The 57,671-nt window shown below is 71.5% G+C and carries 51 protein-coding genes (2 of these 51 only partly in view); 3 read left to right on the top strand and 48 right to left on the bottom strand.

Annotation, left to right across the window (positions count from 1 at the left end; translation table 11 throughout):
- The 17 genes from fmt to ASD16_RS06640 form a co-directional block, all read right to left on the bottom strand.
- Positions 1–610, bottom strand: the 5' portion of a protein-coding gene (gene fmt, locus ASD16_RS06720; protein WP_055914472.1) for a methionyl-tRNA formyltransferase. 329 nt of this gene lie to the left of the window's left edge; 610 of the gene's 939 nt are visible here — the first part of the coding sequence; it begins with the start codon at positions 608–610; the stop codon falls past the left edge of the window.
- A 10-nt stretch (positions 611–620) separates the two neighbouring features.
- Positions 621–1,232, bottom strand: a complete 612-nt coding sequence (locus ASD16_RS06715; RefSeq protein WP_055914469.1) for an HAD-IA family hydrolase — start codon at positions 1,230–1,232, stop codon at positions 621–623.
- Positions 1,229–3,280, bottom strand: a complete 2,052-nt coding sequence (locus ASD16_RS06710) for a primosomal protein N' (RefSeq protein ID WP_055915833.1) — start codon at positions 3,278–3,280, stop codon at positions 1,229–1,231. The genes ASD16_RS06715 and ASD16_RS06710 overlap by 4 nt, the downstream gene beginning before the upstream one ends.
- 60 nt (positions 3,281–3,340) lie before the next feature.
- A complete protein-coding gene (metK, locus tag ASD16_RS06705; protein WP_055914467.1) occupies positions 3,341–4,543 on the bottom strand; it encodes a methionine adenosyltransferase in 1,203 nt (400 codons plus the stop codon).
- A gap of 43 nt (positions 4,544–4,586) precedes the next feature.
- Positions 4,587–5,783 (bottom strand): bifunctional phosphopantothenoylcysteine decarboxylase/phosphopantothenate--cysteine ligase CoaBC, encoded by a 1,197-nt coding sequence (gene coaBC / locus ASD16_RS06700; RefSeq protein WP_055914463.1) that lies wholly within the window; start codon positions 5,781–5,783, stop codon positions 4,587–4,589.
- Positions 5,784–5,793: 10 nt separating this feature from the next.
- Positions 5,794–6,057, bottom strand: coding sequence for a DNA-directed RNA polymerase subunit omega (rpoZ, locus tag ASD16_RS06695; protein WP_028046344.1), 264 nt, complete (start codon positions 6,055–6,057; stop codon positions 5,794–5,796).
- A 39-nt stretch (positions 6,058–6,096) separates the two neighbouring features.
- Positions 6,097–6,666 carry a guanylate kinase gene (gene gmk / locus ASD16_RS06690; RefSeq protein ID WP_055914461.1) on the bottom strand — a complete coding sequence of 190 codons (570 nt, stop codon included), beginning with the start codon at positions 6,664–6,666 and terminating at the stop codon, positions 6,097–6,099.
- A gap of 55 nt (positions 6,667–6,721) precedes the next feature.
- A complete protein-coding gene (gene mihF, locus ASD16_RS06685) occupies positions 6,722–7,033 on the bottom strand; it encodes an integration host factor, actinobacterial type (RefSeq protein ID WP_055915831.1) in 312 nt (103 codons plus the stop codon).
- A gap of 145 nt (positions 7,034–7,178) precedes the next feature.
- Positions 7,179–8,024 (bottom strand): orotidine-5'-phosphate decarboxylase, encoded by an 846-nt coding sequence (gene pyrF, locus ASD16_RS06680; RefSeq protein ID WP_055914458.1) that lies wholly within the window; start codon positions 8,022–8,024, stop codon positions 7,179–7,181.
- On the bottom strand, positions 8,021–11,359 hold the full coding sequence (gene carB / locus ASD16_RS06675; RefSeq protein WP_055914455.1) for a carbamoyl-phosphate synthase large subunit: 3,339 nt from the start codon (positions 11,357–11,359) through the stop codon (positions 8,021–8,023). Before carB ends, pyrF begins: the two co-directional genes overlap by 4 nt.
- Positions 11,359–12,528 (bottom strand): glutamine-hydrolyzing carbamoyl-phosphate synthase small subunit, encoded by a 1,170-nt coding sequence (gene carA, locus ASD16_RS06670; protein WP_055914452.1) that lies wholly within the window; start codon positions 12,526–12,528, stop codon positions 11,359–11,361. The genes carB and carA overlap by 1 nt, the downstream gene beginning before the upstream one ends.
- The gene (locus ASD16_RS06665) at positions 12,525–13,058 is read right to left on the bottom strand and encodes a hypothetical protein (RefSeq protein WP_055914449.1); all 534 of its coding nucleotides are present in this window, start codon (positions 13,056–13,058) and stop codon (positions 12,525–12,527) included. The genes carA and ASD16_RS06665 overlap by 4 nt, the downstream gene beginning before the upstream one ends.
- Positions 13,055–14,377: a dihydroorotase gene (locus ASD16_RS06660; RefSeq protein ID WP_055914446.1), complete on the bottom strand. Its 1,323-nt coding sequence runs from the start codon at positions 14,375–14,377 to the stop codon at positions 13,055–13,057. The genes ASD16_RS06665 and ASD16_RS06660 overlap by 4 nt, the downstream gene beginning before the upstream one ends.
- Positions 14,374–15,384: an aspartate carbamoyltransferase catalytic subunit gene (locus ASD16_RS06655; RefSeq protein ID WP_055914443.1), complete on the bottom strand. Its 1,011-nt coding sequence runs from the start codon at positions 15,382–15,384 to the stop codon at positions 14,374–14,376. Before ASD16_RS06655 ends, ASD16_RS06660 begins: the two co-directional genes overlap by 4 nt.
- Positions 15,381–15,971, bottom strand: coding sequence for a bifunctional pyr operon transcriptional regulator/uracil phosphoribosyltransferase PyrR (gene pyrR / locus ASD16_RS06650; protein ID WP_055914440.1), 591 nt, complete (start codon positions 15,969–15,971; stop codon positions 15,381–15,383). The genes ASD16_RS06655 and pyrR overlap by 4 nt, the downstream gene beginning before the upstream one ends.
- 94 nt (positions 15,972–16,065) lie before the next feature.
- Positions 16,066–17,475, bottom strand: a complete 1,410-nt coding sequence (locus ASD16_RS06645) for an aminotransferase class V-fold PLP-dependent enzyme (RefSeq protein WP_055914436.1) — start codon at positions 17,473–17,475, stop codon at positions 16,066–16,068.
- The gene (locus tag ASD16_RS06640; protein ID WP_082570625.1) at positions 17,472–18,869 is read right to left on the bottom strand and encodes an MFS transporter; all 1,398 of its coding nucleotides are present in this window, start codon (positions 18,867–18,869) and stop codon (positions 17,472–17,474) included. Before ASD16_RS06640 ends, ASD16_RS06645 begins: the two co-directional genes overlap by 4 nt.
- 81 nt (positions 18,870–18,950) lie before the next feature.
- Here ASD16_RS06640 and ASD16_RS06635 point away from each other — a divergent pair, with 81 nt between their 5' ends.
- Positions 18,951–21,248 (top strand): bifunctional diguanylate cyclase/phosphodiesterase, encoded by a 2,298-nt coding sequence (locus tag ASD16_RS06635; RefSeq protein ID WP_055914430.1) that lies wholly within the window; start codon positions 18,951–18,953, stop codon positions 21,246–21,248.
- Between the two features lie 279 nt (positions 21,249–21,527).
- Here the strand turns inward: ASD16_RS06635 and ASD16_RS06630 are convergent, their stop codons facing one another.
- The 29 genes from ASD16_RS06630 to ASD16_RS06490 all read right to left on the bottom strand — a co-directional run bounded on the left by ASD16_RS06630 (position 21,528) and on the right by ASD16_RS06490 (position 52,921).
- On the bottom strand, positions 21,528–22,763 hold the full coding sequence (locus ASD16_RS06630) for a maltose ABC transporter substrate-binding protein (protein WP_055914427.1): 1,236 nt from the start codon (positions 22,761–22,763) through the stop codon (positions 21,528–21,530).
- A 268-nt stretch (positions 22,764–23,031) separates the two neighbouring features.
- Positions 23,032–23,448, bottom strand: a complete 417-nt coding sequence (gene nusB / locus ASD16_RS06625; protein WP_055914424.1) for a transcription antitermination factor NusB — start codon at positions 23,446–23,448, stop codon at positions 23,032–23,034.
- Between the two features lies 1 nt (position 23,449).
- Entirely contained in the window at positions 23,450–24,013 is a 564-nt protein-coding gene (efp, locus tag ASD16_RS06620; RefSeq protein WP_055914422.1) for an elongation factor P, read from the bottom strand.
- 123 nt (positions 24,014–24,136) lie between these two features.
- Entirely contained in the window at positions 24,137–24,577 is a 441-nt protein-coding gene (locus ASD16_RS06615) for a type II 3-dehydroquinate dehydratase (RefSeq protein ID WP_055914419.1), read from the bottom strand.
- A gap of 30 nt (positions 24,578–24,607) precedes the next feature.
- On the bottom strand, positions 24,608–25,732 hold the full coding sequence (gene aroB / locus ASD16_RS06610; RefSeq protein WP_055914416.1) for a 3-dehydroquinate synthase: 1,125 nt from the start codon (positions 25,730–25,732) through the stop codon (positions 24,608–24,610).
- On the bottom strand, positions 25,729–26,286 hold the full coding sequence (locus tag ASD16_RS06605; RefSeq protein ID WP_055914414.1) for a shikimate kinase: 558 nt from the start codon (positions 26,284–26,286) through the stop codon (positions 25,729–25,731). The genes aroB and ASD16_RS06605 overlap by 4 nt, the downstream gene beginning before the upstream one ends.
- Positions 26,283–27,473 (bottom strand): chorismate synthase, encoded by a 1,191-nt coding sequence (gene aroC, locus ASD16_RS06600; RefSeq protein ID WP_055914411.1) that lies wholly within the window; start codon positions 27,471–27,473, stop codon positions 26,283–26,285. Before aroC ends, ASD16_RS06605 begins: the two co-directional genes overlap by 4 nt.
- Positions 27,474–27,544: 71 nt before the next feature.
- A complete protein-coding gene (locus tag ASD16_RS06595; protein WP_055914409.1) occupies positions 27,545–28,360 on the bottom strand; it encodes a hypothetical protein in 816 nt (271 codons plus the stop codon).
- A 1-nt stretch (position 28,361) separates the two neighbouring features.
- On the bottom strand, positions 28,362–29,060 hold the full coding sequence (locus ASD16_RS06590) for a PilN domain-containing protein (RefSeq protein ID WP_055914405.1): 699 nt from the start codon (positions 29,058–29,060) through the stop codon (positions 28,362–28,364).
- Positions 29,057–30,121 (bottom strand): type IV pilus assembly protein PilM, encoded by a 1,065-nt coding sequence (gene pilM / locus ASD16_RS06585; protein ID WP_055914403.1) that lies wholly within the window; start codon positions 30,119–30,121, stop codon positions 29,057–29,059. The genes ASD16_RS06590 and pilM overlap by 4 nt, the downstream gene beginning before the upstream one ends.
- A 100-nt stretch (positions 30,122–30,221) precedes the next feature.
- Entirely contained in the window at positions 30,222–31,022 is an 801-nt protein-coding gene (locus tag ASD16_RS06580; protein WP_055914400.1) for an A24 family peptidase, read from the bottom strand.
- Positions 31,023–31,059: 37 nt separating this feature from the next.
- Positions 31,060–32,643 carry a hypothetical protein gene (locus ASD16_RS06575; RefSeq protein WP_055914397.1) on the bottom strand — a complete coding sequence of 528 codons (1,584 nt, stop codon included), beginning with the start codon at positions 32,641–32,643 and terminating at the stop codon, positions 31,060–31,062.
- Positions 32,640–33,308 carry a type II secretion system protein J gene (locus ASD16_RS06570; protein ID WP_055914396.1) on the bottom strand — a complete coding sequence of 223 codons (669 nt, stop codon included), beginning with the start codon at positions 33,306–33,308 and terminating at the stop codon, positions 32,640–32,642. The genes ASD16_RS06575 and ASD16_RS06570 overlap by 4 nt, the downstream gene beginning before the upstream one ends.
- Positions 33,301–35,100: a prepilin-type N-terminal cleavage/methylation domain-containing protein gene (locus ASD16_RS06565; RefSeq protein ID WP_082570624.1), complete on the bottom strand. Its 1,800-nt coding sequence runs from the start codon at positions 35,098–35,100 to the stop codon at positions 33,301–33,303. The genes ASD16_RS06570 and ASD16_RS06565 overlap by 8 nt, the downstream gene beginning before the upstream one ends.
- Positions 35,101–35,245: 145 nt before the next feature.
- Complete coding sequence (locus ASD16_RS06560) at positions 35,246–37,114, bottom strand: hypothetical protein (protein ID WP_055914390.1); 1,869 nt, start codon at positions 37,112–37,114, stop codon at positions 35,246–35,248.
- Positions 37,111–37,863 carry a PilW family protein gene (locus ASD16_RS06555; protein WP_235523135.1) on the bottom strand — a complete coding sequence of 251 codons (753 nt, stop codon included), beginning with the start codon at positions 37,861–37,863 and terminating at the stop codon, positions 37,111–37,113. Before ASD16_RS06555 ends, ASD16_RS06560 begins: the two co-directional genes overlap by 4 nt.
- The gene (locus ASD16_RS06550) at positions 37,860–38,927 is read right to left on the bottom strand and encodes a prepilin-type N-terminal cleavage/methylation domain-containing protein (protein ID WP_235523134.1); all 1,068 of its coding nucleotides are present in this window, start codon (positions 38,925–38,927) and stop codon (positions 37,860–37,862) included. Before ASD16_RS06550 ends, ASD16_RS06555 begins: the two co-directional genes overlap by 4 nt.
- Positions 38,928–39,102: 175 nt before the next feature.
- Positions 39,103–39,546: a type II secretion system protein gene (locus ASD16_RS06545; RefSeq protein WP_055914384.1), complete on the bottom strand. Its 444-nt coding sequence runs from the start codon at positions 39,544–39,546 to the stop codon at positions 39,103–39,105.
- A 243-nt stretch (positions 39,547–39,789) separates the two neighbouring features.
- Positions 39,790–41,022: a type II secretion system F family protein gene (locus ASD16_RS06540; RefSeq protein WP_055914382.1), complete on the bottom strand. Its 1,233-nt coding sequence runs from the start codon at positions 41,020–41,022 to the stop codon at positions 39,790–39,792.
- On the bottom strand, positions 41,022–42,302 hold the full coding sequence (locus ASD16_RS06535) for a type IV pilus twitching motility protein PilT (RefSeq protein ID WP_235523133.1): 1,281 nt from the start codon (positions 42,300–42,302) through the stop codon (positions 41,022–41,024). The genes ASD16_RS06540 and ASD16_RS06535 overlap by 1 nt, the downstream gene beginning before the upstream one ends.
- A 496-nt stretch (positions 42,303–42,798) precedes the next feature.
- Positions 42,799–44,475: a GspE/PulE family protein gene (locus ASD16_RS06530; protein WP_055914376.1), complete on the bottom strand. Its 1,677-nt coding sequence runs from the start codon at positions 44,473–44,475 to the stop codon at positions 42,799–42,801.
- Positions 44,476–44,565: 90 nt separating this feature from the next.
- Positions 44,566–45,387 (bottom strand): shikimate dehydrogenase, encoded by an 822-nt coding sequence (locus tag ASD16_RS06525; RefSeq protein WP_055914374.1) that lies wholly within the window; start codon positions 45,385–45,387, stop codon positions 44,566–44,568.
- Positions 45,384–46,532, bottom strand: a complete 1,149-nt coding sequence (gene mltG, locus ASD16_RS06520) for an endolytic transglycosylase MltG (RefSeq protein WP_055914371.1) — start codon at positions 46,530–46,532, stop codon at positions 45,384–45,386. The genes ASD16_RS06525 and mltG overlap by 4 nt, the downstream gene beginning before the upstream one ends.
- 58 nt (positions 46,533–46,590) lie before the next feature.
- The gene (ruvX, locus tag ASD16_RS06515) at positions 46,591–47,154 is read right to left on the bottom strand and encodes a Holliday junction resolvase RuvX (protein WP_055915828.1); all 564 of its coding nucleotides are present in this window, start codon (positions 47,152–47,154) and stop codon (positions 46,591–46,593) included.
- Between the two features lies 1 nt (position 47,155).
- Entirely contained in the window at positions 47,156–49,834 is a 2,679-nt protein-coding gene (gene alaS / locus ASD16_RS06510; protein WP_055915826.1) for an alanine--tRNA ligase, read from the bottom strand.
- Positions 49,835–49,887: 53 nt separating this feature from the next.
- Positions 49,888–50,247, bottom strand: a complete 360-nt coding sequence (locus ASD16_RS06505) for a DUF5984 family protein (RefSeq protein WP_055914369.1) — start codon at positions 50,245–50,247, stop codon at positions 49,888–49,890.
- Positions 50,247–50,615 carry a DUF948 domain-containing protein gene (locus ASD16_RS06500; protein ID WP_055914365.1) on the bottom strand — a complete coding sequence of 123 codons (369 nt, stop codon included), beginning with the start codon at positions 50,613–50,615 and terminating at the stop codon, positions 50,247–50,249. Before ASD16_RS06500 ends, ASD16_RS06505 begins: the two co-directional genes overlap by 1 nt.
- Before the next feature lie 111 nt (positions 50,616–50,726).
- Complete coding sequence (gene rpsD / locus ASD16_RS06495; RefSeq protein WP_055914361.1) at positions 50,727–51,353, bottom strand: 30S ribosomal protein S4; 627 nt, start codon at positions 51,351–51,353, stop codon at positions 50,727–50,729.
- 197 nt (positions 51,354–51,550) lie between these two features.
- Positions 51,551–52,921 (bottom strand): replication-associated recombination protein A, encoded by a 1,371-nt coding sequence (locus ASD16_RS06490; protein ID WP_055914357.1) that lies wholly within the window; start codon positions 52,919–52,921, stop codon positions 51,551–51,553.
- 116 nt (positions 52,922–53,037) lie between these two features.
- On the opposite strand from ASD16_RS06490, the gene ASD16_RS06485 reads away from it, so the two are divergent.
- The gene (locus ASD16_RS06485; RefSeq protein WP_055914354.1) at positions 53,038–55,281 is read left to right on the top strand and encodes an MMPL family transporter; all 2,244 of its coding nucleotides are present in this window, start codon (positions 53,038–53,040) and stop codon (positions 55,279–55,281) included.
- 9 nt (positions 55,282–55,290) lie between these two features.
- Positions 55,291–55,647 carry a hypothetical protein gene (locus tag ASD16_RS06480; RefSeq protein ID WP_055914351.1) on the top strand — a complete coding sequence of 119 codons (357 nt, stop codon included), beginning with the start codon at positions 55,291–55,293 and terminating at the stop codon, positions 55,645–55,647.
- Positions 55,648–55,656: 9 nt separating this feature from the next.
- Here the strand turns inward: ASD16_RS06480 and ASD16_RS06475 are convergent, their stop codons facing one another.
- Together ASD16_RS06475 and aspS are read right to left on the bottom strand one after the other, a co-directional pair.
- Complete coding sequence (locus ASD16_RS06475) at positions 55,657–56,415, bottom strand: GNAT family N-acetyltransferase (protein ID WP_055914348.1); 759 nt, start codon at positions 56,413–56,415, stop codon at positions 55,657–55,659.
- Positions 56,415–57,671 carry the 3' portion of an aspartate--tRNA ligase gene (gene aspS / locus ASD16_RS06470; protein WP_055914345.1) on the bottom strand. It continues 513 nt past the right edge of the window, so the window shows 1,257 of its 1,770 coding nt (coding positions 514–1,770); its start codon lies beyond the right edge, outside the window; it ends in the stop codon at positions 56,415–56,417. The genes ASD16_RS06475 and aspS overlap by 1 nt, the downstream gene beginning before the upstream one ends.

Raw genomic sequence — 57,671 nt, 5'->3', positions numbered from 1 at the left:
TCTTGGGCGCGAGGCTCACGCCGTCCGTGGACTGCACGACCGGGCTCAGGATCCCGTCCTCCAGGGCGTCGAGCGTCTGCACCAGCAGCCCGGCACCCGCCACCGCCAGCCGGCCGAGCAGGTCACCGGAGGTGTCTCGCGGACGGATCGTCTCGGTGAGGAACCCGAATACCGGCCCAGTGTCGAGGCCCGCCTCCAGCCGGAACGTCGAGGCACCCGACACCTCGTCGCCGGCGATGATCGCGTGCTGCACGGGCGCCGCGCCGCGCCAGGCGGGCAGCACCGAGAAGTGCAGGTTGACCCAGCCGTGGGTAGGGACGTCCAGCAGCGCCGGCGGGATCAGGGCGCCGTAGGCGACGACCGGCGCCGCGTCGACCGCGAGCTCGGCCAGCCGGGCCTGGAAGTCCTCGTCCCGCGGGCGCTGCGGGGTCAGCACCTCGAGCCCGGCCTCCAGGGCGCGCGCCTTGATCTCGCTCTGTGCGGAGGTCCGACCTCGACCGGACCGCGCGTCGGGGCGCGTCAGGACGGCGACCACCTCGTGACGTGAGGCCAGGAGCGCCTCGAGCGACGGCACCGCGGCCGCGGGAGTTCCGGCGAAGAGCAGTCGCATGTCGTCGATCCTAGGTGCGCGGCAGAGCCACCCCGCGCGCGACGAGCGACGCCCGCAGCGCGTCCGCCGTGGTGAACAGGACGGCGTCGAACCCGGCTGCCGCGCCCGCGGCGACGTTCGCGGCGGAGTCGTCGACGAACACGGTGCGCTCCGGACGCAGGCCGAACCGGTCCGTCAGCAGCGTGAACACCCGCGGGTCCGGCTTGGCGACGCCGACCTCGCCCGAGACCAGCACGTCCTCGAGCAACCCGATCGCGGGTGCCGCCGGCTCGGCCAGGTGGAACGTCTCGGCCGACCAGTTGGTGAGCCCCAGCAGGCGGATGCCGAGCGCGCGCAGCTCGCGCACCAGGTCCGACGTCCCCGGGACCGGTCCCGGCAGCGTGTCGGCGAAGTGCTCCACGTACACGTCGAGCGCCGCCAGGTGCTCGGGTGCGCTCGCCGCCAGGTCGACTCGCGCGTCGGCCCACGAGCGGCCGGCGTCCTGGAGGTGGTTGAACGCCATGAAGTCGAACTCGGTGAGGAACGCCTCCGTGTCCGGGACCGGGAGCCGCCCGAGGAAGGGCCGGGCTGGGTCCCACCGCACGAGCACGTTGCCGAGGTCCAGCACGACCGTGTCGATCATCCGAGCTCCGCGGGGTCCAGCTGGACGCGCACCGTGCCGCCCTCCCGTCGAGCGCTGCGCACCGCCAGCGACGCGGACAGCGCCCGCGCCAGGGCCGCGCCGCCGGCACGCGGCACGCGGACGAGAGCCCGGACCCCCGGCTCGAGAGCGTCCTGGTCGCCGGCGTCGACCGGGACCGGGCCGAGGATCTCGGCGTCAGCGAGGTCGAGCCGGGACAGCAGGGTGTCGACGGCGTCCCGGGGGCCGGTGACCGAGGCCATCCGGACCGCCGGTGGCAGAGCGAGCTCTGCCCGCTCGGCGAGCTCACGCGAGGCGTACCCGGACGGGTCCCAGCGCACGAGCGCCTGCGTGACCCGCTCCTCGGCGTCGCCGACGAGCACGACCGTGCCGCCCTCGGACGCCGGGCGCACCAGCGCCGCCGCGGTCAGCCACCGGCGCAGCGCGTCCTCCCCCGTCCGCAGCGACGCACCGGCGGTGCTCACGGCCGCGTCCAGCAGCAGGGCGGCGGCGTACCCGCCGGGCGCGACCGGCTCCGCACCCGGCGTCGCGACGACGACGGCCGGCACGTCCGTGACGGACGCGAGCACGCCGCCGGCCGCGCGGGCCCCAGAGACGCGGATCGGAACCCCCGGGAACGCGCGGCCGAGCTCCTCGGCGGTCCGTTCCGAGCCGACGCGGACCGACCGCAACGCGCCCGCCCCGCACTCGGTGCATCGCCAGTCCGTGGCCAGCCGCCCGCACCAGCCGCACGTGGGGACGCCGTCGGCCGTGGTCAGACCGAGCGGACCGTGGCACTCGCCGCAGCGCGCCGCAGCGCGGCACCGCCCGCACGCGACAGCGGGGACGTACCCGGCCCTCGGCACCTGCACGAGCACGGGGCCCACGGCGAGGCGGTCCCGCACGGTGCGCCACGCAGGCGCCGGCAGCCGCGCGGCAGCGGCCGGCCCCTCACGGGCGAGCTCGACGGAGGTCAGGGCCTGGACGCGCGGCGCCCGGGCGCGCGTGGTGGCCCGGTCGGCGGCGACCTCGCGAGCCCAGCCGGACTCGACCAGCGACTGCGCGTCGACGCTGCGCCCGTGCGCGGCGACGAGCAGCGCGCACTGCTCGAGCTCGGACCGCAGGGCAAGCACCTCGCGGACGTGCGGGTACGGCGCTCGCGGCTCGGCGTGCAGGGGGTCACCGTCGTCCCACACGACGGCGAGCCCGAGGTTCGTCACCGGGGCGAACGCCGACGCACGGGTGCCGACGACCACCGACGCCTGACCGCGCAGCGCGGCGAGGAAGGACCGATACCGGCCCGCTGGACCGTCGTCGGCAGCGAGCCGCACGGCCCCACCGCGCGTGCCGGGCGTCCAGCGCGGGATGCCGACGTCCGCCAGCGCACCGAGCACCCGGTCGATGTCCCGCGCGTCGGGCACCACGACGAGGGCACCCCGGCCGCCCAGCACGCAGGCTGCGACCGCCTGCGCGATCGCGTCGGGCCACCGCTCCCCCGCCGCACCGGGCAGCGCGGACCACACGGCTCGCGGGGCTCCGCCGGACGTGACGTGCTGGAGGAAGGCCGCACCACCGCGGTAGGGCGCCCAGGCGGTGGCGGACGGCGACGGCAGCTCCGGGTCCTGCGGCTCCGTCGGCGTCTCGGCCTCGACCCGCGCGTGCCGGGCGGGCACGGCGAGGCGCAGCACGTCGTTGAGGGTGCCTGCCCAGCGGTCTGCGACAGCCCGCGCCAGCCGGGCGACCTGCGGCGTGAGCACCGGCTCCGCGGAGACGACACGCCGGACGGGAAGCAGCGTGCCGTCGTGGTCGGCCTCGGCGACGCGCTCCAGGACGTAGCCGTTCACGTCCTGCGCACCGAAGCGCACCTTGACCCGGGTGCCCGGCACAGCCGTGTCCGCGAGAGCCGCCGGGACGACGTACTCGAACACCCGGTCGAGGTGCTGCGGGACGAGGTCCACGCACACCCGGGCGACCGGCAGGTGCTCCGCCAGCGGAACCCCGCCGACGGCCGGCCGGGCTCGCCGCTTCGGCTGGGGCAGACCCTCGAGCATCAGCTGCTCGCCGTCCGAGCTCACGTCACGCGCCTGTCGGACGTGCCAGGCGACCCAGCGTCAGCCCACCGCGGACTGGAGGTCCGCCACGCGGTCGGTGCGCTCCCAGGTGAACTCCGGCAGCTCCCGGCCGAAGTGCCCGTAGGCGGCCGTCTTGCGGTAGATCGGGCGCAGCAGGTCGAGGTCCCGCACGATCGCGGCCGGACGCAGGTCGAACACGTCGCGGATGGCGGCCGACAGGCGGCTCACCGGCACGGTCTCGGTGCCGAACGTCTCGACGTACAGGCCGACGGGGTTGGCCTTGCCGATCGCGTAGGCCACCTGGACCTCGCAGCGTCGGGCGAGCCCCGCGGCGACGACGTTCTTCGCCACCCAGCGCATCGCGTAGGCCGCCGAGCGGTCCACCTTCGACGGGTCCTTGCCGGAGAACGCCCCACCACCGTGCCGGGCGATCCCGCCGTAGGTGTCGACGATGATCTTGCGCCCGGTCAGTCCCGCGTCCCCCTGCGGGCCACCGACGACGAACGTCCCCGTCGGGTTCACCAGCAGGCGGTAGTCGGTCGCGTCCAGGTCCAGCTGCTCCAGGACGGGGGCCACGACGAGCTCGGCGATCGCCGGCCGCAGCGTCGTCTCCAGCTGCACGTCCGGGTCGTGCTGCGTGGACAGGACGACCGTGTCGAGCGTGACAGCACGGTCGCCGTCGTAGCCGATGGTGACCTGGGTCTTCCCGTCGGGACGCAGCCCCGGGAGGATCCCCTCCTTGCGCACGAGCGTCAGGCGCTCGGCGAGCCGGTGCGCGAGCCAGATGGGCAGCGGCAGCAGGGTCGGGGTGTCGTCGGAGGCGTAGCCGAACATCAGGCCCTGGTCGCCCGCACCCTGCGCGTCGAGGGGATCGAGGTCGGCCGAGTCCTCACGGATCTCGAGCGCCTTGTCCACGCCCGCGGCGATGTCCGGCGACTGCTGCCCGATCGAGACCGAGATGCCGCACGAGTCGCCGTCGAAGCCGATCGCCGACGAGGTGTAGCCGATCCCCCGGACCACCTCGCGCACGATCTGCGGGATCTCGACGTACGCGCTGGTGGTGACCTCGCCCGCGACGTGCACGAGGCCGGTGGTGACCATCGTCTCCACCGCGACCCGCGCCTGGGGGTCCTGCTCGATGATCGCGTCGAGGATGGCGTCGGAGATCTGGTCACAGATCTTGTCCGGGTGCCCCTCGGTCACGGACTCGGACGTGAACAGGCGCATGTCAGGCTCGGTCATGGCGGACAGCGTAATGGGCTCCCGCCCCCGCCTGTGCCGAGTCTCAACGGAGTGCGACGACGGCGTCCCACACCGCGTGGGCCACCTCGACCTTGGTCCCCGAGGCCTGGCCGACGAGCGCGCCGGAGCCGTCCAGGATCGTCACGTCGTTCACGTCGGTGCCGAAACCGCGCCCACCACCGACGGCGTTCACGACGAGGAGGTCGGCCCCCTTGCGTCGCGCCTTCGCCCGTCCGTGCTCCAGCACGGTGCCCGTGGCGTCACCCGTCTCGGCGGCGAAGCCGACCACGACCTGGCCGGCCCGCAGTCTCTCCTTGCCGAGCTCGGCGAGGATGTCGACGGTCTCGACGAGCTCGAGCACCGTCGGCGCCCCGTCGGGCTGCTTCTTGATCTTGGACTCCGCGCTCGTGAGCGGGCGGAAGTCGGCCACCGCGGCGGCCATCACGACGACGTCCGCGTCCTTGGCAGCGGCGCGCACCGCGTCCCGCAGCTCGGCGCCGGTCTCGGCGTGGACGACGTCGACCCCCGGCGGCACCGGGACGTCGATGTTCGCCGCGACGAGGGTGACCCGCGCGCCACGGGCCTGGGCCGTCCGGGCCAGCGCGACGCCCTGCCGACCCGACGACCGGTTGCCGAGGAACCGGACCGGGTCGAGCGGTTCACGCGTGCCGCCGGCGGAGACGACGACGTGCGTCCCCTCGAGGTCGCGCGGCCGGTCGCTCACCAGCGCTAGCGCGGCGGCGGCGATCTCCTCCGGCTCCGGCAGACGCCCGAGACCCGTGTCCGAGCCGGTCAGGCGCCCTGCGGCCGGGTCCAGCACGTGCACGCCGCGTGCCCGGAGCGTCGCCACGTTCGCGACGGTGGCGGGGTGCTCCCACATCTCGGTGTGCATCGCGGGGGCCAGCAGCACCGGGCAGCGCGCCACCAGCAGGGTGGCGGTGAGCAGGTCGCCGGCCTGCCCGGTCGCGGCGCGCGCCAGGAGGTCGGCCGTCGCCGGGGCGACGATCACGAGCTCGGCCTGCTTGCCGACGGCGACGTGCGCCACCTGGTCGACGTCCTCGAAGACGTCGGTCGTCACCGGCTGGCCCGACAGGGCCTCCCACGTGGCTCGCCCGACGAACTCGAGCGCCGCCGGGGTGGGCACCACCCGGACGGAGTGGCCCTGCTCGCGCAGCAGGCGCAGCAGCAGGACGGCCTTGTAGGCGGCGATGCCGCCCGCGACGCCGAGGACGATGCGCATGGAGGGAGGGTCAGCCCTCGGTGGCCTCGGACGTCAGCAGGCCGGCGTCGATCTCGCGCATCGCGATCGAGAGCGGCTTCTCCTGCGGACGCGTGTCCACCAGCGGGCCGACGTACTCGAGCAGGCCCTCGTTGAGCTGCGAGTAGTAGGCGTTGATCTGACGCGCGCGCTTGGCCGAGTACAGGACGAGCGCGTACTTGGAGTCGGCGCGCTCGAGCAGACGGTCGATGGGCGGGTCGGTGATGCCCGTGGGGGCGGCGACGGTTCCGGACACGGTGGTCTCCCGAAGATTGGTGGTGGGGCTACGCCCATCCTACCTGGTCGGGATACCCATCCCGCGGACCAGCTCGTCGGTCGCCCGGTGCACGTCGTCGTTGACGATCACCTGGTCGAACTCGGCCGCCGCGGCCAGCTCGACGCGCGCCGTGCTCAGCCGGCGCTCGCGCTCCTCCGCGTCCTCGGTCCCCCGTCCGACGAGCCGCCGCTCCAGCTCGGCGAACGACGGGGGTGCGAGGAACACGAAGTGCGCGTCCGGCATGGACTCCCGCACCTGGCGGGCGCCCTGCAGGTCGATCTCGAGCAGGGCCGGCTTGCCGGCCGCGAGACGTTCCTCGACCGGCCGCCGCGGGGTGCCGTAGCGGTTGCGGCCGTGCACCACCGCCCACTCGAGGAGGTCGCCGCGCTCGACCATCCGGTCGAACTCGTCCACCGACACGAACAGGTAGTGCACGCCGTCGACCTCACCGGGCCGGGGTGGCCTGGTGGTGGCCGAGACGGAGAGCCAGACCTCGGGGTAGCGGGATCGGACGTCGGCGGACACCGTCCCCTTGCCCACGGCGGTCGGTCCGGCGAGAACGGTCAGCCGGGCAGGCGTGGTCGTCATGGGTGGTGCGGTGCTCCTCGAGATGGACGGCGCGGCCCGCCGCCTGTCGAGATGATCACCCGAAGCGGTCGACGAGAGCCTTCACCTGGTGCGGTCCGAGCCCACGCACGCGACGGGTCTCGGAGATTCCGATCTCGGAGATGATCGCACGCGCCTTGACCTTGCCGACGCCGGGGAGCGACTCGAGCAGTGCGAGGACCTTGAGCTTGCCGACGGTCTCGTCCGCCTGCCCCTGCGCGATCACCTCGGAGAGCGTGCCCTGCGAGTACTTGAGGCGATTCTTGACCTCAGCGCGGACCTGCCGGGCGGCCTTGGCCTTCTCGAGCGCTGCCGCTCGTTGTTCGGGAGTCAGCGGAGGGAGTGCCACGCGCGTCACCTTCTCGTCAGTGGGCCGGCGACCCACGTGGAAGTGCGCGGGATCGTGAGAACGAAACTAGCGAGCACCACCCTGATCGGCAATGCGGACGCGCGTCCAGTGCGCCCGGACCTGCGGCGACACCGCCCCCGTGAGCTCAGGAGAGGGCTGCGGCCGCCTCGTCGGAGGCGCGTCGTGCTGCGTCTCGCAGGGTCGCGACGTCGGGCCCGGCGGCGAGCACGCCGCGCGACGAGGACGCCAGGACCTGCCGGCGTGCCGCGCCGAACACCCGCGCCAGCTCGCGGGGACCAGCGCCCTGGGCGCCCACCCCGGGCGCGAGCAGGGGGCCGTTCACGGCTGCCAGGTCCACGCCCGTGCGTTCGGCCGCGTCGCCGACGGTAGCGCCCACGACCAGACCGATCGACCCGAGCGGGTCGACGCCGGCGTTGAGGGCCGCGGCCCGTGCGGCCACGAGCGCGGCGACCGTGACGCCGTCGCCGGTGCGGGCGTGCTGCACCTCGTGGCCCTCCGGGTTGGAGGTGAGGCAGAGCACGAACAGACCTCGACCTGACGAGAGCGCCAGCTCGACCGCCGGGACCAGCGACCCGAAGCCCAGGTACGGGGACACGGTCAGGCCGTCCGCGGCGAGCGGCGAGCCGTCGCGCAGGAACGCGTCGGCGTAGGCGCCCATCGTCGAGCCGATGTCGCCGCGCTTGGCGTCGACGATCACGAGCGTCCCGGTGTCCCGGCCCGCCGCGATCACCTCCTCCAGCACGGCGACCCCCGCGGAGCCGTGGCGCTCGAAGAAGGCCGCCTGCGGCTTGACCGCGGCCACCCGCCCGCCGACGGCCTCCAGGACCGTCAGGGCGAACGAGCGGAGCCCGGACGCGTCGTCCGGGAGCCCCCACGCCTCGAGCAGGCTCGGGTGCGGGTCGATCCCCACACACAGTGGCCCGTACGCGTCCATGGCGGCCGCCAGGCGGGCCCCGAACGGCGCGGTCATGCGCGGGCCGCCGCGCGCGCCTCACGACGCACCAGGGCGGCAGCATCGTGCTCCTGGAGGCTGGTCACGCGGAACGGTCCGGCCTGCCGCGCCTCGATGGCCTGCACCGCTGCGCCGAGCTGCTGGACGGTGGTGACCATGGCCTTGTCGGCCGCGGTGGTCGCCGCGCGGATCTCGTACCCGTCGGCGCGCGCACCCTGGCCGGACGGGGTGTTCACCACGATGTCCACCTCGCCCGCGGTGATGAGGTCGACGATCGTCGGCTCCCCCGCGTCGCCCCGGCCCGCCGAGTACTTGCGGACCACGCTGGAGGCGATGCCGCTGCGGTGCAGGACCGCCGCGGTGCCCTCGGTCGCGAGGATCTCGAAGCCCAGCTCGGCCAGGCGCTTGACCGGGAACACGATCGAGCGCTTGTCGCGGTCGGCCACCGAGATGAACGCGCGGCCGCCCGTGGGCAGACCACCGAACGCGGCGTCCTGCGACTTCGCGAACGCGGTCGGGAAGTCGACGTCGAAGCCCATGACCTCGCCGGTCGAGCGCATCTCCGGGCCGAGCACGGTGTCGACGACGACGCCCTCCTTGGTGCGGAACCGCTTGAACGGCAGGACCGCCTCCTTGACGGCGATGGGCGAGTCGAGGTCGAGCACGCTCGCGTCGTCGACGGGGAGGATGCCCATGGCGCGCAGGTCCGCGATGGAGCGGCCGGCCATGACGAGCGCCGCGGCCTTGGCCAGGGAGACGCCCGTGGCCTTGGAGACGAACGGCACCGTGCGCGACGCCCGGGGGTTGGCCTCCAGGACGTAGAGGACGTCCGACACCAGGGCGAACTGGATGTTCAGCAGACCGTGCACGCCGACCCCGCGTGCGATGGCCTCGGTGGACAGCCGGATCCGCTCGAGCTCGGACGTGGACAGCGTCACCGGCGGCAGGGTGCACGCCGAGTCCCCGGAGTGGATGCCGGCCTCCTCGATGTGCTCCATGACCCCGCCGAGGAACAGCTCGGTGCCGTCGAACAGGGCGTCGACGTCGATCTCGATGGCGTCGTCGAGGAAGCGGTCGATGAGCAACGGCGGCAACGTGCCCGCGCGTCCCCCGTCGGCGGCGTTGTCGAGCGCTCGCTTGACGTACTCGTCCAGCTGCGGCTCGCTGTAGACGATCTCCATGCCCCGGCCGCCGAGCACGTAGCTCGGGCGGACCAGGACCGGGAAGCCGATCCGGCGTGCCGTGTCGCGAGCACCCGCCTGCGTCGTGGCGGTGCCGAACGCGGGTGCCGGCAGCCCGGCGGCCTCGAGCACCTTGCCGAACTCGCCGCGGTCCTCGGCGGCGTCGATCGCGGCCGGAGAGGTCCCGAGGATGGGCAGACCGGCGTCGTACAGGCGCTGCGCGAGCGAGAGCGGCGTCTGGCCACCGAGGGTCACGATGAGACCCTCGACCGGCCCCGCCGCGAGCTCCGCGTGGTACACCTCGAGCACGTCCTCGAACGTCAGCGGCTCGAAGTAGAGGCGGTCGGACGTGTCGTAGTCGGTCGAGACCGTCTCCGGGTTGCAGTTGATCATCACGGTCTCGTACTCGCCCTTGAGCGCCAGGGCGGCGTGCACGCACGAGTAGTCGAACTCGATGCCCTGGCCGATCCGGTTGGGGCCGGAGCCGAGGATGAGGATCGCGGGCCGCGTGCGCGGGGCGACCTCCGTCTCCTCGTCGTAGGACGAGTAGTGGTACGGCGTGCTGGCGGCGAACTCGGCCGCGCAGGTGTCGACGGTCTTGAACACCGGCCGCAGCCCGACGGCGTGCCGGCCGCGGCGGACCGCGTCTTCCGACGTGCGGCGCAGCGTCGCGATCTGCGCGTCCGACAGACCGTGCCGCTTCGCGTGCAGCAGCACCTCGCGGGTCAGCGCGCCCGCGGTGCGGGTCTCCTCCGCCACCTCGTTGATGAGCTGGATCTGGTCCAGGAACCAGGGGTCGATGCCCGTGAGCTCGTAGACCTTCTCCAGCGACACCCCGGCCCGCAGCACCTGCTGCACGTCGACCAGGCGGTGCTCGGTCGGCCGCGAGATCGTCGCGACGAGCGCGTCGAGCGCTTCGCCCGCCAGGGCGTCGCCGGCCCAGTGGAAGACCGAGTCCTTCTTGTCGATCGAGCGCATGGCCTTGCCGAGCGCCTCGGTGAAGTTACGGCCCAGGGCCATCGCCTCACCGACCGACTTCATCGTGGTCGTCAGCGTGTCGTCGGCCGCCGGGAACTTCTCGAACGCGAACCGCGGGACCTTCACGACGACGTAGTCGAGCGTCGGCTCGAACGACGCGGGCGTCGAGCCGCCGGTGATGTCGTTCGGGATCTCGTCGAGCGTGTAGCCGACCGCGAGCTTGGCGGCGATCTTGGCGATCGGGAAGCCGGTCGCCTTGGATGCCAGGGCCGACGAGCGGGAGACCCGGGGGTTCATCTCGATGACGACGATGCGGCCCGTGGACGGCTCGATCGCGAACTGGATGTTGCAGCCGCCCGTGTCGACGCCGACCTCGCGGATGACCGCGATGCCGATGTCGCGCAGCCGCTGGTACTCGCGGTCGGTCAGGGTCAGCGCCGGGGCGACCGTCACCGAGTCGCCCGTGTGCACACCGACCGGGTCGACGTTCTCGATCGAGCAGACGACCACGACGTTGTCGTGCTTGTCGCGCATGAGCTCGAGCTCGTACTCCTTCCAGCCGAGGATCGACTCCTCCAGGAGCACCTCGGTGGTCGGCGAGTAGTGCAGGCCCTGGCCGGCGATGCGGCGCAGGTCCTGCTCGTCGTAGGCGATGCCCGACCCGAGACCGCCCATGGTGAACGACGGCCGCACGACCATCGGGTAGCCCAGCTCGTCGACCGCCGCGAGGGCGTCCTCGATGCTGTGCACGATGACCGAGCGAGCACTCTCGGCGCCGCAGACCTCCACGACCTCCTTGAACTGCTCGCGGTCCTCGCCCTTCTGGATGGACGCGATGTTGGCGCCGATGAGCTCGACGTCGTACTTCTCCAGGACCCCGGCCTCGTCGAGGGCGATCGCCGCGTTCAGCGCCGTCTGCCCGCCCAGCGTCGGCAGGATCGCGTCCGGGCGCTCCTTGGCGATGATCGTCGTGAGGATCTCGGTGGTGATCGGCTCGACGTACGTGGCGTCGGCGAACTCCGGGTCCGTCATGATCGTGGCCGGGTTCGAGTTGACCAGGATGACCCGCAGGCCCTCCTCCTTGAGCACGCGGCAGGCCTGCGTCCCCGAGTAGTCGAACTCGCAGGCCTGGCCGATGACGATCGGGCCTGACCCGATGACCAGGACGCTCTTGATGTCTGTGCGCCGGGGCATCAGGCGTCACCCTTCTGGTTGTTCGCGGGAGAGGCCATGAGATCGACGAAGCGGTCGAACAAGTACGCGGCATCGTGCGGGCCGGCTGCCGCCTCGGGGTGGTACTGCACCGAGAACGCCGGCAGGTCGAGCGCCCGCAGACCCTCCACGACGTCGTCGTTGAGGTCGACGTGGCTGACCACGACCCGGCCGTAGCGTCCACCGTCGTGCGGGGCGACGGACTCGCCCTCGAGGGGTGCGTCCACCGCGAAGCCGTGGTTGTGCGCGGTGATCTCGACCTTGCCCGTGGCGCGGTCCATCACCGGCTGGTTCACCCCGCGGTGGCCGTAGCCCAGCTTGTAGGTGCCGTAACCCAGCGCGCGGCCGAGCAGCTGGTTGCCGTAGCAGATGCCGAAGAACGGGATCTTGCGGTCCAGCACCTCGCGCAGCAGGTCGATCTCGTGCGTCGCCGCCGACGGGTCGCCCGGACCGTTGGAGAAGAAGACGCCGTCCGGCGCGGTGGCCAGCACGTCGTCGATGGTCGCGTGCGACGGCAGGACGTGGACCCGGACCCCGCGCTCGGCGAGGCGCTGCGGTGTCATGGCCTTGATGCCGAGGTCGACGGCCGCGACGGTCGCGACGTGCTCGCCGACGGGCTCGACGACGTAGGCGGTGTCCGTGGACACCTCGCCGGCCAGGTCGGCGCCGATCATCGCGGGCGCCGCCAGGACCACCTCGACGAGCTCGTCGTCGGGGCGGCGCTCGCCGTTCTCGTCCAGGAGGCCGGCGCCCGAGAAGATGCCGGCGCGCATCACGCCGCGCTCGCGCAGGTGACGGGTCAGCGCCCGGGTGTCGATCTCGCTGATCCCGACGATGTCCTGGGCCACCAGGTCGTCGTCGAGGGTGCGCACCGAGCGCCAGTTCGACGCCCGCCGCGCGGGGTCGCGGACCACGTAGCCCGCCACCCAGATCTGCGACGACTCGTCGTCCTCGTCGTTCACGCCCGTGTTGCCGATGTGCGGGGCGGTCATCACGACGATCTGCCGGTGGTACGACGGGTCCGTGAGCGTCTCCTGGTAGCCGGTCATCCCGGTGTTGAAGACGATCTCGCCCAGCGTGGAGCCTTCTGCCCCGTAGGCACGGCCGCGGAACGTCCGACCGTCCTCCAGGATCAGGATTGCGTCGGTCATGAGTTCTCCTCCTGCGCGGGCGCGTGGCCCGGGGTCAAGGTCTCGAGCGCGGCGATGAGCCGCTCGCGGTCGGCGGAATGCTTCGGTCGCAGCCCGGTGTCGAGGCCGCGCGGGTCGGCAGGGTCGGCCTGCCAGGTGAGGACGACGAGGCCCTCTCCCCCGACGACCTTGCCGGCCATGCCGGGTGCTCCGGACGCACCTCGCAGCGCCGTCGCGGGCACGAAGAGGTCCGTGGCGCCCTGGCGGGTGATCTGCACCCCGGCGTCGAACACGGCGACCTGCGCGGGGCTGCGGACCCCGAGTCCCTGGGCGGTGACGCGGTCGAGCCAGTCCCCGGCCCGGGTGGTCGACACGTAGGTGGCGTCGACGGGTGCGAGGCGCGGGGCGCCGAGCTCGTCCGGTGCGGCCGGCAGGGAGGTCACCAGCGCGGAGGACCGGCGCGTCCGTGCCCGCCAGCCGGCACGCATGCCCCAGAACGCGACGAGCACCACGAGGACCAGGACGAGGATGGAGACCGCCTGGCGGGTCACGAGCTGACCACCACGCTCTCGTCGCACGCCGACCCGTCCATGACGGTCGCGCGGCCGCGCAGCCAGGTGGCGATGACGCAGCCCGACAGCTCACGGCCGCGGAAGGGTGAGTTCACGCTGTGCGTGGCCTGCTCCTCGGGCACGACCACCCGGCGGATGCCCGGGTCCACCAGCGTGAGGTTGGCGGGCTCGCCGACGGCGATCGGGCGGCCGTGGTCGGCGACGCGACCGATCCGGGCAGGCGTGGTCGAGAGCACCCGCGCGACGTCCGCCCAGGTCATCCGGCCGGTGTCGACCATCGTCTCCTGCACCACCGAGAGCGCGGTCTCGAGCCCGGTCATGCCGAAGGCCGCGGCGCCCCACTCGCAGTCCTTGTCCTCGCGCGTGTGCGGCGCGTGATCGGTGGCGACGACGTCGATCGTGCCGTCGGCCAGACCTTCGCGGACCGCCTCGACGTCGCGCTGGGTGCGCAGCGGCGGGTTGACCTTGAACACCGGGTCGTAGCCGCGGGCGAGCTCGTCGGTGAGGATCAGGTGGTGCGGGGTGACCTCGGCGGTGACGTCGATGCCCCGGGACTTCGCCCAGCGGATGATCTCGACCGAGCCCGCCGTGGACAGGTGGCAGACGTGCAGGCGCGAACCGACGTGCTCGGCGAGCAGCACGTCGCGGGCGATGATCGCCTCCTCCGCGACAGCGGGCCAGCCGGCCAGCCCGAGCTCGGCGGAGACGACGCCCTCGTGCATCTGGGCGCCCTCGGTGAGCCGCGGCTCCTGGGCGTGCTGCGCGATGACGCCGTCGAACGCCTTGACGTACTCCAGCGCGCGGCGCATGACCACCGGGTCGTGGACGCACTTGCCGTCGTCGGAGAACACCCGCACCTGCGCGGCGGACTCGGCCATCGCGCCGAGCTCCGCCAGCCGCTCGCCCTCGAGGCCGACCGTGACCGCGCCGACGGGCCGGACGTCGACCCAGCCCGCGTCGCGACCGAGCCGCCAGACCTGCTCGACGACGCCCGCGGTGTCCTGGGTGGGCGTCGTGTTGGCCATCGCGTGCACCGCGGTGAAGCCGCCCATCGCCGCGGCGCGCGTGCCGGAGCGGACCGTCTCGGCGTCCTCCCGACCCGGCTCGCGCAGGTGCGTGTGCAGGTCGACGAGCCCCGGCAGCAGGATCAGGCCGCTCCCGTTGATGATCACCGGGTCGGGACCGGCCTGCGGCTCCGCGTCGGCTCCGATCGCTGCGATCACGCCGCCGGCCAGGAGCACGTCGGTCGTGCCCTCGCCGAGCGGGCTGACGTCCCGCAGGAGGTAGTTCCTGGTCACGCGTCCACCTTCGTCTCGTCCGTCATGCTGGGTGCGGCCGCTCGAGCAGGCGCGTCGCCGCCCGCGAGCAGCAGGTACAGGACGGCCATGCGGACCGCCACGCCGTTGGCCACCTGCTCGACGATGACCGCGCGGGCGGAGTCCGCGGCGTCCGCCGAGATCTCCAGGCCGCGGTTCATCGGCCCGGGGTGCAGCACGATCGCGTGCTCGGGCAGCAGCGCCAGCCGCCGGGCGTCCAGCCCGTACCTCCGGGTGTACTCCAGCGGGCTGGGGAAGAACCCGCCACCGGCGCTCGACATCCGCTCGCGCTGGACCCGCAGCATCATGATGGCGTCCGGCTTCTCGTCGGCCAGGACCTCGTCCAGGTGGTACGAGACCCGTGCGGGCCATGCCCCGACCCCGACGGGCAGCAGCGTGGGCGGGGCGACCAGCACGACCTCGGCACCGAGCGTGTGGAGCAGGTGCACGTTGGACCGCGCCACCCGGCTGTGCAGGACGTCCCCCACGATCGCGATCCGCAGCCCGGCCAGGTCACGTCCGGTGACGTCCCCCGGACCGGCCAGGTGCCGCCGCAGCGTGTACGCGTCGAGCAGCGCCTGCGTCGGGTGCTGGTGCATCCCGTCGCCGGCGTTGATGACCGCACCGTGCGTCCAGCCCGACGTCGCGAGCGTGTGCGGCGCCCCCGACGCGTGGTGCCGGATGACGACGGCGTCCGCGCCCATCGCCTGGAGGGTCAGCGCGGTGTCCTTGAGCGACTCGCCCTTGGACACGCTGGAGCCCTTGGCGGAGAAGTTGATGACGTCCGCGGACAGGCGCTTGGCGGCCGTCTCGAACGAGATGCGTGTGCGCGTGGAGTCCTCGAAGAAGAGGTTGACCACCGTGCGGCCGCGCAGCGTGGGCAGCTTCTTGATCTCGCGGGCCTGCGTGGCGGCCATCGAGCCCGCGGTGTCGAGGATGCGGACGGCGTCGGCGACGTCGAGGTCGGCGGTGGACAGGAGGTGCTTCATCGGGTGCCCCCTTCGATGAGGACCGCGTCCCGCCCGTCGCTCTCCTCGAGCAGCACGCGGACCCGCTCGCTCGTCGAGGTCGGCAGGTTCTTGCCGACGTAGTCGGCGCGGATCGGGAGCTCGCGGTGGCCGCGGTCGACGAGCGCCGCCAGCTGCACCGCGCGCGGGCGGCCGAGGTCGCTGATCGCGTCGAGGGCGGCGCGGATGGTGCGGCCGGAGTAGAGGACGTCGTCGACGAGCACCACGACCTTGCCGTCCAGACCGCCACCGGGGATGTCGGTTGCCCCGATCGTCCGGGTGGGGTGGTGCGCGAGGTCGTCGCGGTACATCGTCACGTCCAGGCTGCCCACCAGCAGGGCCGGGTCGAGCCCGGGCTCGACCGCGATCAGGCGCTCCGCCAGCCGGCGGGCGAGTGGCAGGCCGCGGGTGGGGATGCCGAGCAGGACGACGTCGGAGCCGCCCTTGTTGCGTTCGAGGATCTCGTGCGCGATGCGCGTGAGGGCCCGGTGGATCTCCGGGGCGCCGAGGACCACGTTGGCGTCGTCGTCGACGCTGTCGGGTGCGGGCGCGGGCGTGCCAGTGCTCATGAAGCAAGCTCCTTCCCCGCCTCACGGGACGGGTCTTAAAGGAATGTCTCGCCTGGCACTCTAGCGTGCTCGCGGGGGTGCCTCCCGCGCCGTCTCACGTCTCCTGCGCCGGGTCGATCGCCGCCGCGAGCACCGCGATCAGCAGCGGGTGCACGACCTCCCCCGGCAGTGCCTCGAGCGTGGCCATGACCCCGGCGAGCTCGTCGGGCAGCCCCTCGGTGAGCACCCGTCCGGCGAGCGACGGGTCCGGGACCGCAGCGGGCAGACCACGCACGGCGTCGGCCGCGGCGACCAGCGACTCGACCAGCTGCTCGACGATCCGATGCGTCACCGCCGTGACGGTGAGGTGCGCGGTGCGCGACAGGACCGAGCCGTCCGGCTGGACCATCGCGGGCTGCGCCTGGAGCAGCCAGCCACGACGCCGGACCTCGTCGATGAGCAGGAACGGGTCGACCTGGTCGGCGACGGGCAGGGAGTCGTCCGCCGCGAGCGCGACCAGCGGGCCGGTGGGCGCCCCGACGACCCGTAGCCCCCGGACCGCACCGGCCGCCTCGACGAGACGATCGGTCGCCCGGCGCGTGGCCCCGACGAGCTCGGCGAGCCCGTCCGTCCCGAGCACCTGCAGGACCGCCCATGCGGCGGCCATCGAGCCGGCGCCGCGCGAGCCGAGCATGGTCGGGTTGACGACGGGATACCCGGGCCAGGCGGTCGTGGCGAAGTACTGGGCGTGGTGCCGCTCGCGCGCCCGGTAGAGCACCACCGAGGCGCCCTTGGGTGCGTAGCCGAACTTGTGCAGGTCCGCAGAGATCGACGTCACCCCGGGGACGGCCAGGTCCCACGGCTGGTCGACGTCGCCCCACCACGGCAGCACCCAGCCGCCGACGCACGCGTCCACGTGGCAGGCGACACCGCGCGCCGCCGCACCGGCGGCCACCTCGGCGACCGGGTCGATCGCGCCGAACGGGTAGCTCGGAGCACTGACGACGACGAGGGCCGTCCGCTCGTCGACCACGGCCAGCATGTCGGCGGCCGACGGTGTGCCCGTCGCCGGGTCGACGGGAACCGGGACGACGTCGAGGTCGAGGTAGTGCGCCGCCTTGTGGAACGCCGGGTGCGCGGTGGTGGGCAGGACGAGGGTCGGCCGGGCGTGCACGCGCCCCGGGTCCGCCGCACGCCACAGGTCTCGCGCGGACTTGACCGCGAGCATGCACGACTCGGTGCCGCCGGACGTGACGGACCCGACGGTGCCCGCGTCGCCGTGCAGGACGTCGCGGGCGAACGCGACGAGCCGTCGCTCGAGCGCGGCGACCGACGTGAAGGTCGTCGGGTCGAGTCCGTTGACGGGCAGGAACAGCCGGACGGCCTCCGCGGCGACCTCGTCCAGGTCCGGGCGACCCGGGTCGTACACGTAGGACAGCACCCGCCCGCCGTGGGTCGGCGGGTCCGCGGCGCGCAGCGTCGCGAGGTCGGCCAGGACGTCGTCGGTCGAGCGTCCGGTGCTCATGGGCGGGTCTCCTTCGAGGGGACGACGGGCGCGTCGACGACGGCCTCCGACAGCGGGTAGCGCGCCAGCGGCAGCAGGCTCAGGAACGCGAGCGCCGCGGGCAGCACGGAGAAGGCGACCACGATGCCGGTCAGCGCCGACGCCGGCTGGGTGACCACGGTGTCGGCGGTGCGGGACACGAACCCGGTGACGGCGAGCATGCCGAGCACGAGCGTGGGACCGAGCGCGAGGCCCGCGGTCTCCCCCGCCGTCCACACGCCGCCGAGGACCCCGGCACGGTCGACCCCGTGGTCCCGTGCGTCGACCGCGGCCACGTCGGGCAGCATCGCCAACGGGTACAGCTGCATCCCCGCGTACGCGGTGCCCGCCAGGGCCACCGACACGTACACCCACTCGCCAGGCACCCACCGCATGGGCAGCAGCGAGAGCGCGGCGAGCGCGAAGAGCGTCGTGGCACCGGTGAGGGCGGCGCGCTTGCCGATCCGGCGGCTGAGCCGGGTCGCCAGCGGCATCACCAGCAGCGCCGGAGCGACGAGCGCTGCGAAGAGGAACGTCACCGCCCCCTCGGAGCCGAGCGAGTACGTGGCGACGTACTGGGCGCCGGCCAGCATCGCTCCCGTGGCCAGCGCCTGGAGCACGAAGGTCGACAGCAGGCGGCGGAACGCGGGGAGCTCGCGCAGGGTCGCGAGGCCGAGCCGCAGGGCGTCACCACGCCGCTCGGGGCGAGGTGCGACCGGCGTCGCGGCCGGGACCGCGATGCCCGCGCGGCGCGGCGCCCCCCACCAGGCGGCGAGCATGCCGAGCCCGATCACGACGCCACCGACGAGCCCCATCACGGCGTACCCCGTGCGGCCCCCGCCGGCCGCGTCACGGATGAGCGGACCACCCGCGCCGAACGCGAGGATCGCGACCGCGAGCACCGCGATCCTGGGGGCGAGCAGCCGGGTCCGGGAGTCGTAGTCCGGGGCGATCTCGGCCGGCAACGCGATGTACGGCACCTGGAAGACGCTGAACGCCGTGGCTGCGGCGACGAAGGCGACGACCACCCAGGCGGCCGCGGCCGAGCCGGTCAGCGCGGTCGGCGTGGCGAAGAGTGCGGCGAACAGGAGCGGGATCGAGACGGCGCCCGCGAGCAGGAACCGGCGCCTGCTGCCGTGCCGGGCCGCGGAGACGTCCGACCGCGCACCGATCAGCGGGTCGATCACCACGTCCCAGAGCTTCGGGACCGTGACGACCAGGCTCGCGAGCCCGGCGGCCACGCCGAGCGTGTCCGTCAGGTAGTAGGCCAGGACGAGCCCGGGGAGCGTCCCGAACCCGCCCGTCCCGACGGATCCGAGCGCGTAGCCGGCGACGGTGCGCCGCGGCAGCACCGCAGGGGCGGAGGTCGAGGTCACGGCGCCATGATGTCAGGCCGGTTGTCCCAGTCACCCGGATGCCACGTCATCCCTGGGCAGGCACATGACGATTCACCTCTCGTGCTCGGAACCGTTCCCGCGTGGGTCACCGTGCTGCAGCTTCTCGCTGCAGGGTTGGTCGCCGGATTCTGCGCGCTCCAGTGGGTGTGGTGGCGCGGCGAGGTCCGACCCGCCAGCGCCGCGTGGTCGCTCGCGTGGTCCCTCGTCATGTCGCTCATCCTGCTGGCAGGCGGCCTGTTCGCCCTGACCACGCCGGGCTCCGTGCGCGACGTGCTCGTCTTCGTCCACGCCCAGCTCGTCGCGGCGTTCCTCGTCATGGCGATCCCCACCACGCGGGCGATCGCGGGCGGACCGAAGATCCGGTACTGGCTCTGGGCGTCGATCGCCCTCTTCCTCGTGCGCGCCGGCCTGTGGTGGGTCCCGCTCGACGACTACCTCGCCGACGCCGACGTCCTCGCCGCCGCCCTCCTGCTCATCCCGACCGCGGTGGTCGTGTCGTACGTCGTCGTGGCCGTCGGGCGGACCCAGCTGACCGGGTTCGGCTCGCTCCTGGTCGTCGCCGGCGGCGAGTCGCTCGCGATCTTCACCGCGAGCGTCGTCGTCCAGGACCACACCCTGGGCCCCATGCTCGGGGCGCTGTGGGCCATCCCGCTGGCCGTGGGCATCGAGGTGCTCGCGCTGTACCGGCTCCGGGACGCGCAGGACGCCGCCGCCCGGCAGAACCGGATGCGCGACGCCCTGGCCCGCCTGGCCAACGCGGCCTGGTTCGTCAAGGACGCGGACGGGCTCCTGCTCACGGCCCGCGACGAGGCACGCACCATCCTGGGAGACCCGAGCATCGAGGGGTCGCTGCGTCCGATCGCCCGCGACCGCTTCGTCACCGAGCTCTTCTCCTCCGACAAGGTCGAGCACCCCGCGCAGGCCCGGACGTTCCTGATCGACCTGGCGCAGATCGTGTCCGCGGCGGCCGAGCGCTACCAGCTCAGCGAGCGGCTCCACGTCACCGCCTTCGCCGACCCCCTGACCCGCCTGCCCAACCGGCGTGCGGTCGAGGAGCACCTCCTGGCGATGCTCGAGCGGGCGAACGTCGAGCGCACCCGCGTCTCGCTCATCTACTGCGACCTCGACGGCTTCAAGCGGGTCAACGACTCGTTCGGGCACGCCCACGGCGACGCGCTCCTCGTCCGGGTCTCCGACTACCTGCGCAACGCGCTCCCCGAGCACGACTCCTACGTGGGACGCGTCGGTGGCGACGAGTTCGTCATCGTGCTCGCCCGGGCACCTCAGGACGTCGACCTCGTCGTCATCGCCCGGTCCATCCGGGAGGGGTTCACCGACCGCAACGGCGGCAGCCGACCCGCACGCCTCACGGTCGGCGTCGCCACCTGGCTGCCCGGCGACGTCGTCGACGCCGACGCGCTGGTGCGGCACGCCGACACCGCGATGCTCGAGGCCAAGCGCTCCCGGTCCGGGTTCCGCGTCTTCGACCGTGCGCTGCGGCGGCGGGTCGAGGCCGAGCGGCACCAGCGTGCCGCGCTCGAGGCCGCCGTCGCCGACGGGCACTTCACGGCGTACTTCCAACCGATCGTCGACGCGGAGACCCTGGAGATCGTCCAGGTGGAGGCCCTCGCACGGTGGGACCACCACGGGCAACTCATCCTGCCGGCCGACTGGCTCGAGCTGGCCGAGGAGTCCGGGCTCATCGTGCCCATCGGGCTCGAGGTCCTCCGGCAGGCCCGTCGTGCCCTCGAGCGCTTCCAGATGCCCGTCTCGGTGAACATCGCCGCCCGGCAGCTGGCCGAGCCGGACGCGCTCGAGCAGATCGAGACCGCCTGGGGCGACGCCTTCTGGGAGCACCTCACGCTGGAGATCACCGAGAGCGCTCTGGTCCAGACGTCGTCGGCGGTCCCCGTGCTCTCCGAGCTGCGGGCCCGTGGTGCCCGGATCGCCGTCGACGACTTCGGGACCGGCTACAGCTCGCTGGCCCGCATCGCCCGTCTCCCCGTCGACGAGCTCAAGATCGACCGGTCGTTCGTGCGGGACATGGGCACGGAGCGCGGTCGAGGCGTCGTGCGGGCGATCGTCGCGCTGGCGAGCACCCACGGTCTGGCGGTCGTCGCCGAGGGCGTCGAGACGCCCCACCAGCTGACCGCGCTCGCCGAGATGGGGGTGACCCGGGTGCAGGGCAACTTCCTCGGCCGGGCCGCTCCGAACCTCCCCGTCCGCGGCCCCCGGCCGGCGACCGGCGCGACTGCGATCGTGGCGGAGCGGAACCGGACCCTGCGGGCGATCGGCGTACCGACGCCGAACGCCAGCCGCGACGGATCGCGGCTGGCGACGGTCCGGCGACGCGGCTGACGGTCGGCCCGCCGCTCGCAGCTCCAGGCGTCGGCGGCCCCGTGGGCCCCAGGCGGCCGGTGGCCGCGTCGAGGTCCTGTGGTGGACGGCCAGTCGCGCCCGGTCATCGCTCGGCTGCTCGTCGGCGAGTGCATGACCGACCGGTTCCGTGGAGGCCTTGGGGTCGACCGCGCTGACACCCGGAGCGAGCGTGATCGTGCCTGGCCCCATCGAGGTGCAGACGCCGAAACGCCAGCGGCGACGGATCGCGGCTGGCGTTCGGAGAGGCGAGTCTGCGGGCTACTGCTCGAGAGCCTCCGGGGTGATGGCCGTCGAGATGGTCGACACCATGTCATCCCAGAGCTGGTGCGGTTCGCCGGCGCGGGAGATGACGAGGTGTTCCGAGCCGCCCCAGAACGTCCAGACGACGGACATCTCCGGCAGGGACGGCATCGGCGCGCCGTCCGCCCCGGCGGCCGAGAAGCCCCGGACGACGGCGTCGTCGGTGATCTGCTCGACGGCCGCTCGCAGCGCCGGTGCGCGACCGCTCTCCTGGTAGAGGGTGACCTGCGCCTCGGCGGTCGTGAGGAACCGGGTCACGAAGTCGGTGGCGTCGACCGCGTGCAGGCTCCCACTGTTGACGAAGGCCCCCTGGACTCCCACGAACGGCTGCGACGGCAGCGGGCCGGCGGGTGGCACCGGGAGCACGCTGATCTGCAGACCCGCGTCCACGAACTCCCCCGTGTTCCACGGGCCGGTGACGATGTACGGCGACTGACCCGCCAGGAACGCCGCCTTGGCGACGTCTGCGGTGACCGCCGGGCTGAGCACGCCCTTGTCCCCCAACGCCGCGAGATAGTCCGCGTACGCGTGCCCGGCGTCGCCCCCGAGGGCCAGCTGGTCCGAGTAGGAGCCGTCCTCGTTGGTCGCGAACACCGGCGCACCGAACGAGGTCTGCAGCGGGTACAGGTGGTACGGGTCGCTCGACGCCTCGGTCTGCTGCAGCAGGACGGGGTACTGGGCGACGCCACGGCGGACCAGGTCCTCGCCCTGGGCGATCAGGCCGTCGAAGTCGGGCGGCGTGCTGGAGGCGAGGGCGTCGTTGCGCACGAGGGCCACGTTCTCGGTCGACAGCGGGACGCCGTACGTGACGTGGTCGTACGCCATGGCCTCGACCGCCACCGGCACGAACGCCGCCGGATCCGGGAGGTCGACCGCCAGGACCGTGCCCGCGGCGACGAGCTGCCCCAGCCAGTCGTGGGCACCGATGAGGACGTCCGGTCCCGTACGGCGGTCGACGGCCTGGGTGTACTCGTCCCGGATCGTCTCGTTGTCCCGGCCGACGACGTGGACCGCGACCCCGGTCTCGGCCGTGTACTGCTCTCCCAGCAGCTCCAGTGCCGCGGTCCGTGACTCATCCGCCCAGACGGTGATCTCCGGGGTCGGCTCGAGGGCGGCCTCCGGCGCGGCCGCGGTGCAGGCGGCGAGGGGCAGGAGCAGGGCGACGAGGGCGAGGGGACGGATGCGACGGTGCATCGGGCGCTCCGGGAGGTCGGCGGGCGACGACCCGTCCTCGGACCGTCGCGGCTGACGCTAGGGGTGCGCCAGACCTGAACGCAACGTCTTGCAGCAACTTGCAACCGGCGTTTCATCCGCACCGCGTCGCCGACCTGCATCTTCGCTCCTGCCCTTGCACGGACCATCACCCGGACGGCCGCTGGAGGCGCGAAAAGGACCATCCGCCCGTGCCCGGACGCAACGACACCCGCGCACCGGATGGCAGTGCGCGGGCGTCGTCGGGACGTCAGGCGAGCAGGGTCGGCTTCAGGTCGACGATGCGTCCGAGCAGCCCGTTGACGAACTGCGGGGACTCGTCCGTGGACAACGACCGCGCGAGCTCGACGGCCTCGTCCACCGCGACGGCGTCGGGCACGTCGTCGTTGAAGAGGATCTCCCACGTACCGAGGCGCAGCAGGGCGCGGTCGACGGCGGGCATGCGGTCGATGGTCCAGCCGTGGGCGTGCGTCGCGAGCAGCTCGTCGATGCGGTCCTGCTCGGCGATCACCCCTTCGACCAGGTCGACGGAGTACTGCGGCAACGACGCCTCGGTGCCCGGCTCCGCGATCCGGTCCGCGAGCAGACCCACCGGGTCGATCCCCCGCTGGTCCGCCTCGAAGAGGACGTCGAGGGCCCGCTTGCGGGCCTTGGAACGAGCGCCCACCTCAGTCGTTCACACGGCCGAGGTAGCTCCCGTCCCGGGTGTCCACCTTGACCTTCGTGTTGGACTCGAGGAACAGCGGGACCTGGATCTCGTAGCCGGTCTCCAGCGTCGCGGGCTTGGTGCCGGCGGACGAGCGGTCGCCCTGCAGGCCCGGCTCGGTGTAGGTGACCTCGAGGATCACCGACGGCGGCAGCTCGACGTAGAGCGGCACGCCCTCGTTCGTCGCGACCATCGCGCTCTGGTTCTCCAGGAGGAAGTTGGCGACGTCGCCGACCGTGACCTCCGAGATGTGGATCTGGTCGTAGTTGTCCGTGTCCATGAACACGAAGTCCGTGCCGTCCTTGTACAGGTACTGCATGTCGCGCTTGTCGACGTTCGCCGTCTCGACCTTCAGGCCGGCGTTGAACGTCCGGTCGACGACCTTGCCGGACAGGACGTTCTTCAGCTTGGTGCGGACGAACGCGCCACCCTTGCCGGGCTTGACGTGCTGGAACTCGATGACGGTCCACAGCTGGCCGTCGATCTTCAGCACGGTGCCGTTCTTGAGGTCGTTGGTGGTCGCCACGATCGTCGCTTCCTGTCGAGTGAGTTCTTGTGCGGTCCGCTGGAGTCGCGCCCTCGGGGGGCGTCCGCAGTCTCCACGGCCGCAGACCGCCGACCATCGTACCGTGCGACGAGATCGCCGCCGTCATGCGCGAGCGGCGACCGCCTCCAGCGCGAGTCGGTATCCGTGGACACCGAAACCGGCGATCGTGCCGGTGGCGATCGGCCCGATGACCGACACGTGCCGGAACGACTCCCGCGCGTACGGGTTGGACAGGTGCACCTCGACCAGGACGAGCCCTGCGTGCGTCACCTGTGCCGCGGCGTCGCGCAGCGCGTAGGAGTAGTGCGTGAACGCGGCCGGGTTCAGGGCGACGTGGGCGCGGGAGTCCACCGCCTCGTGCAGCCACCCGACCAGGACGGACTCGTCGTCCGTCTGGCGGACCTCGACGTCGAGACCCAGCTCGGCCGCCCAGCCGTCGACCGCGGCGACCAGGTCGGCGTGCGTGGCCGAGCCGTACACCTCGGGCTCGCGCACCCCCAGCCGACCCAGGTTGGGACCGTTGAGCACCAGCACGCGCGTCATGTCGGGAAGCCTAGGTGACGGCTGTGCTGGTCAGAGGGAGATCGCACGCGACGGGGCCGGAGCTCCCTCGGCGAGCTCCGCGTAGGCCGCGGCGAGCAGCGTCGGGTCGGGACCTTCGAGCCGGACGGGCTTGCCGATGTCCTCCAGCACGACGAAGCGCAGGAGGTCACCGCGCGTCTTCTTGTCCCGGCGCATGGCCGCCAGGAGGCGGTCCCAGCGGTCGCCGCGGTACGTGACCGGAAGGCCCAACGACGTGAGGATCGAGCGGTGGCGGTCGACGACCTCGTCGGACAGCCGCCCGGCCAGGCGCGCGAGCTCCGCGACGTAGACCATGCCGACGGACACGGCTGCACCGTGCCGCCACTGGAACCGTTCGACGTGCTCGATCGCGTGGGCGAACGTGTGCCCGTAGTTGAGGATCTCGCGCAGCCCGCCCTCGCGCAGGTCCTCCCCCACGACCCGTGCCTTCACGGCGACCGCCCGCTCGACGAGCTCCAGCAGCACGGGCGACGACGCCGCCGCGACGGGGTCGGTCAGCACCGCGGTGTTCGCCTCGACCAGCTCGAGGATCCGCGGGTCGGCGATGAACCCGCACTTGACCACCTCGGCGAGACCCGCGACGAAGTCGTGCTTCGACATCGACTCCAGCGCCGCGAGGTCGCAGAGCACCCCCGCCGGAGGGTGGAAGGCGCCGACCAGGTTCTTGCCCTCGGCCGTGTTGATCCCGGTCTTGCCGCCGACGGCCGCGTCGACCATCGCCAGCAGCGTCGTCGGCACCTGCACCACGCGGATCCCGCGGAGCCAGGTCGCGGCGACGAACCCGCCGAGGTCGGTCGTCGCACCACCGCCGACGGCGACGACGGCGTCGGTGCGTGTGAAGTCCGCCTGGCCGAGGACCTGCCACAGGAACGCGGCGACCTGGGCGGTCTTGGCCTCCTCCGCGTCCGGGACCTCGGCGATGAACGCCTCGTACCCGTGCGCACGCAGGTCCTCGCGGACGGCGTCGGCTGTCGTCGCCAGTGCGGAGGGGTGCACGACGAGCACGCGCCGCACGTCGGGACCGAGCAGGTCGGGCAGAGCGGCGAGCAGGTTCCTGCCGATGACGACGTCGTACGGCTGGTCCCCGTGGACGCGGACGGTGCGGGTGTCGGTCATGACGGGTTCCCTTCGCCGCGGCGCAGGACCGCGAGCTCCTGCTCGATCAGCTCGGCCACGTCGGCCGGCCGGTGTCCGTCGGTGAGCACCCGCACGGTGGCCAGGCGCTCGTACACGGGCCGACGGGCCTCCATCAGCGCCTGCCACTGCGCGCGCGGGTTGCCGAGCAGCAGCGGCCGCGCCTGGTTGAACCCGACGCGCGGGGCGGCGTGCGCGAGGGACACGTCGAGGAACACGATCGTGCCGCCGTCCGAGGTGTAGGCCGCGAGAAGCTCCTGCGTGGACTCGTCGAGGACCGCTCCCCCACCCAGCGCGAGCACGCCGTCGTGCTCCTCCAGGGCGACCCGGACCGCGTCGCGCTCCAGCGCCCGGAACACGGGCTCACCGTCCTCGACGAAGATCTCGGTGATCGCCTTGCCGGCGGTGGCCTCGATGTCGGCGTCGGTGTCCCGCACCGCCAGCTGCCAGCGCTCCCCCAGCGCGAGCGCCACGGTCGACTTGCCGGAGCCGGGAGGGCCGACCAGGACGATGTTCGGGCCGGGCGTCGCGCTCACGCGAGCAGGTCCGGGATCGACGCGACGTACGCCTGCAGGTTGCGACGGACCTCGCCCACCGAGTCCCCGCCGGTCTTGGCGAGCAGCGCGTCGGCCAGCACCAGCGCGACCATCGCCTCCGCCACGACCGCGGCGGGGGGCACGGCGCAGACGTCCGACCGCTGGTGCTGCGCCTTGGTGGCCTCGCCGGTCGCGGTGTCGACGGTGTCGAGCGCCCGGGGCACGGTGGAGATCGGCTTCATCGCCGCGCGCACGCGCAGGATCTCGCCGTTGGTCATCCCGCCCTCGAGCCCGCCCGCGCGGTTGGTCCGTCGCACGATCCGGCCGGAGCCGTCCCGCTCGATCTCGTCGTGCGCCTGCGACCCGCGCCGGGCGGCGGTCCGGAAGCCGTCGCCCACCTCGACACCCTTGATGGCCTGGATGCCCATGAGGGCGGCCGCGAGCAGCCCGTCCAGCCGACGGTCCGAGTGGACGTACGACCCGAGCCCGGAGGGCAGCCCGTACGCGAGCACCTCGACGACGCCGCCGAGCGTGTCGCCGTCCTTGTGGCACTGGTCGATCTCCGCGACCATCGCAGCCGACGTGGCCGCGTCGAAGCAGCGCACCGGGTCGGCGTCGAGCGCCGCGGTGTCGTCGGGCGTCGGGATCCCGGCGTCCTCGGGGCTCGCGACGGGACCGATGCTCACCACGTGCGAGACGAGCCGGACCCCGGCCGCCTGCTCCAGGAACCGAGCCGCGACCGTCCCGAGCGCCACCCGGGTGGCCGTCTCGCGGGCGCTCGCGCGCTCCAGCACGGGCCGGGCGTCGTCGAAGGCGTACTTGCGCATGCCCACGAGGTCGGCGTGCCCGGGACGGGGACGCGTGAGGGGGGCGTTGCGCGCCCGCAGCAGCACGTCGGGGTCCTGGACGGGGTCCGACGACATCACGTCGACCCACTTGGGCCACTCCGTGTTGCCGATCTCGATCGCGACCGGGCCACCCTGGGTGCGCCCGTGCCGCACGCCGCCCAGGAGACGGACCTCGTCCTGCTCGAACTTCATGCGCGCACCCCGGCCGTAGCCGAGGCGCCGACGGGCCAGCGCCTCCTGGATGTCCGAGGTCTGCACCTCGACGTCGGCCGGCAGGCCCTCGAGGATGCCGACGAGCGCCGGACCATGGGACTCACCGGACGTCAACCAACGCAGCATGGACGGATCCTCCCATGACGAGGTCCACCCTCCGGGCTGACGCCCGGAGGGTGGACCGTGGTGCGAGTCGGTCAGCGACCGGTGATCGGCACCAGCGGGTTCTTGCCCGGAACCGCACCCGGGAGCGCCGGCGGAGCGGCGTTGGGGTCGACGGGGGCAGGAATCCCGAACGCGTCCGGCAGCACGTAGGTGAAGCCGTTGATGACGAGCTCCTGGTCACCCACAACGGTCGCGGGCTTGCCACCGGTTGCAGCCGCCTCTTCCTGCGCCGTCCCCGTGAAGCCACTGACGAGGAAGAGTCGCGTGACGTTCTGCAGGTCGTACAGGAACGCGTTGGTGTTGTCGTATGAGCCGACGACCGTGATCGCGAACGGGATCGACGTGAAGCCCACGGGCGCCCCGGAGACGGGTGCCGGGGCGGGTGCGGCCTCGGTCCCCTCCGCCGCACCCTCGGCGGCGTCAGCTCCTTCGGTCGCCTCCGGGGAAGCCGTCGCCTCGGGCTCGGGCGTCGCGGCCACGGCGACCGGCGCCGCGACGACGACAGTCAACGGAGAGGACGGCGCGATCGTCGTGACCGTCACCGCATGCGCGGTAGCGATCTGGTCGATCTGACGCAGGTAGTCCGAGAGCATCGCGCTCGTGGGGATCTGCTGCTGCAGGGCCGCCAGCTGCGCCTGGTACTCGGGGAGCTTCTCGAAGTCGGCCTTGAGCTTGGCGACCTGCACTTCCAGCATGTCGTTCTGGGCCGTGGTCTGCGCCGCCTGGTCACGCAACTCGGCTGCCGCCGACATCGTCGGCGAGATCGCCAGGAACCACGTCGCCGCGGCGATCACGAGACCGATGAAGACAGTCCCGCCGACCCACGTGCTCTTCTTCGCGCCGGCCATGTCAGCCCTCTCCCTGTGTGGCGTCGAACCGGTGCGAGTACGCAGCGTCCGTCACCTGGACCGTCCCGGCCACGGTGTAGTAGATGCCGGACTCGTCCTCGGTGACCGACACGGACGTCGCCCAGGCGTCGCTGAAGCCGGGGACGGAGTTCAGCGAGTCGATCCATGCGGAGGTGTCCGGCACAGTCGTGGTCCGGGCGGTGAACTGGATCTGCCCGACGCTCGGCTTCTGCAGGGGGTCGATCGGAGCCGGAGCGCCGGTCGTCGGCGTGGCGATCGACATCGTCAAGGTGTCGAAGCTGACGTTGGCGGGCAGGACGGCCGTGAGAGCGTCCACGTAGGGCTTCCACTGCACGTCGGTCGACATGCCGATCTCCCGGGCACGCGTGGCGTTGGCGAGCGCGTCGAGCACCACCGGCACCTCCGCGTACTTGGCCTGCTCCTGCTGGAGACGCGTGGTCTCGGCCTGGGCCTCGGCGAGCTCCACGGCTGCCTGCGCACCAGAGACGAGCGCGAGCCCGAACGCGCCGATGCACACGACGACGGTGACGATCAAGCTGATGCCCAGCCACCGCTTCGTCCTCCGCAAGCCACGCGCCGCGTAGACCTCGGGTGGGAGCAGGTTGACCTGCGGGAGCGTCCCGCTCAGTGCGGTGCCGGCACTCGACCGGCCCTTCGGTCGTTCCAGAAGCGTGGTCATGCGGCAACTCCGTAGGCCAGCCCGACGGGGAGGGCGATGAACGACTCGTGCCCGTTCAGCGCGTCGCGCTGCACGGTCTTCGCGGAACGCAGGCCGGCGAGCGGGTCACCGAGGGTGACCGGCAGGCGGCTCGCGCTCGACAGGTACTGCCCGAGGCCCGGGAGGTGCGACCCGCCGCCGGTGAGGACGCAGACGTCGATCCCCGCGCCCGGGTTGTTGCTCGAGTAGTAGACGAAGGTGTTGCGCACCGACTCGACGAGAGCGCGCACGACCGTGCTGATGGCCTCGGCCGCGTCGGCCCGCTCGGGTCCGACGGCGTAACCGATGCCGACCTCGCGCTTGACCGCCTCAGCCTCTGCCCCGGCGATGCCGAGCGCGCTGGCGACGGCCGCCGTGACGTTCTGGCCGCCACTGGGGAGCGACCGCACGAGGCGGGGAGATCCCTGGGCGGAGATGACGACGGTCGTGATCGTCGCGCCGATGTCGACGAAAGCCGCCGTCGACCGCGCGAGCTCGCCGCGGGCCAGGGCGCGCGTGAGAGCGAACGCGTTCAGGTCGACCATGCGAGGCCGGAGCCCCGCTCCCTCGACCGCGATCACGTTCGCGTTGACCGTGTCGCGCTGCGCCGCCACGAGCATCCCGTTGACCGTGCGGCCCTGGGGCCCGTCGAACTCGGACGTCGGGAAGTAGTCGAGCAGGGCGTCGTCGGTCGACATCGGGAGCAGCTCGCTCACCTGGAACGGCAGGGACGCCTTGAGCTGGGCGAGCGGCATCCACGGCAGGTCGAGCTCACGCACGACGACGCGCTGGTTGCCGACGCCGATGACGACGTCCTTGGACTCGAACTTGGCCTGGGCCCAGAGCTGCCGCAGCGCGCTCGAGACCGTCTCCGGCTGCACGACCTCGCCGTCCCGGACCGCACCGAGCGGCAGGGCGACCTGGCCGAAGCGCACGAGCGTCGGGGGCGTCTTGCCCGTCGGGCCGCCGCTCCCGAACTCGAGCTCCGCAGCCCGGACGCACGACGAGCCGATGTCCAGCCCGATAACGCGTGTGGTACCCACGAGAGTCCTTCCGACCGGCCGATTGAGTTCACTCGTCCTATCGGGCGGCGCGGGGTGCGACTTGAGGCCTTGTGCCGCAATCGCTCGGGGCAATCTCGGCTCACAGAGCGCCGAGGTACCAGTCCCACAACGGCTGACCGGCGACGATGCCGACAGCGGCGCCCAGCAGCATCCACGGACCGAAAGGGATCCCGGACTTGCGGCCGGCGCGGCCCAGGAGCAGCAGAGCGACGGAGAAGAGCCCGCCCAGCAGGAAGGCGGCGAACCAGCCCACGAAGAGCGCACCCCAGCCGTACCAACCGAGGTACATGCCGAGCACGCCAGCGAGCTTCACGTCCCCGAAGCCCATACCTGCCGGGTACACGACGACCGCCACGAAGTAGACGGCGTACAGCGCCGCACCACCGATGACCACGCGCAGCAGCGCCGACCAGTCGGGCGTCCCCCCGGGATTCCAGGCGGCGAGGGTCAGGAGGGCGAGCGACACCGGGTACGCGGGCAGCACGATCGCGTTGGGCAGCCGCTTGGTGTCGATGTCGATGAGCGCGAGCGCGACCGAGATCGCCGCGAGGTAGAGCAACGCGGGCAGGATCCAGGTCGGGCCGGCGAACCACGCCGTCAGCGCGAACAGGACACCCGTCCCCAGCTCGACGAGCGGGTAGCGCGGCGAGATGGGGGCGGCGCAGTCGCGGCACCGGCCGCGCAGCAGCAGCCACGACAGCACCGGCAGGTTGTCGCGCGACCGGATGGAATGCCCGCACCGGGGGCACGCGCTCGGCGGGTGCACCACGGATTCACCGCGCGGCACCCGCCAGACGACGACGTTCAGGAACGACCCGATGAGCAAGCCGATAACACCGACCCCGAGGATGAGGAACACAGCCAGGAGGTCGTCGGACACTGCGGTCACCTCGTCATCGCTCCCGTTCCGGCGGCCGTCATGCGGACTCGCGCTTGTAGAGGATCTGGATCGAGTAGGAGTCGATAGACGCCTGCGACGCGATCCCGCCCCAGACGGGCAGGGGCACGTATGCCATGTCGAGCTGGTTGTCGACCGAGAGGGTCGAGCCCGAGTAGACCTGGCCAACGATCGTCGACTGGTTCGCCTTGCGGATCGCGCACGGCGAGTAGAGCAGGGTGTTCACCGTGCTGTCCACCGAGACCTGGTTGTCGAGCGAGATGCCCTCGCCCGAGCAGGTTGTGGTCGCGCCGTAGTACTTGGCGGGCTGGATGAAGTACAGCAGGTTCGGGTCGGCGGCGGTCGCCGTGCCGGTCACCGACTTGATCTGCGAGTTGTTGGTGAACTGGATGCCGGCCCGGGACAGCAGGACGATGTTGTCGTTCATCAGGATCCCGACACCCTGCAGGATGATCTTGCTCGTCGGGCAGGTGTTGATGACGATCGTCGGACCGCTCAGCTTCCACGAGTTCTCGTAGAGCCACATGCCGACGCCGTCGGCCTTTCCGTTGAGGCTGACCGGGTGTCCGTCGGGGCCGGTGACCTTGGTCGTGCCGCCGTACAGGCCGCAGGTGTACATGCCCTGGGGGAAGGTGACGACGTTGGTGTAGCCGTGAGCGGCCCACTGCGCCTGCGTGGCCGCGTCCCAGATCAACTCTGGGAAGGCCACCGTGGGCGGGGCGTCGACGGCGACGTTGGAGAAGCACTTGCCCGCCGTTCCGCACACCTGCCCTGTGACCACGCCGGCCGCACGGGCCTGCTGACCGACCGCGGCCTTGTCCAGGCTGACCGTGCTCGACGACGACAGCACGCGCCCGCCGATCGACGCCGACGGATTGGTGATCTGCACCTTGCCCTTGGCCCAGACGTCCACCGACACGGTGCACTGCGACTCGAGGAACACCGAGCCCTGCGCGTAGATCGATCCGTGGAACTCCTGGTTGTTCCGGCAGTAGAAGTCACCGTTGGTGTAGATGTCGGCGTCGGGCGTGCCCGACGCGCTCGTCAGCACGGTCTTGTTCGACATCGTGAGGTTCGAGTTCGAGAAGATCGCCTTGTCGAGGTCGTTGCCGTACGCCGGGGTCAGGCTCACGAGGCTCTCGACCGACCGCTTCGCCGCCGACGTGTTGTCGAGCGCGTCCGACGTCGCCGACGTGCGGATCTTGGCGTAGCCCACCTGCGTGGTCGGGATCGAGGCGCAGGGCACCTCGGTGACGCCGTCCGGCTTGTAGTAGGTGACCGTCGACGCGGTGGCGAAGTCGTCGCTCGCGACGTCGGCGGTGCCGGTCAGCGTGCCGCAGAAGGAGGACAGCGCGCTGGGGGCGGACGACTGGATCTGCGCCATGAGGGTGTCGACCTTCGACTCCGCCGTGGACACGGCGGAGGACCGCTGACGGTCACGTCCGCTCGCGGTCGACTCCGACATCGCGATCTTCACCGTCACCACCATGAGCATGGCGACAAGCATCACGACGGCCATCGCAGCGACGAGCGCGACACCGTCCTCGTCACGCCGCGGGAGAAGCCTGCGCATCATCGTCTTCACGCCTTCCGTGTGGGTCATACCGGCGGGACCGGGGTGCACTGGCTCCCCGTGTAGCCGTAGCTGGTGTTGCGGCCCGAGATGGACGCGTCGATCGCGACGTCCCGGCCGGTGTCCGCGTTGCGTGCGACGAGGTGCACCTTGAGCAGTCGCTCGCCGTAGATGTTCCCCGCGCCGACGTCGAGCTCGAACGGAGCGTCGGACATCGTCAGACCACGCGCGACGACACCCCAGCCGGTGACCGAGCCGCCGGTCTGCCAGGTCGTCTCCCAGCTGCGCATCTGGAGCTTGTACAGGCCGCTCCCTGCTCCGTCCGGGGCCATCTGCCACTGGACGCACTTCTCGTCACCGTTGGACTGGGTGAAGATGCGCATGCAGGAGCCCTTGTTCGTGCCCAGGTCCTGACAGGTCGAGATGTAGGCGACCTCGTCGGCGGGGCTGAACAGGACGTTGCCCGACCGCACCTGCCGATCGATCGTCGCGAGGGCCTGGCGCGTCGCGAACACCGCGTCGGACGCGCCCTGCGCCTCCTTGGTGATGCCGACGACCACGGTCACCGCGCCCATGATCAGGGCCATCGACATCGAGAAGACGATCATCGAGACCAGGAGCTCGGTGAGGGTCATGCCCGAGTCGTCGCCCGCACGCCTGCGGGCGTCCCGCAGGCGGCTCCGTAGCTCACGCATTTGCGGCCGCCTTGTAGGTCGCGTCGGCGGTGACGCCGCCGAGGTCGCTGACCACGGCGAAGGACGTGAGCACCGTGGCACCGCTGCGGATCGTCACCGTCACCTGCGACGTCACGGATCCCGACGCGTCGACCGAGGTCTCGCACGCGTCGGTCTTGCAGATCGTCGCCAGTGGGCCGGTCCGCGTCGCGGGGATGCGGACGACCTTCGGCCGCTGGACAGTCACCGTCCCCTCGTAGTCGATCGAGACGTCCGCATAGTCGACCGTGGTGAGCGGGATGTCGAACGTGTCCGATGCCGTGACGGTCCCCGTGGCCGGGGTCTGGTAGGCGGAGAGGTCGACCGTGGTGTAGCCGGTGCCGTTCCAGACGGTCAGGGTGCCGGCCCTGGTGAAGTTCCACGTCCCTGCGCCGTACCCCTCCTCCGCGCGGACGAACTCCTGCAGCCCGCTCACGGACCACAGACCGTTCCCCGGTGTGAATGCCGCGGGCGCGTTCACGAACGATGAGCTGGCGAACCCGGTCGTCCCGATGGAGCGAGACGAGGCGGCGTGCCCACAGTCCACGTTGCCGCCGGCCGCACAGGCTCCGACGTTGTTCGAGCCGAGGATCGCCGCCACCGCGCGCGACGGTGCGCCGCCCGTGCCGAACGAAGCGATGGTCACAGGGGACCCGCTGGGCGACGTGTAGGTGAGCGCCGCCGCCGACCCTGCGGCCTGGAGCGTGGACGACGCGCACGGCCGCAGCATCGACGCAGGCCCGGTCGTCAACGAAGTGCCCGATGCCCCGACGCACGTCGCCGTGTCGGCGAAGATCGCGGCGCGCGACGATCCGGAGTCGGCGGTCGACGGTCGCAGGCTCAGGCTGCCGGCAGAGCCGGAGGTCGTGAGCGTGCTCGCGGAGTGTGCCGGGGTGTTCCCGCTGAGCGCCTGCGCGGGCACCGATGACGGGTCGGAGTCGACGGCGACACCGACGGACTCTCCACCGGTCTCCGTCGTGCTCGCATCGACCCGGGCTGCACCGGATGTCGCGGCACCCGCCGTGCCGTTGGCCGTCTGCTCGACGAGGAAGTTCGTCGACGTGCTCGCGAAGTCGAGCTGGAGCTTCGAGGCGTCCAGTCCGAGCATCGGCAGAGAGGAGTTGAGGGGGTCCGTGACCGTCACGCCGCTCAACGCCTCACCCGCACGCACCGTGAAGTACGCCTGGCAGGGGGCGGCGAACGGGCTGGTCGCCGTGGACAGACAGCCCGCGGGAGAGAAGGTCGTCGAGCGCAGCGCGGTCTCCCGACCCGCGGGGACGACGGTGCTCTTCCACCGCACGACGGCGGTGATGTTGAACGGCTGCGATCCCGACGTCGTGGCCGTGGCCTTCGTGACGTAGGTCTGCACCCGGTAGGTGACGCCGTTGACCAGCTCGTCGGTCCACTGCCCGGAGATGGTGTTGACGACCATCGGCTCGGACACGCTCGGCAGGAGGGACGCCGGCGGCGTGAACCGGGGCACCCCACTGACGGTGGTGACGTACTGGAGACCGGTCTTGATGCCCATCGTCGCGTTGGGCTGCGTCACCGTGTCGTACGGGAGCGCGCGCACTCGTTCCAGCTGCTGCGTGGCGAGCGCGGTGGCCGTCTGGCGCTGCCGGGCCTGCTGGATCGTCTTGAGGCTGGAGATCACCGAGTACGACAGGGACAGCATCACGGCGACGGTGACGAACATCGCCACGATGACCTCGATCAGCGTGAAGCCACGATCCCGCTCTGCTCCTGCGATCCGTCCACGAAGACGTTCTCTCACTGCAGACCCACCCTTTCAGGCACCCTCGTCGACGCACACCGACGGTGCGGGAGCGTTGCTGCGAACCCGAGCTCCAAGGGCGCTACGGCACGTGCAGGCTCGAACTTGAGCCCGGCGGACGATGACCTCCGAACGGCTGCACCGGTCACGGCTTCGACGTCGTGGGCGTGGTGATCTCGCCGCTGTACCGGACGGAGTACTTGGAATTTGCCCACTTGGGGAAGTACGGCGGCGCCGAGTAGACCAGGCGCGGGTCGTAGGAGTACTTCTTGATGTACCCGTTCGAGCCCCTGCCGACGATCCCGCGCCACCGCTGGGCGATCGACCCCCACACCATCAAGTTGCCGGCGCTTCCCCCGACGTCGTACTTCTGCACGAGGAACGAGTGCTGCAAGGTCTGGATCGAGCCCGTGATCTGAAGCCCGTCACTCGGTACGAAGGTGTTGGTGGTCGGGTCCTTGTAGCGCTTCGGCCAGGTCGAGTCCTCGGCGTCGTTCTCCGTCTCCGTCTCCCACTTCCGTGGGGTCGACGACGTCGCCTTCACATCCCCGACCCGCGGGTGGAATATCTCGACGGCGTTGGTGGCGACGAGGCCAAGCATGTCGGGCCCGTTCGCACCACCGGCGAGGACGAGGTCACCGGTCACCACGATCGACTGCGCGGCCGCGAGCGTCACGCGCCCCTTGACGATGCCTTCGGCGTAGAGGTTGCCCTCGTTGCAGTACTTGGTCGCCTCGAGCATGTTGGCGTCGGCCTTGTACTTGTCCGAGCCAGAGGTCGGCCCGGCCGCCTTGGACGCGGAGAACGTGCCCAAGGGCAGGGCCGACCCCGACTCTCCCCCGATCTCACCCGCGTAGCACTGGCGCTTCACGGCCGTCGACGGCGCGACGTAGACGACCATCTCGGTCGGGACCAGCGTCTTGAAGCCGGTCGTGGCGTTGAGCTGTGCAACCGTGCCGCAGTCAGGCGTCGTGCCGCCGGGCAACGGGACCGCCACCGGGGGCGTGTCGTTGTTCACGGACTTCGCGTTCCAGACACGCATGTAGCCGTCGTTGCTGAAGATGATCCTCGTCGCGCCGAAGTAGTGGCATCCCGGGTGGTCGACGAACGCCGCCGAGGAGTCGGGCAGGTAGAGCGCCTTGTGGTACTGCGGCTTCACGCTGTTGAAGTTCGCGACACTTCCGGCACGCAGGCAGGCGTCCTCCCAGTTCGAGTTCGATGCGCCCGGGGTCGCGCACGACGGCGTCGCGGTCCAGACCTGCTTGGTGAACATCGGCTTGACGCCGCTGCCGTTCGCGTTCGCGAGGATCGTGTCGTTGGTGAAGACCTCCCCGTCGAGCACGTCCCCACCGATGAACTGGATCTCGTTGCATGCGGGCGACGTCGTCGATCGCCCCTGCCACCAGTACTTGGCGAGGCTGTTGCCGAGGCCGCCGCAGATCGTCTTCACGGGCTTGGTCGGGTAGGCCTGCACGTTGGCAGGGTCTGCGGACTCGAAGTCGGTGTAATAGACGTAGTCGGTGGACCCGCCCTTGCCCACCGTCACGTCGACCGTGCGGTACACGTCGTTCACGCGACCGGTGGACACGACCTTGTACTGACCGCTGGCGCTCGCGGAGCTGTCGACCGAGTAGTGGAACCAGGCCGCCTTCGGGCCGGTCTCCCCCGGGACGACCGGCGACCACCCGGGCACGGTCGTTGCCGTCCAGCCGCAGTGGTTGGTTCCGGTGCTGCCTTTCCAGGCGGGGTTGGTGCAGTCGGGGGTGTAGCCGTACGCGTCGTCGCGGTTGATTCGGCTGATGAAGTCCTCGACGCCGGACTGCGCCGCAGCCATGGCGGCGGCGTAGTCCTGGTCGTACCGGGCGAACTTCTGGCTGCTCATCGAGTAGGTCAGCGCAGTCACGGCCAGCATCGCGAGGATGAGCATCGAGCCGATCACGAGCACGAGCCCCGCACCGTCGTCAGGCTGCCGGTGCGGACGCAGAGCCGAGAAGAGAACCTGTCGGCGCCTCATGGCGTCGCCCCCACATCGTTGCGAAGTACGGCCTGGGTGTTGGGAAGGAGCACGCGTTGGATGTACGTGGTCGGCTTGGGTCGTGATGGGCTCGGGCTTTGGACCTTGACGAGGATCTCGACCGAGAGGACCTCCTCGATCTGGGCTGCGGTCAGGGGCACGCCTGGCGTCAGCGGGAGCTCGGCGCCCGTGGTCCCGAAGTAGCGGAACAGGGGCTGCGAACCGGACGACAGCACCCCCTTCGCGAGCGTCCGCACGGTCAGGCGCGCCTTACAGGCGGCGGAAGCGCCCGCGAGCTCGGCGTTGCAGTACACGTACCCCGCGGCCCCGGGAGTTGCCGAGTCGGGCACCTGGACCTTCTCGACAAGCTTTCCGGCGTCGGGACCGGTGGTCGCCAGCGAGTAGGTCACGCGTCGGGGACCGACGAGGTTCGAGGCGTTCTGCAGGTTCGCGTAGAACTGCATGCTCGTCTGGCTCGCCGAGATGAACGCGTCGACATCGCACGCCGTTGCCGTACACCCGGGCAGCTGGCTCGGCTTGATCGCCGTCCTGATCGTCTTGGTGATCCGCTCGGTCGCCGATCGAGCCACGTCGATCTGGTCCTGCCGGGCGATGTTCTGGCTGTTCGTGCGCTGGAAGCTGATGGTCATCGTCGCGGTGGTCGCGATGACCACCGCGAGGAGCATCATGCTGATCAGGAGCTCCGTGATCGAGGTACCGCGATCGTCCGCGGCGCGGTGCGGCGTCACGGGGTCACCACCACATCGATGTCCACGGAGCCGCCGGCCGGCAGTGGGGTGGTCGTGTAGCCGGTGGCCGGTGGCGTCGTCCCCGGGTGGGCCCCGTAGAGGGTCGGCCACAGCCCCGTGACCGTGATGTCCGACGCCGTCGCAGGCACCGTACGGGCCCCGCTGGCCCCCGAGAACTCCGAGGCGACCAACGTGATCTGGCCACCGACGACCGCGCTGGGCGGAACCGGGGCGCCGCTCTCGTCGACGAGGTGGAGCGTGACCGAGCCCGCTCGGTCGTAGGCGAAGGTGACGTTGTTGACGAGCTGGCCAGTCGCGACCATGCCGACGGACTTGGTCGGGGTCGGTGTGGCGCTGAGGTCGACGTAGCCGGCGTCGGTGACCCTGGCGTCGTACGTCGCGCCTGCTGCGCCGGGGCTGACCTGGATGACCGCGCACCCGGACGTGTCAGTCACTCCGTTCTTCGTCTCGGAGGCCGACCAGACCTGCACGCCACGACCGGGGCTCGCCGCACCGGCCGCGTCGGTCACCTTCACGGCGACGAACGACGCGGTGCCCTGGACGCCGTCGTCCTTCTTCGGGGCGAGGGAGGCGTTCGTGACGACCGGCTTCACAGCGCCCATGTCCGCCCAGGTCACGGTGATCGTGACCCGGAGCGTCGGGTACAGGACGAGAGACCCGCCGTCGCACGCGGAGGCACCCGACCCCGTGACGTTCCACGCGACCGTGCGCGTCAGCGTGTAGGCCTTGCCGTCCATGACCATCGGCTGTCCGGCGGTCTGCCCGGGCAGCGGGTTGGGGTTGACCTGCGTACCGGCGTTGGCCACGGCCATCGGCGACGCCGGTGACCGGGTGAACTGCTCGCGCACGATGTCAAGGTCACGGGCAGCGAGGTTCGAGGCAGCGACCCGGGCGCGGTTCGCCACTCCGAGGGACTGGGTGTTCATGATGACGCCGATCACGGCGACCGACATCGCGCCGAGGACCACCATCGCGATGACGACCTCGATCAGCGACATGCCGCTGTCGACCCGCCGCGCGGGCTGTCTGAACCCCTTGCTCACGTCTGTTCCCCATCGACGACCGGAGCGCAGTTCCGGCGGAACTGCGAAACGCAGGTGTCGTACGTGTGCGGGCACCGCGTGGCGGGCCAGCTGGCCTTGCCACCAGGTGCACCAAACCCAAAGACGTGGGGCGGAGGCATGTGCCCCCGCCCCACGCCTCAGGCGTGTGCTGGAATCAGCAGGCGGTCGTCGAGAGACCGTTCGCCGCGGAGTAGAAGACGTTCGTGAGCGTGCCCGCACCGGCGTCGACCGGGAGCGTGACGCACCACGTGGTCGACATGTCGCCACCGGCGGCAGCGGTGAAGGAGATCGTCGGGACGCCGAGCTTGGGGCTGGAGTTCCCGATCGACTGCGCCGCCACGGTGTAGTCCGAGCCGTTGCCGCCGCCGACGGCGACCTGCGTGGCCGAGTCGCCGTCCACGTACCAGGTGGCGACCTCCTTGCCGATGGTCGAGACGTCAGCCTTGGCCGACGTGTCGACGGCCTTCTTGCGCTGGTTGAGGAACACCGGGATCGCGATGGCCGCGAGGATACCGATGATGATCATCACGACGAGGAGCTCGATCAGGGTGAAGCCCTGGTCCTTCTCCTTCATCGACTTCTGAATGCGAGCGATCATTGTGTGCTCCCTGGTCATGAGGGGGAATCGTGGTCACTGTCAGTCCGGCGTGATGCCGGTTCAGTCATGCAGATCGAGAATCGGTTCGGATCGCTCGGGACTTGAACTCCTGGACGATCCAGTTGTTAATTCGCTCGATCGGAGCAGCGCACCCACCGACCGGTGCCTGGAACCACTGCCCTGAGACGCGAGACGACGCCGGGTGCCTGCTCGGACGAGCAGGCACCCGGCGTCGCGCTGAGGTCAGGAGATGAGGTCGAAGACCCCGAAGATCGGCATGTACATCGCGATGACCATGCCACCGACGATCGCGCCGATGACGACGATCATGAGCGGCTCGATGAGGCTGGTGAGCTGCTCCGTCGTGGACTCGACCTCGTCGTCGTAGAAGTCGGCGACCTTGGCCAGCATCGTGTCCAAGGCGCCGGTGTCCTCGCCGACCGCCATCATCTGCACCACCATGGGAGGGAAGACGGGGTGCTGGGACAACGGCCCGGCCAGTGACTCTCCGCGTCGCACGGACTCCTGGACGGCCTTGGCGGCCCGTTCGATCACGAGGTTTCCGCTCGTCTCGCCGACGATGTCGAGCGCCTGCAGCAGCGGAACGCCAGCATGGATCATCGTGCCGAAGTTGCGCGTGAAGCGAGAAACGGCAATCTTCTGGAACAACTGCCCGAAAACGGGCACCTTGAGCTTCCACGGGTCCACTCGCTCACGAATTCCGCGGTCGTTCTTGTGCTTTCCCCACCAGACCGAGAAGGCGACAAAGGCGATGATCATCGGAAGAATGAGGATCTTCAGGGCCTGCGACATCCACATGAGGATCTGCGTAGGCAACGGAAGCTTTCCGCCCATGTTGGCGAACATCTCCGCGAAGACGGGGACGATGAAGAGCAGCATTCCCGCAGTTGCCAGGATCGCGATGATGAAGACCACGACCGGGTAGGTCATCGCCGACTTGATCTTGTTGCGGAGCTTGACCTCTGCCTCGAAGTTGTTGGCGACCGAGATCAGGGTCTGGTCGAGGAAGCCGCCGACCTCGCCCGCCTTCACCATGTTGATCATGAGCGGCGGGAAGACGTCGGCGTGCTTCCCGAGCGCCGTCGAGAACGCCGTGCCTACCTCGACGTCGTTGCGGACCTGCGCGACGACCTTGGCCAAGGGCTTGGACTCGGTCTGCTCGGCAAGGATCGTCAGCGCGCGCAGCAGCGAGAGCCCGGCGTCGATCATGGTCGAGAGCTGCCGGGACATGATTGCCAGGTCCTTGAGCGAGATCTTGTTGCCGCCGAAGCCCGGGATGCTGATCTCGGCGTTCATCCCGCCGGTGCTGACCTCGGAGATCGACACGGCCGCGAGACCCATCTCCCGCAGCCGGTTGGCAACGGCTGCCTGGTTCACCGCCTCGACGCGACCCTTGACGATCTTGCCGCCCTTGTCCCGGACGGCGTACTCGAACGTCTTCGACCCGCCGGCCATCAGTGGGCCTGGCTTCCGAAGGCGGCGCCACCCATGCTTGCCTGGTCACCCATGCCGGCGGCGCCTTGCGAGCCGCCGGAGAAGCGGCCGGTCAGTCGGTTGAAGTCCTCCACGTGGTGGCACTTCTCCAGTCCGGTCTCGTAGCTGATCTTGCCGGTCTTGACCAGCTCCGAGAGGTGCTGGTCCATGGTGTGCATGCCCTGCTTGGCACCCGCCTGCATGGCGGAGTAGATCTGGTGGGTCTTGCCCTCGCGGATCAGGTTGCGGATGGCGGGGGTCGCGACGAGCACCTCGGTGGCCACGGCGCGGCCCGGGGCGTCCGACCGCTTGGCCAGCGTCTGGCAGACGACGCCCTGGATGGCGCCAGCCAGCTGCGTGCGGACCTGTGCCTGCTGGTGAGCGGGGAAGACGTCGATGACGCGGTCGATCGTCTGTGCGGCGTCCTGGGTGTGCAGCGTGGCGAAGACCAGGTGACCTGTCTCGGCGGCGGTCAGGGCCACCGAGATCGTCTCGAGGTCACGCATCTCGCCGACCAGGATGATGTCGGGGTCCTGTCGCAGGACATGCTTGAGGGCGCTCTGGAACGAGTGCGTGTCCTGCCCGACCTCGCGCTGGTTGACCACGCACTTCTTGTGCCGGTGGAGGAACTCGATCGGGTCCTCGACCGTCATGATGTGGTCCTCGCGGGTGCGGTTGGCCAGGTCGACGATCGAGGCCAGCGTCGTCGACTTGCCCGAGCCCGTCGGACCGGTCACCAGGACGAGGCCTCGGGGGAGGCCGGCGAATGTACCGACCACGGCCGGGACGCCGAGCGCCTCGAGCGGCTTGATCTCGTAGGGGATCACGCGGAACGCGGCGCCGATCGACTCGCGCTGCTGGTAGATGTTCACGCGGAACCGCGCCAGACCCCGGACGGAGTAGGACAGGTCGAGCTCGAGGTTCGCCTCGAACTTCTCGCGCTGCTTCTGCGTCAGGAACGCGTACAGGGTCCGACGCAGCCCCTCGGGCATCACCTGCCCGAAACCGTCGAGAGCCTTGAGCGAGCCGTTGATGCGCACCATCGGCGTCGTCCCCGTGGTGAGGTGCACGTCGGAGGCGCCGACACGCACCATCTCGGTAAGGATCTCGTCGATCGGGAGGTCGCCCTCCTGCTGCTCCTGACCCATCCCGCGGCGCTGCGCCCGGTCGCGGGCCGGAGCGGCGGGACGCTCGCTGGGCGCAGCCGGCGGCTGCGGCGTCGGGACCTGAGCAGGCGCGGCAGCCGCGGGTGCTGCGGGCATGAACGTCCTCGCACCGGCCACGGAGGTGGTACCCGGTGCTTGCGGGGAGAAAGAGGTCGGCTGCCCGGGCGCCCCGTAGGACGGCGGCGCGGACGGACCCGGCTGGTATGTAGCACTGGGCACGGCCGGGGCCTGCGCCTGGTATGGCGGCGGTGTCGGCTGCGACTGGTACGGCGGCGGTGTCGGCTGCGACTGGTACGGCGGCGGTGTCGGCTGCGACTGGTACGCCGGCGGAGCGGTCGGGGCCGGCGGCGCCGTGCTCTGCGAGGGGATCGGCGAGAACATCGCCGGCGCTCCCGCCTGCGGCCCGACGGGTCGGTAGGGCGGCAACGGCCGCGAGGGCTCCCCCGCGGGTGCCTGATAGTTCTCGCTCACGTCATTCCCTCCACGTGGTCGGCCTGGTACCGGCACGGACGTGCCGGTACCAGGCCTTCGTTCTGGACAATTCATCGGCGGTGCGGATGCCCGACTTGAGGCACGAGCACGCGCCAAGTACCTACGTGACGACGACGCGCAGGATCTCCTCGATGGAGGTCTGGCCGAGCGCGACCTTGTGCCACCCGTCGTCGCGGAGCGGGATCATGCCCTGCTTCATGGCGGTCGCGGCGATGTCGGCGGACGACGAGTGGGCGACCGCGTGCCGCTCGATCTCCTCGGTGACCCGCATGACCTCGTGGAGGGCCAGCCGTCCGCGGTACCCGGTCTTGGAGCAGGTCACACAGCCGACGCGGCGCATGAGCTCCGGTAGCGGCTCCCCGTCGACCCAGGGGAACCGGGCAGCCAGGAGTTCCTGCGGCGTGGGTGTGTACGGCTCCTTGCACTTCTCGCAGAGCTTGCGCGCGAGCCGCTGGGCGACGACGGCGTCCAGCGCGGACCCGACGAGGAACGGCTCGATCCCCATCTCCGTCAGGCGGGTGATCGCCGACGGGGCGTCGTTGGTGTGCAGCGTGGAGAGCACGAGGTGACCGGTCAGGGCCGCCTCGATGGCGATCTGCGCGGTCTCGTGGTCGCGGATCTCACCCAGGAGGACGACATCGGGGTCGGACCGCAGGATCGACCGGAGCGCCCCGGCGAACGTCAGTCCCGCCTTCGGGTTCACCTGGACCTGGTTGATGCCGGCGAGGCGGTACTCGACCGGGTCCTCGACCGTGATGACGTTGATCTCCGGCTTCGATACCGCGTTCAGCGTGGCGTAGAGCGTGGTCGACTTGCCCGAACCGGTCGGACCGGTCACCAGGATCATCCCGTACGGCTTGGTGTACGACTCGCGGTACACCTCGTAGTTGGAGTCGAGGAACGACAGGTCCCGCAGGTCGAGGCTCGCGGTGGAGTTGTCGAGGATTCGCATGACGATCTTCTCGCCCCACACGGTCGGCAGCGTGGCCACCCGGAGGTCGATCTTGCGACCGTTGTGCACCACGGACATGCGGCCGTCCTGCGGCTTGCGCCGCTCCGCGATGTCGATGTCGCTCATGATCTTCACGCGACTGATGACGCCGCCGGTGATCTGCTTGGGGGCGCGCTGGGTCTCGTGCAGCACGCCGTCGATGCGGTAGCGGACGCGCAGGTCCTTCTCGGACGGCTCGATGTGGATGTCCGAGGCCCGGTCGGTGATCGCCTGGGTGACCAGCAGGTTGACGAAGCGGACGATCGGGGCGTCCTCGTTGCCGATCTCCGCCATCTTGCTGAGGTCGGCCTCGACCTCGGCGTCGGCATCCTCGAACGCCTGCGACAGATCTTCCATCTCGTCGTCGGCGCGGCAGAAGCGGTCGATCGCGCGCAGCAGGTTGTCGTGCGTGGCGATGACCGGGATCACGGACATGCCTGATACCGAGCGCACGTCGTCGACGGCCATGACGTTGCCGGGGTCGGACGTCGCGAGCACGATCGACCCGCCCTCGAGCGCGACCGGCAGGACCGAGTAGCGACGGCACAGCGCGCCCGGCACCAGGCTGACGGCGGTGCGGTCGACCGGGTAGTCGTCGAGGTCGACGAACGCCATGCCGACCTGGTTGGCGAGGGCCTTGACCAGCTGGGACTCCGTGAGCACCCCGAGCTCGACCAGAGTGCGCCCCAACGTCGTTCCCCGGGCCAGCGTCTCGTCGAGCGCGGCAAGCAGCTGCGCCTCCGTGACGAGGCCGTCGTCGAGCAGGATCTCCCCGAGCTGCTTCACGCGTGTCCCTCCGGTCGAACCGGCGGCCGACTGCTGGCCGCACGGGTGTCTCCGGATCAATCGGCAGGAAGAACCACCGGGGTGAGCCGCTCAGGCGCTCAGTTTGTCCTCGAGGGCCGCCGCCATCGCGGCGAGAGGTGCCGGGTGCCCCGTCATCAGGCGGACCTGCTCGGCCGCCTGGTGCAGGAGCATCTGCTCGCCGCCCACGACCGCTCCCCCGGCGCCCGCCCAGGCGACGGACAGTGCGGTCGGGCGGGGGTCGTACGCGACGTCCAGCAGCGTCCCCGTCGCCTGCGTGAGCTCGGCCGCCAGCGAGTCGGCCGCGTGCGGCGGGAGGGTCGAGACGACGACGTCGGCGCGCCCGATCTCGACGGCCGCGTGCTCCAGCGTCCGGTACACCGGGGTGACACCCATCCGGTGCGCGGCGCGCATCAGACCACCTGCGCGGGCGACGGCGCGGACGTACACGACGGGCGACGTGCACCCCAGCTGGGCGAGAGCCGCCAGGGTCGACGACGCGGTCGCGCCCGCGCCGAGCACGGCAGCGCTCGCGATCGGGCGGTCGAGCCCGAGCGCGGCCACGATCCCGTGCACGTCCGTGTTGGCGCCGACCAGCGTCCGACCCTGGAACAGGACGGTGTTGACCGCGCCCACGACCTCGGCCAGCGGCTCGACGTGGTCCAGCAGCGGGAGGACCGTCTGCTTGAGCGGCATGGTCAGGCTGAGGCCGGCCCAGGTCGCGTCAAGACCGGCGATGAACGCCGGGAGACCGTCCTCCGTGACGTCGACGGCGTCGTACCGCCAGTCGGAGAGCCCGAGCGCCGCGTAGGCGGCGCGGTGCAGCGCCGGCGACAGCGAGTGTGCCACCGGGTGCCCCAGCACCGCCGCCCGTCGGTGGGCGGCAGCCGTCACTTGCTGTTCTCCTCCTGCCACGCCCGCAGCTGCGCCACGTTCGCCAGGTGGTCGTCGTACGTCGTCGCGAACAGCGTCTCGCCGGTGTCGAGGTTGACGGTCACCCAGAAGAGCCAGTCCCCCTCGGCGGGCGCCAGCACGGCGTCGATCGAGGCGACGCCCGGCGACGCGATCGGCGTCGGGGGCAGGCCCAGGTGCTTGTACGTGTTGTACGGGTTGTTGGCGTCCTGCGTGTCCGCGGTGCTCAGCCCGGTGCCGGGCTTCCCGAGGCCGTACGCCACCGACGAGTCCACCGACAGCGGCATCTCCTTGGCGAGCCGGTTCTCGATGGCGCGTGCCACCTTGGGCCGGTCCTCGGGCAGGCGTGCCTCGCGCTCGACCATCGACGCCTTGTTCAGCACGGTCGCCCACTGGTCCTGCGGGACGCCCTTCTGCGTCAGCACCGCGACCGTCTGAGCGGTCATCTGCGTCAGCACGCTGGCGGCCGTGGCGTCGGGCTCGATGTCGTACGTGGCCGGGAACAGCCAGCCCTCCGCGTCGCCGTTCGCCTCGGCCGGCAGCCCGATCGCGGCGGGGTCGGCGATCGCGGCGTTGACCTCCTCGACGGGGATCGCCATCTTCTCGCTGATCTTCGTGGCGATCTGACCCTTGGTGAGGCCCTCGGGGATCGTGACGTTGAAGGACACGCGGCTCGACGGGTTGAGCAGGGCGATCACGGCGTCGGAGGCCGGCATCTCGAGCAGCATGTTGTACGTGCCCGGCTGGATCGAGGCGGCCTGGGGGTTGGCGGCGAACGCGTCGTTGAAGGCCTTCGTGGTGGCGACGACGCCCGCGTCGACCAAGGTCTGTGCCATGTCGGCGCCGGTGTCGCCGGGCTTGATGACCACCTCGACAGCGCCGTGGCCGACACCGCTGTAGTCCTCGACGCCGGAGTCCGCCGAACCGCCGCCCTGGAACAGGCCGCCCATCAGCTCGACGACGACGTAGGCGGCACCCGCCACCATGAGGATCGCGACGATGAGCACCCAGATCGAGCGGCGCCGACGGCGCTTGCGCTCGCGCTGCTGCTTGGCCCGGCCGCGGGAGCGGGAGGTCTTGTTCTCGGCAGGGGCGACACGAGTATCGCCACCGAACAGGTCGCTCACCTCGTCACTCCGCTCTACAGGGGCCCACCACTCGGTCTGGCTCTTGGTCACGTGCGCGTCACTCCACCGTCGTCCGTGCGTCGCCCGCAGCCCCCCCGCGCGCCACTGGAGCATGCTGTGCTGGCTCGACCCGCTCACCGGGTCGTCGCCCTGAGGCACGCTCCGCGTCCAGCGCGGACTGCAAGATCACCACCGCGGCCGCCTGGTCGACGACCTGCCGGTGGCGGCGCCCGGATCGGCCGGACGCCTGCAGCGCGTGATGGGCGGACACCGTGCTCATCCGCTCGTCGACCAGACGCACCGGAACCGGTGCGACGGCCTGCGCCAGTTGGACAGCGTACGCGCGCGCGGCGTCCGATGCGGAACCTTCGGCCCCCGACATGTGGACCGGCAGCCCGACGTACACAACACCCACACGGCGTTCCTGCACCTCGCGCACCACCTGTGCGATGTCTGTGGGCAGGTGCCCCTTCTTGCTGGTCGCACGCGCGAGGGTGGCCACGGGCGTGGCGATCAGGCCGTCCGGATCGCTGCTGGCGAGCCCGACGCGGACCGTCCCGACGTCCACGGCGATCCGTGCGCCGCGGATGACGACGTCGGCCTGATCGGGCGTCCCGCTCACCTCAGCCACCCACCGCCGTGGCGACCGCCGCGAGTGCCTCGGCCAGCCGGCCGGGCTCCGTGCCCCCGCCCTGCGCCAGGTCGTCCTTGCCGCCGCCGCCGCCGCCGAGGAGGCCGGACGCGATCCGCACGAGCGCACCTGCGCGCACTCCCCGCTCGCGGGCCGCGGCATTGGTCGCCACGACGACGACGGGCCGGCCCTTGCTGACGCCGCCGATCGCGACGACCGCCGGTGATGCCTCGCCGAGCCGCGACCGGACGTCGAGCACGAGCGCACGCAGCTCGTCGCCGCCGACCTCGCCCGCGTCGTGCGTGACGACACGGGTCTCCCCCACCGTCGCCGCGCCGGCCGCGAGCGTGCCCGCCTGCGCCAGGAGCGTCGCCTGCCGCAGCGTGGCGAGCTCCTTCTCCGACTCCTTGAGCTTGGTGAGCAGGCCGGACACCCGCTCGGACAGCTCGTCGGGACGAGCCCCGAGCAGGCCCGAGAGCTGGCCGACGAGGGCGCGCTCCTTCGCCTGGTACCCGTACGCCCCCGCGCCGACGAGCGCGTCGACGCGTCGCACGCCCGAGCCGATCGCCGACTCGGACAGCAGGGTGACGAGCCCGAGCTCGCCGGACCGCTTGACGTGGGTGCCCGCGCACAGCTCCAGCGACCAGCCGTCCCCGATGTCGACCACGCGGACCTCGTTGCCGTACTTCTCACCGAACAGGGCCATCGCGCCCTTGCCGCGAGCCTCGTCGATCTGCATGACGGAGTCGGTGACCTCGAGGTTCTCCTGGAGCCTCTCGTTCACCCGGGCCTCGATCTCCGCGACAACCTCGGACGGGGTCGCCGACGGCGAGCGGAAGTCGAAGCGCAGCCGGCTCGGGGCGTTGAGCGAACCCGCCTGGGTGGCGGACTCCCCCACCGACTCGTGCAGCGCCTTGTGCACCAGGTGCGTCGCCGTGTGGGCGCGCGCGATCGCCCGGCGGCGGTCGATGTCGATCGTCGCCGTGCCGGACTCGCCGAAGGTGACCGTGCCGTCGACGAGCCGGCCGTGGTGCACCGACAGGCCCTTGACCGGCGCCTGCACGTCGTCGACCTCGATGCGTGCACCGCCGTCGAGCACGATCACGCCGGTGTCCGCCAGCTGTCCGCCGGCCTCCGCGTAGAACGGCGTCACGTCGAGCACGACCTCCACGTCGGCCGGCGCGGTCGCCGCCGGAGCAGGCACGCCGTCCACGAGCAGGCCGAGCACGCGGGAGCGGGCCGTCGCGTCGGTGTAGCCGATGAACTGGACCGGCTTGGCGCTCTCGCTGCTCAGCGTGCTGTGCAGCTCCTGATAGGCGGACGTGTCCGCACGGCCGGCGCGCTTGGCCAGCGCGTCCGCGCGCGCCCGGTCCCGCTGCTCCTTCATGAGCGTGCGGAACGCGGTCTCGTCGACGGCCACACCCTGCTCGGCCGCCATCTCGAGGGTGAGGTCGATCGGGAAGCCGAAGGTGTCGTGCAGCTGGAACGCGTGTGAGCCCGAGAGCACGGACTTCGCCTGCTGCTTGATCGCCTGCACCGCCGTGTCGAGGATCGTCGTTCCCGCCGCGAGCGTGCGCCGGAACGTCTCCTCCTCCGCGTACGCGACCTGGCTGATGCGCTCGAAGTTCTGCGCCAGCTCCGGGTACGACGGGCTCATCGCGTCCTTGCTCAGGGGCAGGAGCGTCGGGAGTGCGACGTCCTCGACCCCGAGCAGCCGCATCGCGCGGATCGAGCGACGAAGCAGGCGCCGGAGCACGTAGCCGCGGCCTTCGTTCGAGGGCGTCACGCCGTCGCCCATGAGCATGAGCGAGCTGCGCACGTGGTCCGCGACCACACGCATCCGCACATCGTCGTCGTGGGACGCGCCGTAGCGCTTGCCCGAGAGCTCCTGGGCGCCACCGATGACCGGGAACACCTCGTCGATCTCGTACAGGTTGTCGACACCCTGCAGCAGGTACGCGACCCGCTCCAGGCCCATGCCGGTGTCGATGTTCTTCTGCTTGAGGTCCCCGAGGATCGGGAAGTTCTCCTTGCCGCCGCCGTCGCCCCGCTCGTACTGCATGAAGACGAGGTTCCAGATCTCGAGGTAGCGGTCCTCGTCGACGACCGGGCCGCCCTCCGCGCCGTACTCCGGGCCGCGGTCGACGTAGATCTCCGAGCACGGACCCGACGGGCCGCGCGCGCCGGTGGACCAGAAGTTGTCCTTCCAGCCGCGCCGCTGGATGCGCTCGTCGGGCAGACCCGCGATCTGCTTCCAGAGGTCGGCCGCCTCGTCGTCGTCGTGGAAGACGGTCACCCAGATGGTGTCCGGGTCGAAGCCGAACCCTCCGGTCTCTCGCGAGCCGGTGACCAGCTCCCAGGCGTAGGTGATCGCACCTTCCTTGAAGTAGTCCCCGAACGAGAAGTTGCCGTTCATCTGGAAGAACGTCCCGTGCCGGGTGGTCTTGCCGACCTCCTCGATGTCGAGGGTGCGCACGCACTTCTGCACGCTGGTCGCGCGGGGCCACGGCGGGGTCTGCTCGCCGAGCATGTACGGGATGAACGGCACCATGCCGGCGATGACGAACAGGGTCGTCGGGTCCGGCGAGATCAGCGAGGCCGAGGGCACGACGGCGTGGCCGTTGCCCTCGAAGTAGTCGAGCCAGCGCTGGCGGATCTCGGCGGTACGCATCGTGTCCTCGTCGTCCATCTGTGGTGATCGGGTGGTGCCGGTACGGGTGCTGCCTAGAAGAAGGTGTAGCCGTCGTCGTCGTCGGGATCCTCGGTGGGAGCGCCGGCCCAGTCCTCGCCGCGTCGTGAGGACCAGGCGCGTCGCACGTTCGCGACCCGCTCCGGACGCTCGGCGCGCAACGCGTCGACGTCGACGTCCCCGACGAGGTCGTGCCGTAGCTCCTGCTCGCGCTCGGCCATCGCCGCGAGGAAGTCCGTCCGGAACGACGCGACGGCGCGCGACACCCGCTGGGCGCCGTCGATCGCGTCCGTCGTCCCCGCGGGGAGGTAGGAGTCCACGACCGAGCGGCCCTTGCGGACCACGACGACCGTGAGGACCACCCCGATCGCGAGCCACGTGAGCCGGCGCGCCATCATCGGCTCCGGCGCGCGCTCGCCGCGAGTCCCGACAGCGCGGTGCGCACGCCGTACGAGAAGGCGGCCGCCTTGATCATCGGACCGCCGACCGTGGCGGCGAACAGGGACGTGAGCGCCGAGACGTTCTCCGAGACCTGGGCCGCGGCCGTGGTGACGGTGTCGATGTTCTCCAGCTGCGTGTTCGACGACGCGACGAGCGTCGCGGTCTCGTCGAGCACCGGCACCGTGTGGTCGGTGATCTCCTTGACCGAGGTCCGGGTCTCGTCGAGCACGCGCCCGAGCTTGATGAGCGGCACCGCCAAGAAGCCTACGAGCAGCACGAACGCGATCGCGGCGATCAGCCCCGCGACGTCACCCACCGACATGTCCAGCCTCCTGGTCCTGGGGTCCTCGACCCCGCCGAAACCCTACCCGCCCTGCACGCACGAACGCCCCGCTGCGCAGGTGCGCGGCGGGGCGTCCGGTGAGACGTCAGATCAGCGGGCGTAGTACTCGACGACCAGCTGGACCTCGCACGTCACGGGGATCTCCGCGCGCTTCGGAGCTCGCACCAGGACGGAGCTGAGCTTCTCGAGCTGCACGTCCAGGTAGCCCGGGACGTTCGGCAGGACGTCGCGGTGCGCACCGGCGGCGGCGACCTGGAACGGCACGGTGGCCTGGCTCTTCGGCTTGACCTGGAGCGTCTGGCCCGGCTTCACGCGGAACGACGGGCGGTCCACGATCTTGCCGTCGACCAGCATGTGACGGTGCACGACGACCTGGCGGGCCTGCAGGATGGTGCGGGCGAAGCCGGAGCGCAGGACGAGGGCGTCCAGGCGGGTCTCGAGGTTCTCGACGAGCGCCTCACCGGTCAGGCCCGGGGCCTTGCGGGCGTCCTCGTACGCACGAGCCATCTGCTTCTCGCGCAGCGCGTACTGCGCGCGCAGACGCTGCTTCTCACGGAGACGGACCGCGTAGTCCGACTCGGTGCGGCGACGCGCACGGCCGTGCTCGCCGGGGGGGTACGGCCGCTTCTCGAAGTGCTTGACGGCCTTGGGCGTCAGCGCGAGGCCGAGGGCGCGGGAAAGGCGCACCTGGCGACGCGAGCGGGTCACGCTGCTCACAGAGTTACTTCCTGTCGTTGTAGACGTCACACCCGATGACGGAGAGTTCCGACGGGCGTGGGGCCGACCGTGGATGCGTCGCGTCTGTTCTCGACGCTGGCTAAGGCCCCAGGTGGCCGTCCGAGCGGGGGCACGCACGCATGCCCGTCCACTGGACGACCTCGACACTCTACCCTGCGGGGCCCTGGATCGGAGAATCAGGCCTGGTCGTCGAGGATCGCGCGGATGCGGTCGAGCCGCTCGGTGACCTGGCGCTCGAACCCGCGGTCGCTCGGTTCGTAGTAGCGCGTCCCCGCGAGCTCGTCCGGCAGGTACTGCTGAGCGGCGACCGCGTGTGGCTGGTCGTGCGCGTACACGTACGCCGTCCCGTGTCCCAGCACCTTGGCGCCCGCGTAGTGCGCGTCCCGCAGGTGCGCCGGGACGGAGCCGATGCGGCCCGCGCGCACGTCGGCCAGCGCGCGGTCGATGCCGAGGTAGGCCGCGTTCGACTTCGGGGCGGTGGCCAGGTGCACCACGGCCTCGGCGAGGATGATCCGCGCCTCCGGCATACCGATCAGCGCCACCGCCTGTGCGGCCGCGACCGCGGTCTGCAGCGCACTCGGGTCCGCCATGCCGACGTCCTCCGCCGCCGAGATCACGATCCGGCGGGCGATGAACCGCGGGTCCTCCCCCGCCGCGATCATCCGCGCGAGGTAGTGCAGCGACGCGTCGACGTCGGAACCGCGTACGGACTTGATGAACGCGCTGATGACGTCGTAGTGCTGGTCGCCGTCGCGGTCGTAGCGGACGGCGGCGACGTCGATGGCCCGCTCCATCGTCGCGAGGTCGACCGGGACCGGCGGGACCGCGCCATCCTCCGAGAGAGCAGAGCCCGCGGCCGCCTCCAGGATGGTCAGCGCCTTGCGCGCGTCACCGCCGGCCAGCCGCAGCAGGTGCTCCTCCGCGTCGTCGGTCAGCGCGATCGAGCCGTCCAGCCCGCGCTCGTCCTCCACCGCGCGACGGACCAGGCGGCGGACGTCGTCCGTGTCGAGCGGCTGGAGCGTGAGCAGGAGCGACCGGGACAGCAGCGGAGAGTTCACCGAGAACGACGGGTTCTCCGTCGTGGCGGCGACGAGCGTGACCCAGCGATTCTCGACGCTGGGTAGCAGGGCGTCCTGCTGGGCCTTGGTGAACCGGTGCACCTCGTCGATGAACAGGACGGTCTCGGTGCCGTCCGTGGCCAGCCGGCGGCGCGCGTCCTCGATCACGGCCCGCACGTCCTTGACACCCGCGGTCACCGCCGACAGCTCGACGAACCGACGACCCGACGTCGCGGCGATCAGGTACGCGAGGGTGGTCTTGCCCGTCCCTGGCGGCCCCCAGAGCACGACGGAGGTAGGCGCCGCCCGGCGTGCCGCCTCGTTCGCGGGCTCGACCAGACGGCGCAGCGGCGAACCGCCGACGAGCAGGTGCTCCTGGCCGGCGACCTCGCCCAGGTCGCGCGGCCGCATCCGGACGGCGAGCGGTGCGCCGGCCCCGACGGCGGGCAGCCCGGAGGCCGTCGACGTCACCGCATCGAACAGGTCCATGCGGGCAGGGTACGCAGACGCACCGACGTCCGACGCCGTCCGGCGCCGCCCGACGAGGCGATCCTGACGCCCCACCGGGTGACAACGTGTGCGAGACGCCCGTTCCACCTGCGACGATGACCCGCGTGTTCGCCCGAGTAGGTCGCGCAGTCGCCCATCATCCCCGCCTCACCGTCGTGGCGTGGCTGGTCTTCGCCGTGCTCGGGTACGGGCTGGCCGTCCTCGGCGTGCACGGGGAGAACCTGTTCGACCGTCTCAGCACGGGTGCTCCCGGCGTTCCCGGGTCGGAGAGCTCCGAAGGCTTCCGCATCCTCGACGAGGCCGACGACAGCGGTCCGTCGCTCACCCTCGTCCTCGACGGCGTCGACCCTGCCTCCCCCGAGGTGGCCACCGCAATGGCGCCCGCGCGCGAGGATCTCGTCGCCATCGACGGCGTCGTCTCGGTGATCGATCCCCTCGCGCTGCCGGACGGCGCCGCCAACCCGGCCGCCGCACCCCTCGTCGCACAGGACGGCAACGGCTTCCTCGTCGTGGTCGAGCTCGCACCCGACCTGGCGCCGGAGGAGCAGGAGGTGGCGCTCGACGACGTGGAGGCGCGCCTGCTCGAGATCCCGGCGGACCTCGACGACGCCGCTCCCGGGGTGACCGGCATCGTCGGCGGGACGACGCTCATCGTCGAGGCGATCACGGACCAGGTGGAGACCGACCTCCGCACCGGCGAGAGCTTCGCCCTCCCGGTCGCGCTGCTCATCATGATCCTCGTCTTCGGCGGCTTCCTCGCGGCCGGGATGCCCATGGTCGGCGCAGTCGCCTCGATCGCCGGAGGCCTCGCGGCGCTCCTGGGCTTCTCCTACGTGCTCGATCTCGACTCGTCCGTCGTCAACATCGTGACCGTGCTCGGCCTCGGGCTCTCGATCGACTGGGGCCTGCTGATGGTGTCGCGGTTCCGTGAGGAGCTGCACCACCTGGTCGACGACGACGGCGGAGCCGGCAGCCGGCGACGACGCGGCGACGGCGCCGTCCTCACCGCGATCGAGCGCACCATGGCGACCGCGGGCCGCACGGTGACCTTCTCGGCGCTCATCGTCGCCATCTCGATCGCCGGGCTGCTCGTCTTCCAGCCGCCGATCCTGCGGGCCTTCGGCGCGGCGGGCGTCGCCGTCATCGTGGTGGCGGTCGCGACAGCGCTGACCCTCGTCCCCGCCCTCCTGGTGCTCGCCGGGCGCCGCATGATCCGGCCGAGCATCCTCGCGCGCATCCCCGGCCTCCGTGGCATCCTCGCGCGGACCGCCGACGTGCAGACCGAGGAGGGGACCTTCTCCCGCCTCGCCGCCCGGGTGCAGCGCCGTCCGTGGACCGTGCTGCTCGCGTGCCTCGCGGTGCTCGGCATCCTCGCGCTCCCGCTGGCCCACCTCGAGCTGCGCAACTCCACCACCGAGCTGCTGCCCGCAGGCAGCGCCCAGCGCGAGTTCGTGGACACGCTCGCCCGCGACTACCCCGCGGCGTCCACACCCGCGATCACGGTCGTCGCGCAGACCTCTCTGGAGGAGGCGGCAGCCTGGGCCACGACGCTCGAGGACCTCGACGGCGTCGCGTCCGTCGACCCGCCGACCCCGGTCGACTCCTACGTGGTGATCGGCGTGCGACCCGACACCGACGACCCCGGCGACGCCGTGGCGCGGGACGTCGTCCACCAGATCCGCGCCTTGGACGCCCCGTTCCCCACCTGGGTGACCGGTCAGGCGGCCTCCCAGATCGACTTCAACGCTGCGGTGGTCGAGCGGGCTCCGTGGGCGATCGGGATCGTCGCCGTCGCCTGTCTCGTCCTGCTGTTCCTCATGACCGGGTCGGTCGTGGTGCCCGTCAAGGCGCTGCTGACCAACGTGATCTCGCTGGCGGCGTCGCTGGGCGTCCTGGTCTGGGTGTTCCAGGACGGCCACCTGTCCGGCGTGCTGAACTTCACGCCGACCGGCGGCATCGAGACGTACGTCATCGCGCTCGTGATCGCCTTCGGGTTCGGGCTGGCGATGGACTACGAGGTGTTCCTGCTGTCCCGGATCAAGGAGCTCGTCGACCAGGGCGTCCCCAACGATCGTGCCGTGCGGTTCGGCCTGCAGCGGTCCGGCCGGATCATCACGTCGGCGGCACTGATCGTCATCGTCGTGTTCGCCGGGTTCGTGGCCGGCGAGCTGCTCGTGATCAAGGAGGTCGGCTTCTCCCTGGCCGTCGCCGTCCTCATCGACGCCACCCTCGTCCGCATGCTCCTGGTCCCGGCCACGATGACGCTCCTCGGACGAGCCAACTGGTGGGCCCCGCCGTTCCTGCGGCGTGCCTACCAGCGCATCTCGATCACCCACTGAGGAGGCCCGGTGTCCCGCTCCACCGCTGTCGACCGGGTCCCGTTCCTGCGGGCCCGGTGGATCGCCCGCGCCGCCACCGCCGGCTTCGCTCTGGTCGCCGTGGGCCAGGTGCGGCTCCTCACGCTCCTCGCGTCGTCCGGCGGCGCGTCGCCACTCGCGGTGCTGCCGTTCCTCGCGCTGTGCGTCGTGCTCCTGCTGGCGTGGCTCGTGCTGGGGCGGCTCTGGCGCCGCGTCGGCCACCTGCGCCCCGTGGTCCTGCCGGTCGAGGCCGGGACAGGCTCGCTCCAGGAAGCGCTCGCCCGAGATGCCGCCGAGGCGCACCACCTGTCGCTGAGCGGCGACGTCGAGCCGCCCACCCGCTGGTGACGCACTCGGTCAGGCAGGCGGGCGCCGGGTCCCGGTCGGGGAGAACGAGGTGAGCTCGGCGTCGGTGCGGAACCCGAGCCGCCGGTAGATCCGACGGGCGCCGTCGTTCTGCGCGTACATGCCGAGCGAGACCCACGACGCCCCGTAACGCAGCCCTGCGCGCACCGCTGCAGCCGTCAGGGCCGTCCCCGCACCGCTGCCCCGCAGACGCGGGAGGACACCGAGACCGTGCACGTGCCAGGACGGCGCATCCCCCGCACCGCCACGCTCGGACACCCCGACGACCCCGCCGAGCACGCCGTCCACGTGCACGCCCCACCACGCCAGCTCGCCGGGAGCGGCCGGGTCCGCGGACGTGTCCGGGTTGGCCTCGTGCAGGCAGGCACGGATGGCGTCCGCGTCCCGGTCGAGGTCGAGCGCGCGCACCGCGTCCTCCCCCGGCACCGTCGGCGGCATCACGTCCGTCGAGAGCCAGTCCCAGGTGGAGAAGGGGACCAGGCCGAGACCGGCGAGCGTGGCGGCGTGCGGGCGCGAGCCCCGCGGGACGCTCATCCACCGGGCCGGACCGAGGTCGGCCTCCCCGACGAGCCGGTCGACGTGCTCCGGATCGCCGCGCCCCAGCAGGCTCGGACGATCCGGTCCGCCGACCACCAGCAGGACCGCCTCGTCGTCGCCGAGCACGTCGACGTCGGTCCAGCGGTGCCGGTCACCGAGCAGCATCCGGTCCTGCCGCCACCGCGGCGGCAGGACCTCGAGCACGTCCGCCATCAGGCCTCGGGTGCGACCTTCGGCTTGGCGTCCACGCCGGCCTCGCGACGCTGCTCCGGCGTGATCGGGGCCGGCGCCGCCGTGAGCGGGTCGAACCCGCCGCCCGACTTGGGGAACGCGATGACGTCGCGGATCGACTCCGAACCCGTCAGCAGCGCCAGGATCCGGTCCCAGCCGAACGCGATCCCACCGTGCGGCGGCGCGCCGAACTGGAACGCGTTGAGCAGGAAGCCGAACTTCTCCTGCGCCTCGTCCGGGCCGATGCCCATGACGTCGAACACGCGCTCCTGGACGTCTTTGCGGTGGATACGGATGGAGCCGCCGCCGATCTCGTTGCCGTTGCAGACGATGTCGTACGCGTAGGCCAGCGCAGCGCCCGGGTCCTGCTCGAACGTGTCGATCCACTCCGGCGTCGGGGACGTGAACGCGTGGTGCACCGCGGTCCAGGCTCCGCCGCCGACGGCCACGTCGTCGTCCTCGCCCGTGGGCTTGAACAGCGGGGCGTCGACCACCCACACGAACTTCCACTCGTTCTCGTCGATCAGGCCACCGCGCCGACCGATCTCGAGCCGGGCCGCACCCAGCAGGGCACGCGCGTCGTTGACCGGACCGGCCGCGAAGAACACGGCGTCGCCGGGGCTCGCGCCGACGGCGGCCACGAGGCCCGCGCGCTCGGCCTCCGAGAGGTTCTTGGCGACCGGTCCGCCGAGCTCGCCGTCCTCACCGACCGTGACGTACGCGAGGCCCTTGGCGCCGCGCTGCTTGGCCCACTCCTGCCACGCGTCGAACCCGCGCCGAGGCGTGGAGCCGCCGCCGGGCTGCACGACAGCGCCGACGTAGGGGGCCTGGAACACGCGGAAGGGCGTCTCCGAGAAGTACGACGTCAGCTCGACCAGCTCGAGCCCGAACCGCAGGTCGGGCTTGTCGTTGCCGTAGCGCGCCATGGACTCCGCGAACGTGATGCGCGGGATCGGCGTCGGGACCGTCACCCCGATGAGGTCCCAGAGCGCGACGAGGATCTGCTCGCCGAGCGCGATCACGTCGTCCTGCTCGACGAAGCTCATCTCGACGTCCAGCTGCGTGAACTCCGGCTGACGGTCGGCGCGGAAGTCCTCGTCCCGGTAGCAGCGGGCGATCTGGTAGTACCGCTCGAGCCCGCCGACCATGAGCAGCTGCTTGAACAGCTGCGGCGACTGCGGGAGCGCGTACCAGGACCCGGGCGCCAGGCGCGCGGGCACGAGGAAGTCACGGGCCCC

The organism is Cellulomonas sp. Root485, assembly GCF_001426705.1.
Classification (GTDB): domain Bacteria; phylum Actinomycetota; class Actinomycetes; order Actinomycetales; family Cellulomonadaceae; genus Cellulomonas.
The sequence above is the reverse complement of the archived record's forward strand: the minus strand, read 5'-3'. Positions and strand labels throughout refer to the sequence as shown.

What these genes read in the sequence shown, in the direction of transcription:
- ASD16_RS06715 (WP_055914469.1), bottom strand. Translation starts at nt 1,232, where the DNA reads ATGATCGACACGGTCGTGCTGGACCTCGGCAACGTGCTCGTGCGGTGG.
- ASD16_RS06710 (WP_055915833.1), bottom strand. Translation starts at nt 3,280, where the DNA reads ATGCTCGAGGGTCTGCCCCAGCCGAAGCGGCGAGCCCGGCCGGCCGTC.
- metK (WP_055914467.1), bottom strand. Translation starts at nt 4,543, where the DNA reads ATGACCGAGCCTGACATGCGCCTGTTCACGTCCGAGTCCGTGACCGAG.
- coaBC (WP_055914463.1), bottom strand. Translation starts at nt 5,783, where the DNA reads ATGCGCATCGTCCTCGGCGTCGCGGGCGGCATCGCCGCCTACAAGGCC.
- gmk (WP_055914461.1), bottom strand. Translation starts at nt 6,666, where the DNA reads ATGACGACCACGCCTGCCCGGCTGACCGTTCTCGCCGGACCGACCGCC.
- pyrF (WP_055914458.1), bottom strand. Translation starts at nt 8,024, where the DNA reads ATGACCGCGCCGTTCGGGGCCCGCCTGGCGGCCGCCATGGACGCGTAC.
- carB (WP_055914455.1), bottom strand. Translation starts at nt 11,359, where the DNA reads ATGCCCCGGCGCACAGACATCAAGAGCGTCCTGGTCATCGGGTCAGGC.
- carA (WP_055914452.1), bottom strand. Translation starts at nt 12,528, where the DNA reads ATGACCGACGCAATCCTGATCCTGGAGGACGGTCGGACGTTCCGCGGC.
- ASD16_RS06655 (WP_055914443.1), bottom strand. Translation starts at nt 15,384, where the DNA reads ATGAAGCACCTCCTGTCCACCGCCGACCTCGACGTCGCCGACGCCGTC.
- pyrR (WP_055914440.1), bottom strand. Translation starts at nt 15,971, where the DNA reads ATGAGCACTGGCACGCCCGCGCCCGCACCCGACAGCGTCGACGACGAC.
- ASD16_RS06645 (WP_055914436.1), bottom strand. Translation starts at nt 17,475, where the DNA reads ATGAGCACCGGACGCTCGACCGACGACGTCCTGGCCGACCTCGCGACG.
- ASD16_RS06630 (WP_055914427.1), bottom strand. Translation starts at nt 22,763, where the DNA reads ATGCACCGTCGCATCCGTCCCCTCGCCCTCGTCGCCCTGCTCCTGCCC.
- ASD16_RS06615 (WP_055914419.1), bottom strand. Translation starts at nt 24,577, where the DNA reads ATGACGCGCGTGCTGGTGCTCAACGGTCCCAACCTGGGTCGGCTGGGG.
- aroB (WP_055914416.1), bottom strand. Translation starts at nt 25,732, where the DNA reads ATGACCGACACCCGCACCGTCCGCGTCCACGGGGACCAGCCGTACGAC.
- aroC (WP_055914411.1), bottom strand. Translation starts at nt 27,473, where the DNA reads ATGCTGCGTTGGTTGACGTCCGGTGAGTCCCATGGTCCGGCGCTCGTC.
- ASD16_RS06595 (WP_055914409.1), bottom strand. Translation starts at nt 28,360, where the DNA reads ATGGCCGGCGCGAAGAAGAGCACGTGGGTCGGCGGGACTGTCTTCATC.
- ASD16_RS06590 (WP_055914405.1), bottom strand. Translation starts at nt 29,060, where the DNA reads ATGACCACGCTTCTGGAACGACCGAAGGGCCGGTCGAGTGCCGGCACC.
- ASD16_RS06575 (WP_055914397.1), bottom strand. Translation starts at nt 32,643, where the DNA reads ATGACCCACACGGAAGGCGTGAAGACGATGATGCGCAGGCTTCTCCCG.
- ASD16_RS06570 (WP_055914396.1), bottom strand. Translation starts at nt 33,308, where the DNA reads ATGCGTGAGCTACGGAGCCGCCTGCGGGACGCCCGCAGGCGTGCGGGC.
- ASD16_RS06560 (WP_055914390.1), bottom strand. Translation starts at nt 37,114, where the DNA reads ATGAGGCGCCGACAGGTTCTCTTCTCGGCTCTGCGTCCGCACCGGCAG.
- ASD16_RS06545 (WP_055914384.1), bottom strand. Translation starts at nt 39,546, where the DNA reads ATGATCGCTCGCATTCAGAAGTCGATGAAGGAGAAGGACCAGGGCTTC.
- ASD16_RS06540 (WP_055914382.1), bottom strand. Translation starts at nt 41,022, where the DNA reads ATGGCCGGCGGGTCGAAGACGTTCGAGTACGCCGTCCGGGACAAGGGC.
- ASD16_RS06535 (WP_235523133.1), bottom strand. Translation starts at nt 42,302, where the DNA reads ATGCCCGCAGCACCCGCGGCTGCCGCGCCTGCTCAGGTCCCGACGCCG.
- alaS (WP_055915826.1), bottom strand. Translation starts at nt 49,834, where the DNA reads ATGCGTACCGCCGAGATCCGCCAGCGCTGGCTCGACTACTTCGAGGGC.
- ASD16_RS06505 (WP_055914369.1), bottom strand. Translation starts at nt 50,247, where the DNA reads ATGGCGCGCCGGCTCACGTGGCTCGCGATCGGGGTGGTCCTCACGGTC.
- ASD16_RS06500 (WP_055914365.1), bottom strand. Translation starts at nt 50,615, where the DNA reads ATGTCGGTGGGTGACGTCGCGGGGCTGATCGCCGCGATCGCGTTCGTG.
- ASD16_RS06490 (WP_055914357.1), bottom strand. Translation starts at nt 52,921, where the DNA reads ATGGACCTGTTCGATGCGGTGACGTCGACGGCCTCCGGGCTGCCCGCC.
- ASD16_RS06485 (WP_055914354.1), top strand. Translation starts at nt 53,038, where the DNA reads ATGACCCGCGTGTTCGCCCGAGTAGGTCGCGCAGTCGCCCATCATCCC.
- ASD16_RS06475 (WP_055914348.1), bottom strand. Translation starts at nt 56,415, where the DNA reads ATGGCGGACGTGCTCGAGGTCCTGCCGCCGCGGTGGCGGCAGGACCGG.